Annotated in this window: 59 protein-coding genes and 1 pseudogene (1 of these 60 only partly in view); 15 read left to right on the forward strand and 45 right to left on the reverse strand. The window is 69.9% G+C overall.

Going from position 1 to position 55,857, the window contains the following annotated elements:
* Positions 1–919 precede the first annotated feature (919 nt).
* Complete coding sequence (locus tag AB0I88_RS29125) at positions 920–1,453, reverse strand: hypothetical protein (protein WP_361031476.1); 534 nt, start codon at positions 1,451–1,453, stop codon at positions 920–922.
* A 1,483-nt stretch (positions 1,454–2,936) separates the two neighbouring features.
* On the opposite strand from AB0I88_RS29125, the gene AB0I88_RS29130 reads away from it, so the two are divergent.
* Both AB0I88_RS29130 and AB0I88_RS29135 read left to right on the forward strand, forming a co-directional pair.
* Positions 2,937–3,542: a hypothetical protein gene (locus AB0I88_RS29130; RefSeq protein ID WP_361031479.1), complete on the forward strand. Its 606-nt coding sequence runs from the start codon at positions 2,937–2,939 to the stop codon at positions 3,540–3,542.
* Between the two features lie 162 nt (positions 3,543–3,704).
* On the forward strand, positions 3,705–4,487 hold the full coding sequence (locus AB0I88_RS29135) for a class I SAM-dependent methyltransferase (RefSeq protein ID WP_361031482.1): 783 nt from the start codon (positions 3,705–3,707) through the stop codon (positions 4,485–4,487).
* A 296-nt stretch (positions 4,488–4,783) separates the two neighbouring features.
* Here AB0I88_RS29135 and AB0I88_RS29140 read toward each other — a convergent pair whose 3' ends face one another.
* From AB0I88_RS29140 to AB0I88_RS29170, 7 genes are all read right to left on the reverse strand, one after another.
* Complete coding sequence (locus tag AB0I88_RS29140) at positions 4,784–6,133, reverse strand: LLM class flavin-dependent oxidoreductase (protein ID WP_361031485.1); 1,350 nt, start codon at positions 6,131–6,133, stop codon at positions 4,784–4,786.
* Position 6,134: 1 nt separating this feature from the next.
* Positions 6,135–7,031, reverse strand: coding sequence for a TauD/TfdA family dioxygenase (locus tag AB0I88_RS29145; protein ID WP_361031488.1), 897 nt, complete (start codon positions 7,029–7,031; stop codon positions 6,135–6,137).
* A gap of 24 nt (positions 7,032–7,055) precedes the next feature.
* On the reverse strand, positions 7,056–7,910 hold the full coding sequence (locus AB0I88_RS29150; protein WP_361031491.1) for an ABC transporter permease: 855 nt from the start codon (positions 7,908–7,910) through the stop codon (positions 7,056–7,058).
* Positions 7,903–8,706: an ABC transporter ATP-binding protein gene (locus tag AB0I88_RS29155; RefSeq protein ID WP_361031494.1), complete on the reverse strand. Its 804-nt coding sequence runs from the start codon at positions 8,704–8,706 to the stop codon at positions 7,903–7,905. The genes AB0I88_RS29150 and AB0I88_RS29155 overlap by 8 nt, the downstream gene beginning before the upstream one ends.
* Positions 8,703–9,725, reverse strand: coding sequence for an ABC transporter substrate-binding protein (locus AB0I88_RS29160; protein WP_361031497.1), 1,023 nt, complete (start codon positions 9,723–9,725; stop codon positions 8,703–8,705). The genes AB0I88_RS29155 and AB0I88_RS29160 overlap by 4 nt, the downstream gene beginning before the upstream one ends.
* A gap of 539 nt (positions 9,726–10,264) precedes the next feature.
* A complete protein-coding gene (locus AB0I88_RS29165) occupies positions 10,265–11,296 on the reverse strand; it encodes a sporulation protein (protein WP_361031500.1) in 1,032 nt (343 codons plus the stop codon).
* Positions 11,297–11,455: 159 nt separating this feature from the next.
* Positions 11,456–12,241: an SAM-dependent methyltransferase gene (locus AB0I88_RS29170; protein ID WP_361031503.1), complete on the reverse strand. Its 786-nt coding sequence runs from the start codon at positions 12,239–12,241 to the stop codon at positions 11,456–11,458.
* Between the two features lie 159 nt (positions 12,242–12,400).
* On the opposite strand from AB0I88_RS29170, the gene AB0I88_RS29175 reads away from it, so the two are divergent.
* On the forward strand, positions 12,401–12,859 hold the full coding sequence (locus tag AB0I88_RS29175) for a hypothetical protein (protein WP_361031650.1): 459 nt from the start codon (positions 12,401–12,403) through the stop codon (positions 12,857–12,859).
* A 33-nt stretch (positions 12,860–12,892) separates the two neighbouring features.
* Here the strand turns inward: AB0I88_RS29175 and AB0I88_RS29180 are convergent, their stop codons facing one another.
* Positions 12,893–15,184: a PAS domain S-box protein gene (locus AB0I88_RS29180; protein WP_361031506.1), complete on the reverse strand. Its 2,292-nt coding sequence runs from the start codon at positions 15,182–15,184 to the stop codon at positions 12,893–12,895.
* A gap of 77 nt (positions 15,185–15,261) precedes the next feature.
* On the opposite strand from AB0I88_RS29180, the gene AB0I88_RS29185 reads away from it, so the two are divergent.
* A complete protein-coding gene (locus AB0I88_RS29185; RefSeq protein ID WP_361031509.1) occupies positions 15,262–16,059 on the forward strand; it encodes an SAM-dependent methyltransferase in 798 nt (265 codons plus the stop codon).
* A 393-nt stretch (positions 16,060–16,452) separates the two neighbouring features.
* Here the strand turns inward: AB0I88_RS29185 and AB0I88_RS29190 are convergent, their stop codons facing one another.
* Complete coding sequence (locus AB0I88_RS29190) at positions 16,453–17,007, reverse strand: hemerythrin domain-containing protein (RefSeq protein ID WP_361031512.1); 555 nt, start codon at positions 17,005–17,007, stop codon at positions 16,453–16,455.
* A 135-nt stretch (positions 17,008–17,142) separates the two neighbouring features.
* Here AB0I88_RS29190 and AB0I88_RS29195 point away from each other — a divergent pair, with 135 nt between their 5' ends.
* Complete coding sequence (locus tag AB0I88_RS29195) at positions 17,143–17,460, forward strand: DUF3817 domain-containing protein (RefSeq protein ID WP_361031515.1); 318 nt, start codon at positions 17,143–17,145, stop codon at positions 17,458–17,460.
* A 12-nt stretch (positions 17,461–17,472) separates the two neighbouring features.
* Here the strand turns inward: AB0I88_RS29195 and AB0I88_RS29200 are convergent, their stop codons facing one another.
* The 5 genes from AB0I88_RS29200 to AB0I88_RS29220 are packed head-to-tail and all read right to left on the reverse strand — an operon-like array spanning position 17,473 to position 22,543.
* Entirely contained in the window at positions 17,473–18,411 is a 939-nt protein-coding gene (locus AB0I88_RS29200; protein WP_361031518.1) for a cyclase family protein, read from the reverse strand.
* Entirely contained in the window at positions 18,395–19,537 is a 1,143-nt protein-coding gene (locus AB0I88_RS29205) for an alpha/beta fold hydrolase (RefSeq protein WP_361031521.1), read from the reverse strand. The genes AB0I88_RS29200 and AB0I88_RS29205 overlap by 17 nt, the downstream gene beginning before the upstream one ends.
* Positions 19,538–20,458, reverse strand: a complete 921-nt coding sequence (locus AB0I88_RS29210) for a fumarylacetoacetate hydrolase family protein (RefSeq protein WP_361031524.1) — start codon at positions 20,456–20,458, stop codon at positions 19,538–19,540.
* A 9-nt stretch (positions 20,459–20,467) separates the two neighbouring features.
* Entirely contained in the window at positions 20,468–21,409 is a 942-nt protein-coding gene (locus tag AB0I88_RS29215) for a VOC family protein (RefSeq protein ID WP_361031527.1), read from the reverse strand.
* 12 nt (positions 21,410–21,421) lie between these two features.
* A complete protein-coding gene (locus AB0I88_RS29220) occupies positions 21,422–22,543 on the reverse strand; it encodes an FAD-dependent monooxygenase (RefSeq protein ID WP_361031530.1) in 1,122 nt (373 codons plus the stop codon).
* Between the two features lie 112 nt (positions 22,544–22,655).
* On the opposite strand from AB0I88_RS29220, the gene AB0I88_RS29225 reads away from it, so the two are divergent.
* Complete coding sequence (locus AB0I88_RS29225; RefSeq protein WP_361031533.1) at positions 22,656–23,585, forward strand: LysR family transcriptional regulator; 930 nt, start codon at positions 22,656–22,658, stop codon at positions 23,583–23,585.
* 649 nt (positions 23,586–24,234) lie between these two features.
* On the opposite strand, the gene AB0I88_RS29230 is transcribed toward AB0I88_RS29225, so the two are convergent.
* The 4 genes from AB0I88_RS29230 to AB0I88_RS29245 all read right to left on the reverse strand — a co-directional run bounded on the left by AB0I88_RS29230 (position 24,235) and on the right by AB0I88_RS29245 (position 26,567).
* On the reverse strand, positions 24,235–24,450 hold the full coding sequence (locus tag AB0I88_RS29230; protein WP_361031536.1) for a hypothetical protein: 216 nt from the start codon (positions 24,448–24,450) through the stop codon (positions 24,235–24,237).
* Positions 24,451–24,452: 2 nt separating this feature from the next.
* A complete protein-coding gene (locus tag AB0I88_RS29235; protein ID WP_361031539.1) occupies positions 24,453–24,857 on the reverse strand; it encodes a hypothetical protein in 405 nt (134 codons plus the stop codon).
* A 149-nt stretch (positions 24,858–25,006) separates the two neighbouring features.
* Positions 25,007–25,135 (reverse strand): hypothetical protein, encoded by a 129-nt coding sequence (locus AB0I88_RS29240; RefSeq protein ID WP_361031542.1) that lies wholly within the window; start codon positions 25,133–25,135, stop codon positions 25,007–25,009.
* A 544-nt stretch (positions 25,136–25,679) separates the two neighbouring features.
* Complete coding sequence (locus tag AB0I88_RS29245; RefSeq protein WP_361031545.1) at positions 25,680–26,567, reverse strand: helix-turn-helix transcriptional regulator; 888 nt, start codon at positions 26,565–26,567, stop codon at positions 25,680–25,682.
* A 101-nt stretch (positions 26,568–26,668) separates the two neighbouring features.
* Here AB0I88_RS29245 and AB0I88_RS29250 point away from each other — a divergent pair, with 101 nt between their 5' ends.
* Both AB0I88_RS29250 and AB0I88_RS29255 read left to right on the forward strand, forming a co-directional pair.
* Positions 26,669–27,709, forward strand: coding sequence for an NAD(P)-dependent alcohol dehydrogenase (locus tag AB0I88_RS29250; protein ID WP_361031548.1), 1,041 nt, complete (start codon positions 26,669–26,671; stop codon positions 27,707–27,709).
* Positions 27,710–28,017: 308 nt separating this feature from the next.
* Complete coding sequence (locus tag AB0I88_RS29255) at positions 28,018–28,410, forward strand: pyridoxamine 5'-phosphate oxidase family protein (RefSeq protein WP_361031551.1); 393 nt, start codon at positions 28,018–28,020, stop codon at positions 28,408–28,410.
* Between the two features lie 614 nt (positions 28,411–29,024).
* Here AB0I88_RS29255 and AB0I88_RS29260 read toward each other — a convergent pair.
* The 4 genes from AB0I88_RS29260 to AB0I88_RS29275 form a co-directional block, all read right to left on the reverse strand.
* On the reverse strand, positions 29,025–29,903 hold the full coding sequence (locus AB0I88_RS29260) for a hypothetical protein (RefSeq protein ID WP_361031554.1): 879 nt from the start codon (positions 29,901–29,903) through the stop codon (positions 29,025–29,027).
* Positions 29,904–29,949: 46 nt separating this feature from the next.
* Positions 29,950–30,519: a recombinase family protein gene (locus AB0I88_RS29265; RefSeq protein WP_361031557.1), complete on the reverse strand. Its 570-nt coding sequence runs from the start codon at positions 30,517–30,519 to the stop codon at positions 29,950–29,952.
* A gap of 229 nt (positions 30,520–30,748) precedes the next feature.
* Positions 30,749–31,312 (reverse strand): hypothetical protein, encoded by a 564-nt coding sequence (locus tag AB0I88_RS29270; RefSeq protein ID WP_361031560.1) that lies wholly within the window; start codon positions 31,310–31,312, stop codon positions 30,749–30,751.
* A 468-nt stretch (positions 31,313–31,780) separates the two neighbouring features.
* Positions 31,781–32,359, reverse strand: a complete 579-nt coding sequence (locus AB0I88_RS29275) for a DUF2087 domain-containing protein (RefSeq protein WP_361031563.1) — start codon at positions 32,357–32,359, stop codon at positions 31,781–31,783.
* Positions 32,360–32,557: 198 nt separating this feature from the next.
* Here AB0I88_RS29275 and AB0I88_RS29280 point away from each other — a divergent pair, with 198 nt between their 5' ends.
* Positions 32,558–33,649 (forward strand): lytic polysaccharide monooxygenase, encoded by a 1,092-nt coding sequence (locus AB0I88_RS29280; protein WP_361031566.1) that lies wholly within the window; start codon positions 32,558–32,560, stop codon positions 33,647–33,649.
* 178 nt (positions 33,650–33,827) lie between these two features.
* Here the strand turns inward: AB0I88_RS29280 and AB0I88_RS29285 are convergent, their stop codons facing one another.
* The 9 genes and pseudogenes from AB0I88_RS29285 to pcaH form a co-directional block, all read right to left on the reverse strand.
* On the reverse strand, positions 33,828–35,243 hold the full coding sequence (locus tag AB0I88_RS29285) for a DUF234 domain-containing protein (RefSeq protein ID WP_361031569.1): 1,416 nt from the start codon (positions 35,241–35,243) through the stop codon (positions 33,828–33,830).
* Positions 35,244–35,443: 200 nt separating this feature from the next.
* Entirely contained in the window at positions 35,444–36,064 is a 621-nt protein-coding gene (locus tag AB0I88_RS29290) for a 3-oxoacid CoA-transferase subunit B (RefSeq protein WP_361031572.1), read from the reverse strand.
* Positions 36,051–36,722 (reverse strand): 3-oxoacid CoA-transferase subunit A, encoded by a 672-nt coding sequence (locus tag AB0I88_RS29295; protein WP_361031575.1) that lies wholly within the window; start codon positions 36,720–36,722, stop codon positions 36,051–36,053. Before AB0I88_RS29295 ends, AB0I88_RS29290 begins: the two co-directional genes overlap by 14 nt.
* Positions 36,723–36,800: 78 nt before the next feature.
* On the reverse strand, positions 36,801–37,979 hold the full coding sequence (locus AB0I88_RS29300) for a thiolase family protein (protein ID WP_361031578.1): 1,179 nt from the start codon (positions 37,977–37,979) through the stop codon (positions 36,801–36,803).
* Entirely contained in the window at positions 37,976–38,353 is a 378-nt protein-coding gene (pcaC, locus tag AB0I88_RS29305; RefSeq protein WP_361031653.1) for a 4-carboxymuconolactone decarboxylase, read from the reverse strand. Before pcaC ends, AB0I88_RS29300 begins: the two co-directional genes overlap by 4 nt.
* Before the next feature lie 36 nt (positions 38,354–38,389).
* Positions 38,390–39,037: pseudogene (locus tag AB0I88_RS29310) on the reverse strand (alpha/beta hydrolase); the annotation flags it as partial.
* A gap of 56 nt (positions 39,038–39,093) precedes the next feature.
* Positions 39,094–40,329: a lyase family protein gene (locus AB0I88_RS29315; protein WP_361031581.1), complete on the reverse strand. Its 1,236-nt coding sequence runs from the start codon at positions 40,327–40,329 to the stop codon at positions 39,094–39,096.
* Positions 40,330–40,393: 64 nt separating this feature from the next.
* The gene (pcaG, locus tag AB0I88_RS29320) at positions 40,394–40,957 is read right to left on the reverse strand and encodes a protocatechuate 3,4-dioxygenase subunit alpha (protein WP_361031584.1); all 564 of its coding nucleotides are present in this window, start codon (positions 40,955–40,957) and stop codon (positions 40,394–40,396) included.
* Positions 40,954–41,703 (reverse strand): protocatechuate 3,4-dioxygenase subunit beta, encoded by a 750-nt coding sequence (pcaH, locus tag AB0I88_RS29325; RefSeq protein WP_361031656.1) that lies wholly within the window; start codon positions 41,701–41,703, stop codon positions 40,954–40,956. The genes pcaG and pcaH overlap by 4 nt, the downstream gene beginning before the upstream one ends.
* Positions 41,704–41,777: 74 nt before the next feature.
* On the opposite strand from pcaH, the gene AB0I88_RS29330 reads away from it, so the two are divergent.
* Positions 41,778–42,527, forward strand: a complete 750-nt coding sequence (locus tag AB0I88_RS29330) for an IclR family transcriptional regulator (RefSeq protein WP_361031587.1) — start codon at positions 41,778–41,780, stop codon at positions 42,525–42,527.
* 40 nt (positions 42,528–42,567) lie between these two features.
* Positions 42,568–43,737 (forward strand): 4-hydroxybenzoate 3-monooxygenase, encoded by a 1,170-nt coding sequence (locus AB0I88_RS29335; protein ID WP_361031590.1) that lies wholly within the window; start codon positions 42,568–42,570, stop codon positions 43,735–43,737.
* Here AB0I88_RS29335 and AB0I88_RS29340 read toward each other — a convergent pair.
* Both AB0I88_RS29340 and AB0I88_RS29345 read right to left on the reverse strand, forming a co-directional pair.
* Entirely contained in the window at positions 43,660–44,259 is a 600-nt protein-coding gene (locus AB0I88_RS29340; protein WP_361031593.1) for a holin, read from the reverse strand. The two genes, AB0I88_RS29335 and AB0I88_RS29340, sit on opposite strands and share 78 nt — an antisense overlap.
* Positions 44,260–44,285: 26 nt before the next feature.
* Entirely contained in the window at positions 44,286–45,050 is a 765-nt protein-coding gene (locus AB0I88_RS29345; protein WP_361031596.1) for a nucleotidyltransferase domain-containing protein, read from the reverse strand.
* A gap of 109 nt (positions 45,051–45,159) precedes the next feature.
* On the opposite strand from AB0I88_RS29345, the gene AB0I88_RS29350 reads away from it, so the two are divergent.
* Both AB0I88_RS29350 and AB0I88_RS29355 read left to right on the forward strand, forming a co-directional pair.
* Complete coding sequence (locus tag AB0I88_RS29350; RefSeq protein WP_361031599.1) at positions 45,160–46,509, forward strand: DedA family protein; 1,350 nt, start codon at positions 45,160–45,162, stop codon at positions 46,507–46,509.
* Positions 46,506–47,075, forward strand: a complete 570-nt coding sequence (locus AB0I88_RS29355) for an NAD(P)H-dependent oxidoreductase (protein ID WP_361031602.1) — start codon at positions 46,506–46,508, stop codon at positions 47,073–47,075. Before AB0I88_RS29350 ends, AB0I88_RS29355 begins: the two co-directional genes overlap by 4 nt.
* 11 nt (positions 47,076–47,086) lie before the next feature.
* Here AB0I88_RS29355 and AB0I88_RS29360 read toward each other — a convergent pair whose 3' ends face one another.
* From AB0I88_RS29360 to AB0I88_RS29400, 9 genes are all read right to left on the reverse strand, one after another.
* Entirely contained in the window at positions 47,087–48,448 is a 1,362-nt protein-coding gene (locus tag AB0I88_RS29360; RefSeq protein ID WP_361031605.1) for a TIGR04013 family B12-binding domain/radical SAM domain-containing protein, read from the reverse strand.
* Positions 48,449–48,524: 76 nt separating this feature from the next.
* Positions 48,525–49,745 (reverse strand): exonuclease domain-containing protein, encoded by a 1,221-nt coding sequence (locus AB0I88_RS29365; RefSeq protein WP_361031608.1) that lies wholly within the window; start codon positions 49,743–49,745, stop codon positions 48,525–48,527.
* 3 nt (positions 49,746–49,748) lie between these two features.
* A complete protein-coding gene (locus AB0I88_RS29370) occupies positions 49,749–50,438 on the reverse strand; it encodes a DUF6218 family protein (protein ID WP_361031611.1) in 690 nt (229 codons plus the stop codon).
* Between the two features lie 171 nt (positions 50,439–50,609).
* Complete coding sequence (locus tag AB0I88_RS29375; protein ID WP_361031614.1) at positions 50,610–50,873, reverse strand: Txe/YoeB family addiction module toxin; 264 nt, start codon at positions 50,871–50,873, stop codon at positions 50,610–50,612.
* Positions 50,870–51,139: a type II toxin-antitoxin system prevent-host-death family antitoxin gene (locus tag AB0I88_RS29380; protein WP_361031617.1), complete on the reverse strand. Its 270-nt coding sequence runs from the start codon at positions 51,137–51,139 to the stop codon at positions 50,870–50,872. The genes AB0I88_RS29375 and AB0I88_RS29380 overlap by 4 nt, the downstream gene beginning before the upstream one ends.
* Entirely contained in the window at positions 51,117–51,581 is a 465-nt protein-coding gene (locus AB0I88_RS29385; protein WP_361031620.1) for a hypothetical protein, read from the reverse strand. The genes AB0I88_RS29380 and AB0I88_RS29385 overlap by 23 nt, the downstream gene beginning before the upstream one ends.
* A 187-nt stretch (positions 51,582–51,768) precedes the next feature.
* On the reverse strand, positions 51,769–52,059 hold the full coding sequence (locus tag AB0I88_RS29390; RefSeq protein ID WP_361031623.1) for a hypothetical protein: 291 nt from the start codon (positions 52,057–52,059) through the stop codon (positions 51,769–51,771).
* Entirely contained in the window at positions 52,056–52,574 is a 519-nt protein-coding gene (locus AB0I88_RS29395; RefSeq protein ID WP_361031626.1) for a hypothetical protein, read from the reverse strand. The genes AB0I88_RS29390 and AB0I88_RS29395 overlap by 4 nt, the downstream gene beginning before the upstream one ends.
* Positions 52,575–52,644: 70 nt before the next feature.
* Positions 52,645–52,998 carry a hypothetical protein gene (locus AB0I88_RS29400; RefSeq protein WP_361031629.1) on the reverse strand — a complete coding sequence of 118 codons (354 nt, stop codon included), beginning with the start codon at positions 52,996–52,998 and terminating at the stop codon, positions 52,645–52,647.
* Between the two features lie 57 nt (positions 52,999–53,055).
* On the opposite strand from AB0I88_RS29400, the gene AB0I88_RS29405 reads away from it, so the two are divergent.
* Entirely contained in the window at positions 53,056–53,859 is an 804-nt protein-coding gene (locus AB0I88_RS29405) for a helix-turn-helix transcriptional regulator (protein WP_361031632.1), read from the forward strand.
* Here the strand turns inward: AB0I88_RS29405 and AB0I88_RS29410 are convergent, their stop codons facing one another.
* A complete protein-coding gene (locus tag AB0I88_RS29410; RefSeq protein ID WP_092542098.1) occupies positions 53,860–54,066 on the reverse strand; it encodes a DUF397 domain-containing protein in 207 nt (68 codons plus the stop codon). It lies immediately after the preceding gene.
* Positions 54,067–54,362: 296 nt separating this feature from the next.
* Between AB0I88_RS29410 and AB0I88_RS29415 the strand changes: the two genes are divergently transcribed.
* Positions 54,363–55,130, forward strand: coding sequence for a GGDEF domain-containing protein (locus tag AB0I88_RS29415; RefSeq protein ID WP_361031636.1), 768 nt, complete (start codon positions 54,363–54,365; stop codon positions 55,128–55,130).
* A gap of 121 nt (positions 55,131–55,251) precedes the next feature.
* Here AB0I88_RS29415 and AB0I88_RS29420 read toward each other — a convergent pair whose 3' ends face one another.
* A protein-coding gene (locus AB0I88_RS29420; RefSeq protein WP_361031639.1) for an NADP-dependent oxidoreductase crosses the window boundary here: on the reverse strand, positions 55,252–55,857 show its 3' portion. The gene runs 321 nt beyond the window's last position; 606 of the gene's 927 nt are visible here — the last part of the coding sequence; the start codon falls outside the window, past its right edge; the stop codon is at positions 55,252–55,254.

The following is a 55,857-nucleotide window of genomic DNA, read 5'->3' on the forward strand; positions in this document are numbered from 1 at the left end:
CAAGCACCCTGTTGAGTTCTCAAAGAACAACCGCACACCATCAAAACGATCCGCAATCCGCGGCCCGTTCCCCCGGGGCACTCGCTCTACTTTACCCGCCGTTTCCGCCGTGTCAAATCCGCGTTTCGCAACCGAATTCACCACCACAAAAACCACACGGACACCCCAATAGAAGCACGACACCAAGCCATGCGATCTTGATTGAGGATCCCCCAGGACGGCCGCTCCGGGCCCCTGAACCGGGTCCCGCTCGCTCGCCCGTCTCCCTGGCGGCTCGGACAACATTACTCGCCCCTCCACCCCGCATCAAATCGGGGTCCCGCGACGCCCGTCACACCAATTTGTCTCGGTAAATCCTCAACTCACCACGTCCCCGGCCGCCTCCCACGATCAAGACAGGCGAGGGCACTGCAGAGCCGTGCCCCTGACGGAGCGGTGATCCACTGCAGCCGGCCGTCAACGCCGCCTCACCCCCGCCGACACAGTCCCAGCGACCAGCCGAAACACACCAGCTGGAGATCAGGGCGGCCTCAGGACGCCTGAAAGAGTGATGACCCTGCTGGCCAAATCGCCCGCCCCTGCCCGCTTGGCGGGCGGACGGGGGCGCATAGCGCACCGATGGTGCGCCCCCGCACCAAGCAGAGTTGCCGAACCCCTGCCCGCGCCCGTGCTCGCCACCCTGATCGGCCTGGCACCCAGCACCGCCGACGACTGGAGCCAATGGGCCCGACCCGACTGGAGCGCCTACCTGGAGGCCGACCGGAGTACGCCGGAAAACCGGCAATAGCGGCTTCAAGTAACCCTCATTAGCTGAAGCAGCCACCTGGCCCAGCTTCAGATAACCCCGCTGTCCGCCTCATGCTGGTCTGCGTCTGGAACTTCAGATAGTACGGGAGCGGTCACGCCAGGATGGCCTGCCTCAACGATGGGCGGCAAGCCGTCGATTCAGCTCGGCGAGCAGTGCCGGCGGTCCGGGCGTCATCAGGCCGACGTCGACGATGAAGGCGGCGGCGCCCGAGCGTCGACGTACTCGTGGCGCCCGCGCCGCAACGGCGGCGACGGTAGCGGCGTTCAGGCTGGTGGGTGTTACCAGCAGTTCGGTCAACGGGCCGGTGAAGCGCAGCTGGACCGACTGGATCGCCGACCATGGCAAGAACGCCGGTGTGTGGCGGGTGGCCGCGAACTCCAGGCCGACGGCCGAGGCGCGTATCCAGCCGAGATTGCGGCCGGCGCCGAGGACGGCCCCGGTTGCTCCCGCGATCGCCGCCAGCAGCACCCAGGTCACCGTTTCAGTGAAGCCCCACTCCTCCAGCGAAAGGCCGATCGCGATCCCGCGGAAAAGCAGAAACACGGGCATGAGGATCAGTGCCATCCTCAGCCACAGCCGCGACCGGTGCAGGCGGAATGTCACCGCATCGCCGGCTGGGGCTGGGATGAGATCAACGGTGGCCATCAGGCAAGTATCCGCCGCCCGGCTGGTCATTGGATCAACCGAATGCTCACAGCCGGAGCTGCTGTCCCAGGCCATTGCCGGCTTCCGGCGTATTCCGGTCGGCCCCCTACCTCGCCTCTCGGCCCGAAGGGGCCGGGAACTCCGGCGGCTGAACCCACCAAGATCATCGAATACCGCAGCTCTCAAATACCGCACCTCTACCGGTGAGCACCGCTGTGACACTCGTAAACGACCACGCAAGGCCCCGTGTGCGTGCCGAATCGCTCGGCCCCGTCTACCCGCCGGGCGGGCGCACACAGCGCCCCGGCGCCCTGCCGCCTTGCCGCCCTGGCGTCCAGGCGTCCAGGCGTCCCGCCGTCCTGGCGTCCTGGCGTCCGGTGGGCGGAGGGCCGGCGTGCTGGGCGATGTGTGCTCGGAGAACACGACACCCGTAGTGGGTGTGACGACACCCGTTGCGGGTGTCACGTCTGCAGAACACAGATAGCCGAGATTTGTGTCCCGCCTCCCCGGACGGGGATCCGTTCCTGCGCGCGCTGCCAGCCGGTGAACGTGACGGTGATGGCGTGTGACGGCCGGCCGGTGCCGCACGCTGGAGTCCAAGGGGCAGCGTCAGCGGCGATCGCCGAGGAGCCATCACCGGCCGGCCGGGTCGCTTCGCCGGTCTTGCCCAGCGACGAGCACACCGTTCACGCAATGCCCTCTACATGCGCAACCGCCGCAGCGGACGGGTCTTCACCGGCCTTGGACCACCGACCACCGACCACCGTCACCGTCACCGTCACCGTCGCCGGTCATCGAATCCCTGGATCCAGGTCCGGTCTCCGCTACCCCGGCACCCCCGTCGTGAGGCCTGACAAAGCGGGGCCGGACCGAAAATGCGCTGGTAGCGAGCCTTCATTGTTAAGCCGGCAGGGGCAGCCCTGACCCTGCTGGTATTTGAGGAGAGCCGTCTACCTGTGGAAACGCCACGGCGGAAGGGTCTCCACCTCCCTAGAGTCGCCGTCGCAGGCCATGAATCCTTGATCCAGGTCCGATTTCCGCTACCCGACACCCCCGAGATGAGGCCTGGCAAAGCGGGGCCGGACTGGATATGCGCTGGTAGAGAGCCTTTCGTAAATAGCCAGCAGGGTCAGCGATGACGACCAGCCGAATCCGGACAGTCCCAGGCACACCCAGCGGCGTGCTCGAGGACTGTCCGGATTCGGCTGGTCGTGGGTGCTGTCCCAGCACCGTTGAGCCAGCGCCCAGCACCAGCCATGCAGTCCCGGGCTCGGTCCGGCTGGTCGTGGGCACGGTCTCGGAATCTCCGAGACAGCGCCCACGAACAGTCGAGCAGATCGACTACAGCGCTTCGCCAGCTGCGAACGGAGACACCCGCGCGATCGGCACGGCATCGCGGAAGGCATCCACGGCATCCCGGAAGGCGGGCAGGTACGGGCGAGGCGGGCGCCACGAGGATGCTCGGAGGGCATATAACCGACGCATGCGCACTTACGAGCTCGCGGACCTGATCGGGGAGGTGCCCGGCACCGAGGTGACCGCGGCGCCCGGGGTGGTCACCGTGCATGTGCCGGCGATCGGCGACACGGCTCGAATCCTCTTCCGCGATGTGCTGGACGCCTATGAGGTGTCGGTGCCCACCGGAGCGCCGGCCGTGCAGGTCGACATCAAACGGGGCCACGAGTCGCTGCCGCTCATCGTCACGGTGGACGATGTCGTCTTCACTCCGGCGTACGCGGACGATCTGGTGGATGCCGAGGATGAGTTGATGGTCCCGGCGATGCCGGGGTTGTTGGGTTACTCGGAGATGCACCGGGACGTACGTGCGCTCGGCAAGGCGATCGATGATCCGCAGGTGAAGCTGGATCCGGAGATCCTGGCGGCGACGCTGCTGGCACACCGGTGCTTCATCGCCGGCGCGGTCCGGGTCGGGTTGTGGCCGGTGCGGGTGGCGGCCTGGTGGGAGTACACGTCGGCGCGCGCGGCGGAGAGCGTCCGGCTGGCCAGGTTCCGTCCCGACACCCGATGGGACGAGCTGATGGAGGATGTCGCCGAGGCTCGCCGACAGACCGCTCTGGCCGAGCTCTGATCCGTGTCAAGGACGCCCGAAAACTGGTTTTTAGGCGTCGTCGACAATCCGGATCGGCAGCCCGGCGGCCAGGCTAGGAGGGCCGATCCCAGGATGAACCGTCCCAGGCAAAGGAGCCCGAAAGGAGCCAGACTGGGTTCGAGGGCGGCGGAGGGAGCGGATGTGGCCACTGAGCTGCGGCGGGTCTTCGACGAGGACGCGGAGCGGTTTGACCGGGCGAGACCGGGCTATCCGCCACAGATCTTCGACGATCTGGCGGCAGCGGGGGCGCCTCCACCCGCGCGGGTGCTGGAGATCGGGCCGGGGACAGGCAAGGCGACGGTGTCGCTGGCCGAGCGCGGCTATCGGATCACGGGGGTGGAGTTGGGCGCCTCGCTCGCGGCGGCCGCCCGGCGAAATCTGGCGACTTATCCAGCCGTCACGATCGTGACCGGTGACTTCGAGGAGTGGCCACTTCCGTCGGAGCCGTTCGACGTCGTGTTAGCGGCTACGGCCTTCCACTGGATCGATCCGGGCACGCGGGTGTCACGGTCAGCGGACGCGCTGCGCGTCGGAGGGCTCCTCGCCACGATCGCCACCCATCACATCGAGGGCGGTTCGGAGGCGTTCTTCTCGGCGGTGCAGGAGTTGTATGAGCGGTTCGACCCACGGACGCCGCCGAATCTGCGGCGGGAGCCCGCCCGGGACATCGCGGAGGACGACGCGGAGATCGCGGCGTCGGATCGGTTCGGGGCGGCGGTCTTTCATCGGTACGAGTGGGATGCCACCTACACGACCACCGAGTATCTGGATCTCCTGCTGACCTACTCGACCACCCGATCGATGCCACGACCAGAACAGTCCGCCCTGCTCGACGGCATCGGGCGGTTGATCGACGAGGGGCACGGCGGGCGGATCGTCAAGCGTTACCTGTCCGAGCTTCGGCTCGCCCGCCGCACACGTTGACCAGACCGGGCACACATGGCAGAGCGGAGGGCGCCGCGCACACCCCCACCGGCAAGCCGGCCGGGGTGGGTAATACGCCAAGCGCTCCTGTACCTGACGTCGGTGGGCCGCCCTGCGGTGGGCCGCCCTGCGGCGGGCCGGCAGAAAAGAAGCCGGTCCGCTGCAGGGCGTGGCAGCTGCGCCGCCGACATTCCGGTGAGTACGCCGAACGACTCAAGCTGACCGAACAACGCCGCCAGGCGAATCAGCTGAGCAGGGCCGCCAGGCGAATCAGCTGAGCAGGGCCACTAGACGGATCAGCTGAGCAGGGCGGCCTTGCGGTCGGCCGTGTGGCGGTTGGCCGGGCGTGGCAGGCCGTAGTGTTCGCGCAGCGTTCGGCCGGTGTATTCGGTGCGGAAGCGGCCTCGTTCCTGGAGGATCGGCACCACCTGGTCGACGAACGCGGCCAGGCCGGACGGCAGGACCGGCGCCATGATGTTGAAGCCGTCGGCGGCGCCGGATTCGTACCACTGCTCGATCTTGTCGGCGACCTGGACGGCGGTGCCGGCGAAGGTGAGGTGGCCGCGTCCGCCGCCGAGGCGGCCGATCAGCTCACGGATCGTGAGGCCTTCCCGCCGGCCGAGGTTGACGACCAGGGTGCGGCGGCTCTTGGCACCTTCGATCTGTTCCTCCTCCGGCAGGTTCGGGGGGAGGGTCGCGTCGAGGGAGAGTTCGCCGGGGTCGATGCCGAGCAGGTCGGCGAGTTGGGCGAGGGCGTATTCGGGGCGGATCAGCCGTTCCAGTTCGGCTTCGAGTTCGCGTGCCTCCGACGGGGTGGCACCGATGATCGGCACAATGCCAGGAAGGATCTTGATGTGGTCGGGGTCGCGGCCGTGTTCGGCGGTTCGGCGTTTGAGGTCGTCGTAGAACTGCTGGGCGTCGGGCAGGGTCTGGTGTGCGGTGAAGACGGCTTCGGCGTACCTCGCGGCGAAGTTGCGGCCGTTCTCCGACGATCCCGCCTGGACCAGGACGGGGTGTCCCTGCGCGGAGCGCGGGACGTTGAGCGCCCCGGCCACCGAGTAGTAGGTGCCCCTGTGCGCGGGCGGGTAGATCTTGTCCTGGTCGCCCCAGACGCCGGTCTCCTTGTCGGCGACGATGGCGTCGTCGTCCCAGGAGTCCCAGAGTTTGAGGGAGACGTCGACGAACTCGGCGGCCCGCTCGTAGCGCTCCCGGTGGGTGGGAAGCGCGTCCAGGTTGAAGTTGCGGGCGGCGTCCAGGCCGGCGGTGGTGACGATGTTCCAGCCGGCCCGGCCGCCGGAGACGATGTCCAGCGAGGCGAAGCGGCGGGCCAGGTTGTACGGCTCGTTGTAGGTGGTGGAGGCCGTGGCGATCAGGCCGATGTGCTCGGTGGCGCCGGCGAGGGCGGTGAGCAGCACGGTCGGTTCGAGGACACCGGAGGGGCGCCGGCCGACCTGGTCCCAGAGGACCGGTCCGTCGGCGAGGAACAGCGAGTCGAGTTTGCCGCGTTCGGCGATGCGGGCCAGGTTCTGGAAGTGCTGGACGGTCAGGTCGGCGTACGGGTCGCTCTCCGGGAGCCGCCAGGCCGCCTCGTGGTGACCGACGCTCATGAGGAACGCGTTGAGGTGCAACTGTCCGGGTCGGGTCATGTCACTGCACCTGCGGGGTGTAGTGGGTGGCCTCGTCGCCTTCGAGGATGTGGCTCCTGGTCCCGTCGACGCTGACCGGGACGTCACCGGCGACGGTGACGCGGTGCAGTTTGCGGGCCAGGTCGCCGTAGTCGTCGGCGGCGTAGTGCTGGGTGGTGCGGTTGTCCCAGACGACGATGTCGCCGACCTGCCATCTGTGGCGGAGCGTGTTCTCCGGGCGGGTCACGTAGTGCTGGAGCAGGCGCAGGATGTCGCGGGACTCGGTGCGGGACAGGCCGATGATCCCGGTGACGAAGTTGCCGATGAACAGGTTCGGCAGGCCGGAGTCGGGGTTGACGCGGACGACCGGGTGGGCGGTGCGGTAGCGGGTGGAGACGAAGACCTGGTGCCGTTCGTCGACTTCGGCGGAGCGGAACTGCGGGTGTTCGGCGTAGTCGTAGGCGTTGGAGTGTTCGGCCCAGAGCCGGTCGGCCAGGAGGCGCAGATGTTCGGGCAGGTCGGTGTAGGCGGCAGCGGTGTTGGCGAAGAGGGTGTCGCCGCCGTACTCGGGGATGACGAGGCTGCGCAGGGTGGTGGCCTTGGGTGGGGCGACCACGAAGGTGACGTCGGTGTGCCAGGCGTTGGCGCGGGCGCCCTCGCCGCCGGCCACTTCGAGGACGTTGGCCTGTCCGTCGACGGACGGGACGGTGGGGTGGGCCAGGGTCAGCGTGCCGAAGACGGAGGCGAACCGCTGGTGCTGCTCGTCGTCGAGGTGCTGGCCGCGGAAGACGAGCACCTTGTGTTCGACCAGGGCGTCGTGGATCTCCTTGGCGGTGACGTCGTCGATCTCCCGTTTCAGGTCGACGCCGGAGATCTCGGCTCCGATCCGGCCTCCGATGCGATTGACGGTGAGGCTCATTTCTCGGTCCTTTCCGGTGGGGAACTAGTTGGTGCGCCAGGTGGAGAAGCGGCGCTCGGTGATGATGAGAAGGTGGTTCACGATCAGGCCGATGGCGGAGATCGTGATGATTCCGGCGTACATGTCGGGTACGGCGAAGTTGTACTGGGCGTAGTTGATGAGGTAGCCGAGCCCGGCTTTGGCGCCGACCATCTCGGCGGCGATCAGGATGAGGATCGAGGCGGCGCCGGCCAGCCGGATCCCGGTGAAGATCGTCGGCACGGCGGCGGGAAGCACGACCCTCTGGAAGAGCCGCACCGGGCCGAGTCCCAGCGATCGGGCCGATTTGATCAGAAGCGGATCAACGGTACGGACGGCGCTGACCGTGTTCAGCAGGATCGGCCACGTGCAGCCGTACAGGATGATCGAGATCTTGGAGGTTTCGCCGAGTCCGAGGATCAGCACGAACACCGGCAGGATGGCCAGTGCCGCGGTGTTGCGGAAGATCTCGAGCAGCGGGTTCAGCAGGTTTGCGACCGGGCTGTACCAGCCGATCAGCAGGCCGAGCGGCACCGCGAGGAGGATGGCCAGGCCGAAGCCGGCCGCGGAGCGGGCCAGGCTGGCCTCGGTGTGGGTCCACAGCTCGCCGGAGATCAGCAGGTCCCACCACGCGACGAGCACCTCGGACAGCGGCGGCAGGAAGGTCGGGTCGACCAGGTGTTCGCCCGGGGCGGTCTCCCACCGCGGGGCGAGCTGCCAGACCAGGGCGAGCGCGCCGATCGCCGCGATCCGGGTGAGGACGGCGGTGAACAGGCGGGTTCCCGTGCGGTACCAGGCGTAGGCCCTGACCGGCGCGGCACGTTCACGGAGCACTACCGGGGCGCTGGTGATGCTAGACATCGCTGGTCTCCAACTCTTGGCTTCGGGCGCGGTCGACCTCGTCGCGCAGCAGGCTCCAGATCTCGTGCCGGTAGCGGGCGAACTCGGGGTCGGAGCGCAGGTCCTCGGTGGCCGAGCGGGCATCGATGGGCACGTCCACCACCGCCTTGATCCGGCCCGGCCGGGAGGTCAGGACGGCGACCCGTTGGCCGAGGTAGACGGCCTCCTCGATGCCGTGGGTGATGAAGACGACGGTCTTGCCGGTCTTCTCCCAGATCCGCAGCAGCTCGTCCTGGAGCCCGTCGCGGGTCTGCGCGTCGAGCGCGGCGAACGGTTCGTCCATGAGCAGCACGTCCGGGTCGAAGGCGAGGCTGCGGGCGATCGCCACCCGCTGTTTCATGCCACCGGAGAGCTCGTGCGGGTAGCGGTCGTGAAAGCCGGCCAGTCCGACCAGGTCCAGGTATTCGCGGGCTTTCGCGGCGCGTTCCCGGCGGCGCGTGCCTTTGGCCTCCAGCCCGAACTCGACGTTGCCCTGTGCGGTGCGCCATGGCAGGAGGGCGTACTGCTGGAAGACGATGCCGCGGTCCAGGCCGGGGCCGGTGACCGGTTCGCCGTCGACCAGGATCCGGCCGCTGGAGATCTCGCTGAGGCCGCCGAGCAGGTCGAGGAGGGTGGATTTGCCGCAGCCGCTGGGGCCGACGATGACCAGGAACTCGCCGTCGCGTACCTCGAGGTTGATGTCCTGGAGGGCGGTGACGGTGCGGCCGCGGGCTTCGAAGGTCTTGCCGACGTTCTCGAACACGATCTTGGCGGTCATGCGGCGCCGCCGGTGGCGTACGCGTTGAAGTCGTTGCTGTAGATGTCGGTGGCCTTGATGTCCTTCTTCAGCTCACCGGCCCGGTCCAGCCACTCGATCCAGGTGGTGAACTCGCGTTCCTCGATGACGCCGCCCTTGCCGGCGACGCCGTAGCTCTTCCAGAACGTGGTCTGGCTGTCGTCCTCCTCGCGACCGCGCTTTTTGATGATCTCCTGGAGTTTGGCGACGACCTCCTCACGGGGCGTGGTTCGCGACCATTCGATGGCCTTGCCGACGCCGGAGACGAAGGTCTTCACGGTGTCCGGGTTCTTCCTGATGAAGTCGTCGCGGAAGATGTAGCTGCCCGCGGTGAACTTCCCGAGCAGGTCGTAGTCGGTGTAGAGCGGGTGGATGCCGCCGCGGTCGACGGCCTTGTCGCGCAGCGTGCCGCCGAGTGCGGCCACGTCGATCTGGCCGGCGCGCAGCGACTGCTCGGTGTTGACCGGCGGCACCACGATCAGTTCGACCTGCGCGATCTCGGCGTCGGTGAGGCCCTCCTTGGCCAGGTAGGTCTTGGTGATGGCCTCGGCGTGGGCGCCCAGCGTGTTGACGCCGATCTTCTTGCCGATCAGGTCACGGGCGGACTTGATCGGGCTGCCGTCGAGGACGTAGAAGCCGTTGAAGGTGACGTCGTCGACGCCGTAGTAGCCGATCACCGCGGTGATCGGGGCGCCGGAGGAGGCGAGTTTGACGATCGCGCCGTTGAACGCGCCGCCGAAGTCGGTGTCGCCGGTGGTGGCGGCCTGGATGTCCTGCGGCCCGCTGATCGTGTTGCCGATCCAGGTGAGCTTGAGGTCGCCGAGGTAGCCCAGGTCGGCGGCGAGTTCGGGGAGGATCACGTTGCCGACGCCGCCCTGGTAGCGCAGTTGCTTGACCTGCTCACCGGCGGCGGCCTGGCCGGATCCGCCGCAGGCGGTGAGTGTGGTGACGGCGAGGACGCCGGCCAGCGCGGCGGCCGTGGCGGATCTACGGGTGGTCATCGGTACTCCTCGGGTGGCGGGCCGGTGTCGTCGACCGTGTGGGGGCGAGTGTCGTCGGCCGGGCGGCCGGTGGCCGTCGGCGATCTCAGGCAGGGTTCTGCGCGCCGGCCCGGGGGCCGGCGGGCTCAGGTGGGCCGCCGGCGACGATGCTCGGCGGTGCGGTACGGCGGTTGCTTCGCCGTCCGTCTCAACAGGCGCAGGTGCACACCCGGAGGTAGTCGACGAAGCGGCGCCGGGTCAGGCGTTTGCTTCGGTTCATGCCAGCAACGTATGCCGTCGAGGGCCGCCACGTCAGCGGGTTTGTGACCCAGAGCACATACATTTCCCATAGAGTGAGTGGGAAATAACGCCGCTTGCCGTGCCGGGGTCCGCGCAGCGCGAACGAAAGCCCGGCGGGCGCGTCGCGGCCGGGAGTGGGCAGAAGCTCGCGAGATGCCACGGCGGGTACGCGAACGGCGTACCGGAAAAGGAAGGGCGAGGGCGCACGTAGCGCACCTCGCCCCTGTCAGACGGAACTCACCCGCGGATCGCGGGGTGGATCACTCGCCGAAGTCCTCGAAGGACTCGCCTGCCTCCTCGATCGCCTCGCCCGCCAGGTAACCGGCGGCCAGACCGCCCGCGACGCCCATCGCGGCGCCGCCCATGCCGTGACCGCGGTGACGGTAGTGCCCGTGGTGACCGGGCCCGCCGCGCCGGTAGTGCCCGTGATGGCCGTAACCCGGCTGTGGAGCGCCATAACCCGGCTGCGGGGCGCCGTAACCGGGCTGCTGGTGGCCGAAGCCTGGCATCGACTTGCGGCGGTCGACGGCCTGGCGGACCCAGCCGTCGACGACCTGACGCCAGTCGGTGGTGTCGGCGTCGGCATGCGACACCGTGTAACGGCCGTAGGTGTCGTGGCCCTGCGTGAACAGGCCGCCGCGCTTGTCGAACTCCAGCACCACCTCGACCTGGTGCGGGCTCGTCACGAAGGTCAACTCGACCTCGTTGATGCCGGCCTGCGCGTAGTGCTGGGGCGGGAAGTACTCGATCTCCTGGTAGAACGGCAGGGTCTGGTGGACGCCGTAGATCTGCCCGTACTCCAGGTCGGCCGACTTGAAGCGGAAGCCGAGCTGGGCGAACGCGTCCAGGATCCGCTGGTGGATCGGCAGCGGGTGCACGTGCACCGGGTCCAGGTCGCCCTTGTCGATCGCCCGGGCGATGGCCACCTCGGTGCGCACGCCCATCACCATGCCGCGCAGCGTCTGCCCGTAGACCGTGGTGATCGGCGTCTCCCACGGCATGTCGATCCGGAACGGGAGCGACAGCTGCTGACCGGGCGCCAGGCGCATCGGCCCGGTCACCGGGACCCGCAGGAAGTCGGTGACGGCCGAGTAGTCGCCGCCGCCGCCCTCCACCTCCATCCGGGTGATCAGGCCGAGGGTGATGTGCTCGATCGCCGCGTCCTGTGTGCCGCCGACCAGGTTGACGTTGCCGGTCAGAGGGGCGCCCGGGTAGGTGCTCGGATTGGACAGGACGGTGTCCACGCTCGGACCGCCGACTCCGATGGCACCGAGCAACTTCTTGAAGACCACGATGTTCTCCCGCTTGAAAAAGGTGCCTCGGAAAACTAGCAACGCAGGCTGAACGGACGCTGAGAAATCGCAGGTGTCACACGTTCTCGTCAAGAACGTTACGACGATCGTGCAAGGTCGGGGAGCCGGTCACCGGCAAACCCCGCAACGGGTGGTCGCCTAGATCTTGCGGCCGACGGCGCCGTACATCGAGACCTCGGCCGGGGCCGGGCGGTCGGCGTGGTCGGGGCGCCAGTCGCTGATCGCCACGATGCCCGGCTCGACCAGCTCCAGGCCGTCGAAGAACCGGCCGAACACGGCCCGGTCGCGGGGCCAGGCGTCGACGTGGCCGGCCGCGAGCATCGCGTCGTACCGTGCCGCGGCCTCGGCGTCGACGAAGTCCTTCGTCGAGTTGGTGGCCACCAGGTAACTGCCTCTCGGCACGGCGGCCAGCAGGTCGGACACCACGGTGCGGGCCTCGTCGTCGGAGGCGATGAAATGCAGGACGGCGAGCAGCAGGATGCCGACCGGGCGCTCCAGGTCGAGGGTCTCCTTGAGCTCGGCGGCCCCCAGGATGGCGGCCGGATCGCGCAGATCGGCGTCGACGTAGGTGGTGGTGCCGCCGGACATCAGGGCGCGGGCGTGGGTGAGCACCATCGGATCGTTGTCGACGTAGACGACCTTGCTGTCCGGGGCGGTCCGCTGGGCGACCTCGTGCGTGTTCTCCGGGGCGGGCAGGCCGGTGCCGATGTCGAGGAACTGGCGGATGCCGGCCTCGGCCAGGTGACGGACCGCCCGGTTGTGGAAGGCCCGGCCCTGCTGGGCCGCGGTGCGGACCGCCGGGTAGACGGCCGCGATCCGGTCGCCGGACTCGCGGTCCACCTCGAAGTGGTCCTTGCCGCCCAGCCAGTAGTTCCACCGGCGGGCCGAGGACACCGTCGTCTGATCTACCTTGTCGCTGGTCACAGGGCTTCCTCCGGGGTCGGGAGCGCGATCGGGCCGCGATCATCCTAACCGGGATCGAGACCGATCGTGCTCCACTGTGGATCGTTTCCGGGTTCCCCCGCCGGCTGATCGGGGCATATCCTGCCCGGGCGACGTTCGGAAAGGGTTGAAGCGTTGGCCGTGCAAGCCCCGCCGTACCGGCCCTTCTCCCCCGGCTTCCCGCCGGACGATCCGGCGCGCCGCAACGGCGGCGCGTCGATCGCGGTCACGCTGCGGTATGCGCCGCTCGCCTTCCTGCTGCGGCTCTACCCTCCGGTGCTGGAGATCGACGGGCAGGGAGTGCCGGCCGACTGGGGACGGGTCGTGCAGTCGGTGGCTTTCGGCGAGCACCACGTCCACGTGCACGTGCCGTACCTGATCCCGTCCCGGATCGGCGCGGCCGACGCCACCGTGCTGGCGCTGCCCGGCAAGACCGTCGAGCTGGAGTACCGGGCGCCCCTGCTGTCGTTCATGCGCGGGGCGCTCGGCGCTCCCCCGCAGCGCTATCCGGGCGCGGTGGCCGCGTGGGCGCTGCTGGGGGTAGCGGTCACGCTGGGTGTGTGCGCGTGCCTCGGCTGGATCGTCGACTCCATCGGTTGAGGTGACGCCCGGCCCCGATGCCCGGAGGCGGCGTCACGGTTTGGCGTGCAGCTCGTCGTGCAGGGCGCGCATCAGCTCGGCGCCGGTGAACGGCTTCTCCAGCAGGTGCACGTCGGCCGAGAGGGTGCCGTGCGTGGTGAGGACCGGCTGGGCGTACCCGGACATGAACAGCACCTTGGTGTCCGGCCAGCGGGAGCGGACCGCGCCGGCCAGGTCCTTGCCCAGCATGTTCGGCATGATCACGTCGGTGAGCAGGACGTCGACGGTGTGCTCCGCGGCCAGCCGCAGCGCCTCGTCGCCGCCGTCGGCGGCCAGCACCGTGTAGCCGCCGCGCCGCAGGATCCGGCAGGTCACCTCGCGCAGCGCGTCCTCGTCCTCGACCACCAGGACGGTAGCGCCGTGCCCGGCCAGGTCGGCCATCGGTTCCTCCTCGGTCTGCTCGTTCGGCGAGGAGTCGGTGGCCGGCAGCAGGATGGTGAAGGTGGTGCCGATGCCCGGTTCGGAGTAGATGTGCACGGTGCCGCCGGCCTGGGTGATGATCCCGTAGACGGTGGCCAGGCCCAGGCCGGTGCCCTGGCCGCTCGGTTTGGTGGTGAAGAACGGCTCGAACACCTTGTCGATCACCTCCCGGGGCATTCCGGTGCCGGTGTCGGAGACGCGCAGGCGCACGTACCGGCCCGGGGGCAGGCCGGCCCGGGCCGCGACGTGGTCGGTGTCGACCTGGACCGGGGCGGTGTCGATGGTGAGCCGGCCGCCGGTCGGCATCGCGTCCCGGCCGTTCACCGCCAGGTTGACCAGCACCTGCTGCATCTGGCCCGGGTCGGCCATCACCGGCGGCAGGCCGGCCGTGGTCCGTACGGTCAGCGCGATGTGCTCGCCCAGCGACCGGTCCAGCATCTGGTGCACCTCGGTGACCACGCTGTTGAGGTTCAGCGGCCGGGGCCGGATCACCTCCCGTCGGGCGAAGGCGAGCAGCTGGTGGGTGAGGTCGCTGCCGCGCCGGGCGGCACGGGCGATCTGTTCGGCGTCCGCGGCGGGTGGGCTGCCGGCGGCGTCCTCGACGATGAACGACGCGTAGTTGAGGATCACCGCGAGCAGGTTGTTGAAGTCGTGGGCGATGCCGCCGGCCAGTTGCCCGAGGCTCTCCAGCCGCTGGGTCTGCTGGATCCGGGTCTCCAGGCGCTGCTTCTCGGCCTCCTCGCGCAGCCGGCGCCGCTCCTGTTCGGCGGTGAGGCGGTCGGTGACGTCGCGGACCACCGCCACGGTCACCACACCGCTGTCGGTGTGCAGGGCGCTGCAGGCGATGTCGACCGGGATCTCCGCGCCGCCGCGGCGTACCGCCCGGCGGGTGGCCCACCGCTGGTCGGGCTCCCCGCCGGTGGTGGGGCGCTCGGAGTCCAGGGGGGTGGTGTCCTCGCCGGTGCGCAGCACGGCCGACACCACCGGCAGGCCGTCCGGCAGGAGCAGGCTCAGCGGCATGTGCAGCAGGTCGTGCCGGGGGTAGCCGAACAGGTGCTCGGCCTCGGCGTTGACCAGCACCATCTCGCCGGACTCGGCGACGCCGAGCACCGCGTCCGGCGCCGCGTCGAGGATCGCCTGCACCCGCGCCTCGGCCCGTTCCCGGTCGCTGATGTCGCGGGTGATGCTGGTCGTGCCGATGACCGTGCCGTGTTCGTCGACCAGCGGGGACACCAGCGCCGACACCGCGATGGTCTCGTTCCTGGCGGTGTGCCGGACGCTGCGGTAGCGGTCCACCCGGCCGCCGAGCCGGATCAGCAGCCGCACCTGTTCCTCGTCGGCCTGCCGGTCGGCCGGGATGATCTCGTCGATCGGTTTGCCGATCATGTCGGCCGCGCGGTGGCCGTAGAGCGCCTCGGCGCCCGGGTTCCAGGACAGCACCCGGCCGTCCAGGTCGGTGGTGACGATCGCGTCGTGCGACGACTGCACGATCGACGCGAGCAGCGACCGTGTCCGGGCGGCCTCCTGTTGCACGGTGTCGTCGCGGAGGACGGCGGTCACGTACCGCTCTCCGTCGGGCGCGTCCACCGCGGAGAGCGAGACCTCGACCGGGAAGACGGAGCCGTCGAGGCGCCGGCCGCGAAGCGGCAGCCGCCGCAGCGGCAGAAGATCACCGCAGAGGTACGACCGGCGCGGGTCCTCCGGGATCAACTCGTCGAAGGTACGGCCCACCAGCGGCTCCGTCGCGGAGCGGAACATGTCGCGGGCCCGGCGGTTGGCCATGGTGATGGTGCCGTCCGAGCGGCTGACGATGATCGCGTCCGGGGCGGTGTCGATGAGAAGCCCCGGGATCCCGGTTGACTCCACCGATGCCTCCCGCCTCTATGGTACTTATATCCAGATATTCCGGGTATGAGGTTGGCTGATCCGGGGAAAGTGTCGGGGTGAGCACCGCAGCCGAGCCACCCATCGACCCGAACCGGCCCAGTGCCGCCCGCATCTACGACGCCTTCCTCGGCGGCACCCACAACTTCGCCTCCGACCGTGCCGTCGCCGCCCGCGCCACCGAACTGCTGCCGGAGACCCCGATGATCGCCCGCGCCAACCGGGCCTTCCTGCGGCGCGCCGTCCGGTACGCGGCCGGCCGCGGCATCCGGCAGTTCCTCGACCTGGGCTCCGGCATCCCCACCGAACGCAACGTGCACGAGGTGGCCCGCGGTGTGGCCCCGGACGCCCGCGTCGTCTACGTCGACCTGGACCCGGCCGCGGTCCTCTACGGCCGGCATCTGCTCGACGGCGACCCACAGGCCGCCGTCGTCCACGGCGATCTCCAGCGGCCCGCCGTCGTGCTGGGCGAACCCGAGGCCCACCGACTGCTCGACCTGGACCGGCCGGTCGCCGTGCTGATGATCGCCGTCCTGCACTTCCTGCCGGACGGGCCGGTTCTGGACGCCGCGCTCCACGCGTACCGGGAGGCGGTGGCGCCCGGCAGCCTGCTCGCCGTCTCGCACGTCACCCCGAGCGGCGACCCCGGGCAGATGGCACGGGTCACCGACCTCTACAACCGCGCCGGCACACCGCTGGTGCCACGCGACCACACGCGGGTGGAACGGTTCTTCGACGGCTGGCGGCTGGTCGAGCCGGGCCTGGTCTACGGCCCGCGGTGGCGGCCCGCCCCGGAGGACGAGACGGTCACCGACCCCGCCCGATACCTGACCCTGGCCGGCGTCGGCGAGAGATAGCGATCCCGGCGTCGGCCGGGCGGTCCCAGCCGTCGCAACTGTCCTCCGGCTCGATCTCCATGAGATCCAGCAGATCCGGCCCGGTATGCCCGGTGTCCACCGAGCCCCCGATCAGCCCCATGACGGCGGCACAGTTGCGCCCGTACCCCTGGATCATCCGATCCACCCTGGTGGGATGCCCGCAACGACGGCACGGCCGCATCCGCTCCGGTGATCGAGGCTCCCCCACCACTCGATTATCCGGCGATCCGGCACGGTCGCACACCCGGCCCGCGGGAGCCCGCCGAGAGAGTGTGGGGGCGCGAATCACCCACCGATCGCTGTATGCCGGATCGTCACGGCGGTCGACGATCGTTTCGGGGCGGGCGGCGGGCCCGCCCGCCCCTCTCCGGATCAAGAATCGCCCACGGCTTCGGCGAGTTCCTGCTTGCTCATCCGGGAACGGCCCGCGACGCGCTGCTCCTTGGCCTTCTCGTACAACTCCTTACGGGTGGCGGCATGCTGGTCGTCGCTGTCGGGAAGCCCGCCCATCGTGGCCTCGGCGAAACGGCGGCCCATCTCCTCGCGCTCGTCGGCGTCCAGCCGCTCCGCCAGGACGGGAAGCAGGTCCTCCTCCTCTTCCTGGACGTGGTGGCGCACCTCGCCGGCGATGGCGGCGATGGTGCCGTCGTAGCCGGGGTCGCCGGCGTCGCCGCGGAGCAGGTTCTGGAGCATCTCCTCGATCTGGTGGTGCTCGGTGACGCCGTCCTTGACCTCGTCGCCCTCCTCGGCGGCCAGATCGCGGATCGCCGGGTAGACGAACTCCTCCTCGGCCGCCGAGTGCGGCAGCAGCATCCGGGCCACCTCCTGCATCAGCGCGGCCCGGTCGGCGCTGTCCTCCTCGGCCCGGGTGAGCAGTTCGTCGACCTGGCGGTGCTGCTGCTTGATGATCTCCACGATGTCCGGCACGGCTGATCCCCCTGGAGTGAACGGTTGATGGAACGCCTGGCCGGATACCCGGAAAGGGACGAATCATCCCCACAGCAAACGCTCATCTTCGCGGCCGTAGTCTCCGGGAGGCCGCCTGGGAAGAGGAGTTCAAGCGTGCAACCGTTCCGGATCTTCAGGATCACCGCGATCGCCGAGGCGTTCTCGTGGACGGGCCTGCTCGTCGGGATGTACCTGAAACACATCATCGAGACCACCGAGGCGGGTGTGTGGCTGTTCGGCCGGCTGCACGGGGCGCTGTTCGTCGCCTACCTGGTGGCCACGCTGTGGGTGGCACGCGCCGAGCGGTGGTCGCCGTGGCGCACGCTGTTCGGCCTGGCGGCGTCCATCCCGCCGCTCACCACACTGATCTTCGAGCGCTGGGTGGCGAAACGCCGGGCGACTCCCGCGGACTCGGTGGCCGCCACCGCCTGAGTCCGCGGGCCCTTATTTGACGGCGATCGGGTTCACCGGTGACCCGACCGCCCCGGTGATCGGCAGCGGCGCGGCGGTCAGCCAGAACTCGTGGACCCCGTCGGCCGCGCAGTCGGCGGCGAGCGCGTCCAGGTCCCACATCTCGCCGAGGAACAGGCCGATGTGCGGGATGGCCACCTGGTGCAGCGGCTGGAAGGCGTCGTCGAACTCGTTGGGCCGCACCTCGAAACCCCACGTGTCGGTGGCGATCGCGGCGATCTCGGTGGAGTGCAGCCAGTCCGCTGTCTCGAACGACAGGCCGGGGGCCGGGCCGCCGGCGTAGTCGCCCCAGCCGTCACGCCGGGCACGGGCGAGCTGCCCGGTGCGTACCAGGACGATGTCGCCCCGCCCGATCTCCACACCCTGATCCGCGGCCCGCGAGTCGAGATGCGCCGAGGTGATGGCGAAGCCGTCCGGAAGGTCGCCGAAGTCGAGCAGCACCCCGCGCCCGGCGATCACGTCGGCGACGGTCTCGATGCCGGTGACCGCGTCACCCAGGCTGGTCACCACCTCGCCGGCGGGCCGCCCGTTCCAGGCGACGCCGTGGTCGAAGATGTGACCGAGCCCGTCCCACTGGGTGGAACACTGCAGCGGCATGGCGATGACGTCGTCGGCGCCGCCGATGCCGTGCGGGAAGCCCTGGACGCCGGCCGCCGCGTCGGTGCCGGTGTCGAGCATCGTGTGCACCGGGTTGGTGCGCCGCCGCCAGCCCTTCTGCGGCCCGTTCGCGTCGAACGACTGCGACAGCGAGAAGGAGACGCCGCGGCGGATCAGCGCAGCGGCCTCCTTGCGCTTGCCGGGGGTCAGGAAATTCATGGTGCCGCGTACGTCGTCCGCGCCCCACCGGCCCCAGTTCGAGCACCGTGCCGCCGCCGCGGCGACGGCGCCCTCCGGGTCACTGCGCGAGAACACCGTGCACCCAGTCCGCGATGTACGTCTGCACGTGCGAGAAGTGGTCGAGCCCGATGTGCTCGGCCCCGCCCTCCGCCGCCGTGAAGATCCGCAGCTCCCGCCGGGGCGAGTTGACCGCCTGCTGGTAGGAGCGGTGCGCGTAGGCGAGCGGGATCTGCCGGTCGTTCTCGCCGTGGCAGATCAGGAACGGCACGGTGATCCGCTCGGCCACCCCGTCCAGGTTGACCGCCTCGGCCTTCTTGATGAACGTGCCGAGGTCGTCCTCGCCCCACACCCAGAGCACGTGGTCCCAGTAGTGCGGGACCGGGTTCTCGCCCTCCCGCTCCAGCCTGCGCTTCTGGACGGCGCCCCAGTCGTGGTTGGCGCCCCACGCGACGCAGAGCGCGAGCCGCTTCTCGAAGGCGGCGGCCCGGGGCGCGTAGTAGCCACCGAGCGACCAGCCCACCAGTCCGATCTTCTCGGAGATGACGTCGTTTCGAGTGAGGAGGTAGTCGACGCAGGCCGCCGCCCAGTCCTCCGTTTCGACGCGCGAAGTGAGACCCAGGAAGCGCAGCGCCTCCCCGCTACCGGGGCAGTCGACCATCAGCGTGTTGATTCCCCGCGCCGCCAGCTCGTGCGCGAACCCGGACGCATACATGTGCTCTTTGGTGGAATCGAGCCCGTTCCAGAGGATGATCGTGGGCGCGGGGCCGTCGGTGGCCTTCTTGAAGTACCCCGGCAGCAGCGACCCCTCGAACGGGATCGAGACGCGGGTGGTGTCCGGGTCGATCAGGTCGAACGCCTTCTGCTGCAGGTCGAGCAGCCGCTGGTAGAACGCGCGGCGGTCGGGCGACTTGGCGCTCTGCATCCGCTCGGCCTGGGCCAGGTAGTTGGTGGCCCGCTGGTACTTCTGCCCCGCGGTGCGCCGGTTGCCGGCCGCCTCGTCGCCCGCCGCCTGCGACGCCAGGTCCTCGGCGACCGCGGCCCACGACGCCATGAACTCCGTGGTGCCGACGTCCGACCCCTGCGCGGCGAGCTCCTTGATCGGCCGGCACGCGCGGTCCACCTCGTCGATCAGCCCGCCGCTGTTGAGAGTGGCGACGACGCCCAGGTTCCAGACGTAGTTGCCGGGGAAGTACTCGAACATTCAGTGCTGCCTTTCGTTTCGCGCGGCGGCCGGGTCGCGGCGGCGCACGGGCGGGAGTTCAGCGGTCGCGGGACCGGAGACGATGCGGTTGGTCAGGCTGCCGATGCCGTCGACGGTCAGCGTCACCGTGTCGCCGTCGCGCAGGGGCGGCGGCTCCGGACGGCCGTTGCGGCCCCACAGCTCGGCCAGGCAGCCGCCGTTGCCGACCGTCCCGGACCCGAGCACGTCGCCGGGAACGATCCGGCTGTCCCGGGCCGCGTAGGCGATCATGGTGTCGAAGGTCCAGCCCATGTTGCTGAGCAGGTCCCGCCCCACCTCGGTGCCGTTGACCGCCGCCGAGCACCACAGGTTCAGGAAGCCGTCGGCGTCCTTGACGGGCTCCAGTTCGTCGGCGGTGACGATCCACGGGCCGAGGGTGCCGGCGAAGTCCTTGCCCTTGGCCGGGCCGAGGCTCACCTTCATCTCCCGGCTCTGCAGGTCCCGCGCCGACCAGTCGTTGAAGATCGTGTAGCCGAAGATCCGCTGGTCCGGGCCGATCACGGCGGCGACCTCGAGCTCGAAGTCGCGCGCCACCGAGGTGGCCGGGAACGGCACGTCGTCGTCCGGCCCCAGGATCGTGTGCGGATTCGTGAAGTAGAAGGTCGGCGCGGCGTACCACTGCTCGGGAACGCCGCTCGCGCCGTCGACGCTGCGCCGGACCCCCTCGACGTGTTCCTCGAACGCGACGAAGTCGCGGAGCGAGGCCGGTCGCAGCGGCGCGAGCAGACGGATCTTCTCCAGGGGTACGGGCTCCGCGGTCTCCCCCGGCCCGTCCACGATGACGTCCAGCATCGTGGGGTCACCGCGGAACGGCAGCACCCGGTCGCCGTCGACGATCCCGGTGCGGGCCCGGCCGTCGTGGCGGAAGGTCGCGATCCTCATCGATCTCCCCTACACCGGCGGGGCGACGAAGGTGCCGCGGTCGACGTCGTTGAACGACTGTCTCGCCACGAACTCGTTCATCGGGTTCGCCGTGCCCCACTGGTCGCTGACCATCGGGTCGGAGAAGTCGTAGATGTGCGGATGCCAGCTGTCCTCGTCGAGCAGTTCCAGTTCGGTGGTGTACTCGACGGTGTTGCCGTGCGGGTCGAGGAAGTAGCTGAAGGTGTTGTTCCCGGCCATGTGCCGTCCGGGACCCCACACCTTCTCGACGCCGCCGCGCAGCAGCCGGCCGGTGCCGCGCATGTACTCGTCGACGCCGCGCATCTCGAACGACGCGTGGTGCAGGGCGACGTGCGGGCCGCGGGCCACCGCCAGGCTGTGGTGCCAGCGGTTGGTCCGCAGGAACCACATCATCTCGCCCATCCGCGGGTGCATCAGGGTGTCGGAGAGCGCGAAGTTCAGATGCTTCGTGTAGAAGGCGACCGTCGCCTCCGGGTTCGGCGAGTTGATCACCACGTGCGAGAGCTTCACCGGGACCGGCTCACCCTCCTCCACCTTGCGGTGCCGCCGGGTCTCGACACCGGAGGACACCTCGACGGTACGGCCGTCGACGTCGAAGAAGCGGAAGCCGTACCCGCCGCCGGGGGTGAGCAGCTTGCCCGGCTCGCAGACCGGCTTCACGCCGGCCCGTCCCAGGCGCTCGGCCAGCGCGTCGACGTCGGCCTCGTGCGCCGCGCCGAAGGCGATCAGGTCGAGCCGCTTCTCGGCCGCCCTGCGCAGCCGCACCGAGTACTGTTCGGGCGATCCGGCCGCGGCCAGGAAGGCCAGGCCGTCGTCGGTGGTCCCGGCCTCCAGCCCCCACAGGGTCGTGTAGAACTCGAACTGCTTGCCGTAGTCGGGCACCGCCAGGTCGACGTGCCGCAGATGGGTGATGAGTCGCTCGTCGTTCATCGGGGGTTCCTTTCAGGCGGGTTCGGCCACGAGGTGCGCGACCCGGGCCATCAGGCCGGGCACGTCGCCGCGCTCGTGGGCGAGCTGCCAGCGGGCGAGTTGCAGGGAGGCTTCGACGACCGTCCTCGCCCGGTCGAGGCGGCGGCCGGTGAACTCCCGCCACAGGTCCTCGGTGCGGGCGTCCTCGCGCAGCAGCAGCTCGGCCAGCACGGACGCGTCCTCCAGGGCCTGGGCGGCGCCCTGGGCGAGGGTGGGCGGGCAGCTGTGTGCCGCGTCGCCGATCAGCACCACGTTCCCGCGGTGCCAGGGACCGTCGATCAGGTGGCTCTCGAAGACGGTGTAGTTGACGCGCGCCGGGTCGGTGAGGCTCTCCCGGATCTCGTCCCACGGCCCGTGGTACGCCCCGGCCAGCTCCCGCATCGTGGCCATTGCCTCCGCGGGCGACAGGCGGCTCCGGTCCTGCGCGTCCTCGACCAGGTAGGCGTAGATGCTGTCCGGCCCGGTCGGGCAGTACCCGGCGATGTAGGCGGGCCCGCCGTAGTACAGGTCGGTGCGGGTGACGCTCGGCGGCCGGCGGGTGAACGTGCGCCAGATGCCCATGCCGACCGGCTCCGGTTCGACGTCGACGCCGACCTGCCGCCGGGTCCACGAGTGCAGCCCGTCGGCGCCGATGACCAGGTCGTACCGCTGCTTCCCGCCGTCGCTGAAGGTGACCTCGCCGTCCAGCGTGAGCCCGGCAGGGCGGGTGCCGAAGCGGATCCTCGCACCGGCCTCGGCGGCCCGCCCGATCAGGATCCTGGCGAGGGCGGGCCGGTACATGCCGAGCGTGGCGGGCAGGTCCGCGCCGCCGGTGCGGATGTCGGTGAGCTCGGCGATCAGGGTGCCGGCCGGGTCGGGGGCGCGCAGGCCGAGCGTGTCGAACGCGTACCCCTCGGCCTCGACCTTCTTCCAGACGCCCAGCTCGCGCAGCACCCGCAGGGCGTTGCCCTGGAGGGTGATCCCGGAGCCGAGCGCGGCCACGTCGGGCTTGAGGTCGACCAGGTCGACCGTCACACCGCCCTCGGCGAGCAGGATCGCAGCAGCGGCCCCGGCGGCGCCGCCACCGACGACCAGAACGTTACGGACTGCCGGCACGGCGGTTTCCCTTCTGTTACCCCTGTGACTGGGACCACTGTCCCGCTCGGCCCGGCCATAAGGGAACCTCCAACTGCTGATCGGCCCCATCAGCCGCACTTATAGTGCGGGGATGGCCTTCGACCGGGTGCTGGCGAACCTCGACCTCAACCTGCTGCTCACGCTCGACGCCCTGCTGAGGGAGCGGAACGTGACCCGCACCGCGCAACAGCTCGGGGTCAGCCAGCCGGCCGTCAGCGGGGCGCTCGGCCGCCTGCGCCGGCACTTCGGTGACCAGCTGCTCGTCCGGGCCGGCAACCGGTACGACCTGACCCCGCTGGCCACCCGCGTCGCCGCCCTCACCGGGCCGGCGCTCGCCGGGGTGCGGCGGGTCTTCGACGCCACCGCCGAGTTCGACCCGTCCGGGCTCGACCGCGAGTTCACCATTGTCACCTCGGACTACGCGGCCGCCGTCCTCGGGCCGCCGCTGGTCCGGCGGCTCACGGCACAGGCCCCGGGCGCCCGGCTGCGCCTGCGGCAGACCACGGAGTACGCCGTGGACCACGCCACCGACACGCTGCGCACCGCCGACGGCCTGTTCATCCCGCACGGCTTCGTCACCGGACTGCCCTATCTGGACCTCTACACCGACCGGTGGGTCTGCATCGTCTCCGCCGACCACCCCGACGTGGGCGGGACGCTCACCATGGACCTGCTGGCCCAGCTGCCGTGGGTGGTGTTCTACGACCGCCCGACCGCGTTCGCGCCGGCCGTACGCCAGTTGCGGATGCTCGGCATCGAGGCCCGGGTGGACCTGGTCGTCGACGGGTTCCTGCAGATGCCGTTCCTGGTGTCCGGCACCCGGCGGGTGGCGCTCATCCAGGAGCGGCTGGCCCGGCTGCTCGCCCCGGTCTCCGGGATCCGGATCCTGGACTGCCCGTTCGACGTGGTGCCGGTGGCCGAGGCGTTCTGGTGGAACCCGATGCACCGCAACGATCCGGCCCACGTGTGGCTGCGTGAGCTGCTGCTGGAGGCGTCCGCCGAGTTGCGCCCATCAGCCTGAGTCATGGCTCCCATCAGCGGAACCGTCTTCCGCTCATGCGCTCCGGCCGCACATAGTCAGGACCACCGCATGTGACCTGCGCCACGCGTGCCGTTCGACTCTTCCCAGAAGGGGCTCTTCATGCCCGAAACCGTTCCCGCCGATCCGTGACAGCGGACACCGGATCATCCCTTTTGGCGGACCTCATGCTCCACGCTGATGGACAGTCTGGATCCCTTCTGGCCGCCAGCTCGTCGCTCACCGTAGCGGCCGAGCGGAGGGCGACGGAAGCCGGTTCAACTCTCATGGGGACGTCGCCGGCTTGAGCCGTTGGGCGCGGTGGATCCTGCCGCCCCGCTTCCACTCCTCACCGCGTATGACGCGGCTGCGGTGCGGGTCGGCTTGCCACCGGATTGCGTGGTCCAGAGGGTTTCGTGCCGCCGGATCAGGATCGGCTCAGCAAGTCAAGCGCGCGCTGTCGGCAGGGCAATGAGCCACCTTTCGTTACTTGCTGTTATCGCGACATGGGGGACTCAGTCATGTCCGTGCACGAGGAAGTTGAGGTGTCCGCCAACACGATCCGGCCGGGGCCCGATGCCGGTCACCGGGGCGGTCATGCCGTCAGGCTGCTGATTGCATTCCCGGAAGGGACCTTCCCTGAAGGCAACCGTCACTCCTCATCCAGGCTGTTAGTCGCCTCGGCAAGCTGTCGGCGCAGGCTCGCCGCCTCGCCGGTCCGGCCGAGACCATCCAGGACATCCGCCAAGGTCCGGCACGCCGAGATCATTTGTCCGGCGAACATCTGCGGCAGTTGGCGCGCGAGCGGCTTGTAGAAGCTGATCGCCTCGGTGACCGATTCCAGAGCCTTGGGGTAGTTCGCCTTCACGTTCACGCATACCCACGGGCTTGGTCTCGGTAGCGGAGGCTGTAGAGCACTTCGGGGCTGGCCTGGATGTGGTCGGGACGGTGGCCAGCGTGCAGGATTCCAGGGCGGCGGAGTTCGCCGTCGGCGTGCTCAAGCACGGCCTGGACGCGGTTGAGGCGCCACTTCAGGGCGGCGGCCCGGCCGCCGGCGTTGCCCGCCACCCGCCGGGTCAGTCCGCAGCGGGACCCCCGAGCGGCCACGAATCCGGCCCCCGGCGTCGAGCGGCACAACGCGGTCGGCTCGCTGTCTCCGGGCTGGCCAAGGTCCTCGTCGACGGCATCGGCGTCGACGTTGTGCCTGCTCGATCGCGATGCGACGTGGGGCTCTTGTCGGGCATCCATACCCGACAGCGGGTAGGGTCGGCGCACGAGCGACACCTCGTACGAAGATCCTGCTGACTTTGCCGGAGAGCCGTGCGAGAGTCGATGAGAACGTCAGTAGTGGGCTCCGCCCTCCGCGCCGACCAAAGTTTGGTGGGCGAAGCCGACTGCCTTCTGCAGCCCTGCTCAGCCTTCGGCTAAGCGGGGCCGCTCCCGTTCAGCGCCCCGATCAGGGTGGCGATGGCGGTGACCAGCGTGGCGATCGCGATGATCGTCGTGTTGCTGGGCCCCCACCGCTTCTTCTTCTCAGGCTGGTCCTCTGACACGGTGCGCTCCTCTCCGGATGGACGCTCATTCGGCGGCCCCAGCTGATCTGGTCACCGAGATCAAGCACCTTCGAGTTGCGCTCTCACACCATACCGACCACGCCGAGATGGGCACATGAGGTGACCTCTCGAACGTATGTACGTTGCGGAGCCAGATGGGATCCTTTCCGTGCTGGTCAGCGGGCTCGGGTCGGGTGGGATTGGGGTGCCGGACGTGCATCATGCGGACACGCGGTTTCACATCTTTCACGCCGGGGCGCCAAGGAGAGCCGACACGTGGGGCCAGGGCCACACCGGCGCAGCATGGGTGGGATCGATCGGCACCCGCGGCGCGCAGCGTGGTGTTTTGGCAGCTCAGGTCGCTACTCGTCGGCCCGGCTCGGCAGGTGCGACGCCAGTCGATGAGCGCGGTGCGGATGACGACGCGGGGCGGTCGGTCCCGGGTCGACATGCCGGAACACGTACGACGTGGTGACCATGGCTAGGGCGATCTCCCAGCCGGGAACGGGTCGAAGTCGAGCAGCCCTCGACCTGTCGGGGTTGGTCAGTCTTGGTGTTCTTTCTGCCGTTGCGGAGCGGGTGCCGGCATCGGTGTGGACCATGCCGCGAGCAGGCGCAGTGCGTCTGCTGAAGGGCTGTCGGGTTCGGCCGCGTTGACGTACAGGGTGAGGCCGGGCTCTCCGGGCAGGGCGAGGGTCTCGTAGACCAGTTCCATGTCGCCGACGAGTTCGTGGTGGATCCGTTTCACACCGGCCCGGTGTTCGTGCACGTTGCGGGAGGCCCACCGGACCCGGAAGTCTTCGGACTGAGTGGCGAGTTCGCCGATCAGCTTGGACAGCTCGGTGTCGAAGGGATCCTTAGCGGCGGCGACGTGGAGCATCGCTGCGCTGTGGCTGGCGACCTGGTCCCAGTCGCGGTAGAACGTCTGCGCGCCCGGGTCGAGGTGGATGTATCGGGCGTGGTTCCACGGTCCGGTGGAGCCGGACAGCAGCCCTGAGTACAGGGCCCGCGCGAGCGGGTTCATCGCCACGATGTCGGATCGGTCGTTCTGTACGATGGCGGGCAGATCGGTCATCTGGTCGAGGACCAGCTGCAGCGTCGCGCGGATCGCCGGTGCCGCCGGACGCCGGGTCGGGGTCTTGGCCGTGCCGCGCTGGCTGCCGCGGGTGAGCTGGAACAGATGGCGGCGTTCCAGTTCGTCAAGCTGCAGCGTGCGGGCGATCGCGTTCAGCACGGCGTCGGAGGCGCCGACGGCGTCGCCACGTTCGAGCCGGGTGTACCAGCTGACGCTCACGCCGGCCAGGGCGGCCAGTTCTTCGCGGCGCAGCCCGGGAACCCGGCGACCGGTGCCTGCGGGGAGCCCGGCGTCCTGCGGCCGGATCTTCGCTCGGCGCGATGCGAGGAACTCCCGCAGCTCGGTCTTGTTGTCCATGATTTCGACTCTAGGCGCGTCCGCAGGGCTGAGGGTGTCACTGCCAATGACCCCATCAAGCGGCTCTGCCAGCCCGCGCGATGTTGCTGTTCTCTGGGGCCATGACCACTGCACGGGCTTACACCGCCACTTCCTCCACCGAGCCGCTCGTTGCCACTACCATCGAGCGCCGTCCCGTCGGACCGCACGATGTCCTGATCGATATCGCCTACTCGGGCATCTGCCACTCCGACATCAGCACCGTCCGCGGCGACTGGGGCCCGATCTCCTACCCGCTGGTCCCCGGCCACGAGATCGTGGGCACCGTCGCCGAGGTCGGCGCGCAGGTCTCCCGGCACAAGGTCGGCGACCGGGTCGGCGTCGGCTGCATGGTCAACTCCTGCCGTGAGTGCGTCAACTGCCGCGCCGGCCTGGAGAACTACTGCCTGAACGGCGCCACGTACACCTACAACAGCATCGACCGCGACGGCACGCCCACCCAGGGCGGCTACGCCACCCAGGTCGTGGTCGTCGAGGACTTCGTGCTCAGCGTTCCCGAGAACATTCCCTTCGCGGCCGCGGCCCCGCTGCTCTGCGCCGGCGTCACCACGTACTCGCCGCTCGCGCACTGGAAGGCCAGCCCAGGCTCGAAGGTCGCCGTCGTCGGCCTCGGTGGTCTCGGCCATCTGGCGGTCAAGTTCGCTCACGCGATGGGCGCCGAGGTGACCGTGCTGTCCCAGACCCTCCGCAAGAAGGATGACGGCCTGCGCCTCGGAGCCGACCACTACTACGCCACCAGCGACGCGAGCACCTTCACGACGCTGGCCAACACCTTCGACCTGATCGTGAACACCATCAGTGCACCGATCGACGTGCAGGCGTACCTGTCGCTGCTCGCCCTCGACGGCACGCTGGTCAACCTCGGAGCGCCCGCCCAGCCATTCCCGGTATCGGTGTTCGCTCTCATGGGCAATCGCCGTTCCTTCGCGGCGTCCGCGATCGGCAGTATCGCCGAGACCCAGGAGATGCTGAACTTCTGCGCGGAGCACGCCATCGCACCCGAGACCGAACTCATCACGGCGGCCGAGATCAACACCGCCTACGAGCGCGTCCTGAAGTCCGACGTCCGCTACCGGTTCGTCATCGACGCGGCCACCATCTGACCGGACACCCTCCGGCACCACCGCGTAGCGGCCCAGGTACGCCGACGGCGATGCCACCCAGGCCGAGAAGGTTCCGGATGGGTAGGGCAAGAGGCGCGGCCGTACTTATCCGGCGATTGTTAACAATCTTCCTCCATGGGGCACCTCCCGGTGCTCGGACGTCCGTGGGGGTGCGGAAACTCGCGCGGCAACGATCACGTGCCTGACAACCCGCGCAGAGGCTTCATAACACGCGATCGCCTGGGCTGGGGACGACCACCTCGTCGTCCTGAGAGCCCAGGCGATCGCCTTGAAAGAAGGGCGCTGTCATGATCGATGGAGAAATCAGGGAGCGGCTCGCGCTCGCGCAGACGGCATGGTTCACGTCCGTACGGCCCGACCGGTCGCCGCACACGGTGCCCGTCTGGTTCGTACACGACGAGGCCGACCTCTGGGTGGCAAGCTCCCCATCGAGCCGCAAAGTGGCGAACGTGCGATCGAACGACCAGGTATCGCTCGCCATCGACGGATCCGGTGGGGAGCCCCTGGTCGCACAGGCCCGCGTCGACATCCTCGACGAGCTGCCGCAATACCCGGGCGTTGTGGCGAGCTTCGCTCGCAAGTACGGGGGCTTCGACATCACGACGGAGTCCTACTCCGGTCCTCTGGTGCTGCTGCGCCTGTCCATCACCCGGTGGCTGCTCGACGGTTCCGCCCAATGACGGCGGCACGGACGACCACGGCGACGCGATCGCAGCGCTGCTCGACGTCGAGCCCAAGACCATCTCGCAATACCTGACCGAGTCTCGCCCGGGCGAACGCTACGAGCGCCATCCGTTCCCGGCCCCGGACGGCCAGCTCGGCCGCGCGCCCTGGTGGCATCCCACCCGCGCCGACGAGATCCGCGACTGGGATGCCCGGCGCCCCGGACAAGGTGCAGGCGGCGGCCGCCCGCGCGCTGCTACCGCCGACCAGTAGCGGGGTGCGACCGCGAGCAAGCCTCCCAACGAACCAGCCGCCCACTCGACTCCCGTGCGTCCGGTGGGCGGCTGACATTTATCTGGCGCCTACCCGGACATCTTGGCGACGTCTCCCAGGACATTTAGCTGGCGCTTAACACAGCCCTCCCACCAGATCAAGCCACCCGAAGTTTCGTCGAGCGTGATCAATGCAGAAGGTCGCTGGAGCTACCACCGTGCTGACACGCTCGCGACGATCCCGGCTGTCACTCAAGCGGCAGGCTGCTGACAATGTTGCGCGCCAGATAAATGTCAGTGGATGCGCCGGGTAAATGTCGGCTCGGAAAGTCGCGGAGATGGAGCCGAGCGCTTGGCTCTCACCGTCTTTTACGGGCTCCGTTTCGAGGAGTGGTCGCAACCGGTTTTCTCGGTTTGGGGGGCACCCGGCGTGCGGCGGTAGGTGCCGTGGACGAGGTGGGTTGCTGCTGGACCATGGGTAGAGCCTGCGCCGCAGGGGCCGGCGAGTTCCGCTTGCTGTGGCGATACACCAGGAAGCCGACAACTGCAGCGAACTGGGCGGCCAGCGCCCCGCCGACGCTGCTGAAGAAGGCGCTGATACGCCCTGCTGCTCGTGCTGACCACGTGGCTGCGGTGTCCTCAGCGGTGATGATGATGTCTTGCACCAACACCGTGCCCAACGACCTGGTGCTTATGGCCTGCTGCGGAGTCACCTCGATGGTGATGTCATATGTGCCTGGGCGAGCCGCGGTGAATGACCATTCCCACCGCTGGACTTTCGCGTTCGTGTCCTTGAAAACGAGGCGTTCGCCGTTGCCGTCGGATTCGACGGCTAGATTTCTGCTGGGTGATTGGAGTTTGGCAGCGACGTTGGCTTCTACGCCGACCTCGTGCGGCTTGGTCATCTGGATGTTTGGTTCCTTGTTGATCAAGCAGTTGGCCACTGGCGACGCGCATACCGCCAGCTCAATCTTGAACGACTGATCGACCTGGACCGTTTTCGGATAGTACGCGATGACGGTGCCTAGGCCGAGATTGGCGAGGTCCTTGCGGGCCCCTGCCTGGATCTCCTTGTGTTCGCTACTTGTGTCTCCACCGCCAGGATCATCGACGAGGCCGCTGAAGCCGCCGGGTCTTGCGGCGTACAGGTAGCCCAGGTAGCCGACGAGGAGCCACAGGCACAGGATCAGGAAGATTTGGAGCTGGTGGTCGGCTTTGCTGCGTGGGCGTTCTGCCATGGGTTGCCGCCTTGTGGTCGAGGGCGGTGCGGCGCGCCTGGGGGCTTTAGGCCGTAGCGCGGTCGAGGTGGGTGTAGACGGTGCCGCGGGTGACTCCGAGCGTTTGAGCGATTTGCTCGACGGTGAAGGCCTGGGAGGCGTACATCTGCCGGGCGACGGCGATCTTCTCCGGGGTCATCTTGCGGGGCCGGCCGCCGTTGCGGCCGCGGGCACGGCGGCCGGCGATCGCGGTAAGTCCTGCGGCGGTGCGTTCGCGCAGCAGGTCGCGTTCGAACTCGGCGAGGGCGGCGAAGAGGTGAAACGTGAGTCGGCCGGATGCGGTGGTGGTGTCGATGTTCTCGCGCAGGCTGCGGAACTGCACGTCGCGTTCGTGCAGGGCGTTGACGGTGTCGATGAGGTGGCGCATGTTGCGGCCGAGCCGGTCCAGTTGCCGGACCACGAGGACGTCGCCGGGGCGTAGGTAGGCCAGCGCGGCGGCGAGCTGGGGCCGGTCGGCTTTGGCGCCGGAGGCGACGTCGGTGAACGTCTTGATGCAGCCGGCGTTGGTGAGGGCGTCGTGTTGCAGGTCCGGGTTCTGCTCGCGGGTGGAGACGCGGGCGTATCCGATGTCCGTCACGGTCCTGACTGTACGGTTCGTCCGTCGACGGCCCGGGGTTCCGAGACGTTGATTTTTCGACGTGTTTCTGACAGGGTCCGGGATCATCGGTCGGCCTGTTTGACCTCGGTGGTCCTGGCCGTCGCCATGCTCGCGATCGGCCCCCGCTCCGCCGCCCCGCTGAACGTCACCCACGACTGACCGGGTCCCCGGGACGGCGGCGCGACGCCCGCGCCCGGGACCTGGGGAGTCAGGCCGGGTCCACGAGTCGCGCCGCCTTGTTCGCGATCGCTTCGATCTTCGGGTTCAGCTCCCGGAGACGGTCCTCGTGCCCGGCGACGATCCCGGGTTCGGCCTGGTGCGAGCCGTCGACCAGCTTCTTCAGCCGTCCCGTCTTCTCGTCACAGCGGTACCAGGCGGCGGCCAGGTCCGACTCCCGCGGCGAGGGGACGTACTCGCGGGCGGGCTTGACCGGGCCGACCTCCACCGTGCCCGGCTTCCGCTTCGGCGTCCAGTCGAGAGCCTTGCCCCGCGACTTGCCCAACGGCACACCGAACGGCGTGAAGTCGTACGGGCGCTTCAGATAGGCCTGCCGGTCCGGAACCTCGTACCCCTCGCCGGCGAGACAGTCCAGAAGCGGCTCGGACTCCCGCGGAACGGCCTCGCGAACCCACGCCCCGTACGCCGTCGACAGCTCGTTGCCCAGCTCGGCGTAGGCGAGCACGGTGGCCCGGCTCTCCTCACCCAGCGCGTCGTCCGACTTCCGGGTGCAGCGCTCCAGTGCCGCGTCGAAGCGGGGGTCGTTACTGAGCACGATGGGCGCCTCGGCTTCCTGGGGCTCACGGAGGCCCGCGACCGGGCGTCCGCTTCCGAGGTGTAGCCCTGGAAACGCGCGTTGCCGATCGCCAGGAGGTTGCCGAACATCTCGTACCGGCGATTTCCCGTCCGCTTGAGCTGGGGAAGCCCTGGCCCGCCATGCATTCGGAGACGAGGACGTTCGTCGCGTACGAGATGAAGTCCATCCTGTCGCCCAGGAAGAGACCGAAACTCAGATCCCCGCCGGAACCGGATCTCGACGCCGCCGGCTGCTTCGGGACGCCGGGAACGGGTTCGTCCGCGCTGCATCCTCCGGCACCCAGAAGCACCAGGCTCACGGCGAGAGCGAACGATCCGATGCGGCTTGACGGCCGGACCTGGGCCCGACGTCACCTGACCCGGCTGACGCGCAAGAGGGCCGACACGTCTCCGCGAGGTGACAAGGACCGCCTCAGCCGCTCGGCGGTCAGGCGTTGCTCAGCGACGGGGAGCGCGGCAGGACACGAGCCGAACCGTACGAACTGCCGGACCGGTCGCGCTCCAGCCAGCCGGTCTCGACCAGCATGCGGCGGACCGCGGCCACGTCGTCGGCGGCGCGCGCGATCCGGTCGTTGACCTCCGGCTCGGTCAGGACGCCGTCGACCGCCAGGAAGCGGGCGAACAGCTCGGCGGCCTGCTGGTAACGGTCGCTCAGCGTGGGCGGCAGGCTGTTCAGCCGGCCGTGCGAGAAGAACGGCTTGAGCTGTGGGTACTCCGAGAGCAGGGCAGCGATCGGCTGGGCCCGGTCGAGTGCCTGGGCGGCCTCCCGCAGCACGTCCGGAACCACCCGGTACACACCGTCGCCGGTGCCGGTGGCCACTCCCGCGCCGACCAGCCGGCCCAGCAGCTCCACCACCTCGGCGCGGGGCAGATCCAGGTGGATGGTCATCTCGAAGATGGTGCAGCCGTCCCGCCCGTGCCGGGCCAGCTCGGCGAAGGCCCGCAACCGGGCCGGGTGGGACAGGAGCATGAGCAGCCCGGAGGCGTGCGCGGCGGGTACGGACATGCCCACACCGTAGGCGCGGCCGGAACGCGCGGCACCCGAATTTTCCATTGACTTACCTCGATCGCTAAGCGAGGCTGTGGCCACACAGCACGCCGCCGGAGCCACGCGGCGCGAAAGCATGGGCAGCTTTCGCGAGTCCACCCGCAGGCGGACCTGTCGCGTCGAGTGACGGTCCCCCAGCTCAGGAGTGCTGAGTTCATGCTTTCTTCCGTACGCGTCAAGTTTCTGATCAGTGCCGTGGTCGCGGCCCTGGCCGCGTCGCTCGCCGTCCTCGCCGTGCAGACCGGCCCGGCCGCGGCGCACGGCAACGTCACCGGCCCGGCCTCCCGTAACTACGGCTGTTTCGAGCGGTGGGGTTCGGACTTCCAGAACCCGGCCATGGCCACCGAGGACCCGATGTGCTGGCAGGCGTGGCAGGCCAACCCGAACGCCATGTGGAACTGGAACGGCCTCTACCGTGAGGGCGTCGCCGGCCGGCACGAGACCGCGATCCCGGACGGGCAGCTCTGCAGCGCCGGGCACACCGAGAGCGGACGCTACAACGCCATGGACGTGGCCGGCGACTGGAAGGCCACGTCGATCGGCAACTCCTTCACGGTGAAGCTGTTCGACGGGGCGCGGCACGGCGCCGACTACATCCGGGTCTACGTGACGAAACCCGGATTCAACCCGATGACCACCGCACTCAAGTGGGCCGACCTGCAACTGCTGACCACGGTGCCGAACACGCCGGCGGCCCAGTGGACCCACCAGCTGAGCAACGGCGTGCAGATCGACATCCCGGCCAGCGTGTCCGGGCGGTCCGGGCGGGCCATGCTCTACACCATCTGGCAGGCCAGCCACTCGGACCAGTCGTACTACTTCTGCAGTGACGTGAACTTCGGCGGCGTCACCAGTTCGCCGTCGACGTCGCCGTCCTCGTCGCCGTCGACGTCCCCGTCGGTCTCGCCGTCGGTGTCGCCCTCGGTCTCGCCCAGCACCTCGACGGCGCCGGGCTCCTGCTCGGCCACCCACGCGGTGACGTCGCAGTGGTCGGGCGGATACCAGGGCGAGGTGAAGGTGACCGCGGGCAGCTCGGCGGTCAAGGGCTGGACCGTGACGCTGACCTACCCGGGCACGTCGCCGGTCCAGCAGGCCTGGAACGCGACGCTGACCACCAACGGCAGCACGGCCGTGGCGGCGAACGCGTCGTACAACGGAAGTCTGGCCGCGGGCGGGAGCACGACCTTCGGCTTCCTGGGCTCGGGTTCCGCGGTGACGCCGGCGCTCACCTGCACGGCCACCGCCTGACCCTTTCGCATCGGCGTTCATCTTTGTTACAGTGCGGTTAATGGGAGCGCTCCCAGAGATCTAGCCGTCCCCCGTCCCCCAGAAACGGAGGCGATACAACACCCGCGTGGCCCGGCTCCGTCCACGCACGTGCTGTGACTCTTCCCGACGGGAAGCGCGGGCGCCCCACCCGTTCCCGTCACCGCCGCCAGGCCGTCATCAGTTCCTCCGGCCCGAAGGCGGCGTGCAACCCCGTCGCGGTCACCCCACCGCGGCTGATCGCCAGCAGCGGCACCGGTACGTCGGTGACGGCGGCCCGGTGCCGCTGCAACGCGAGCAGATCGTGATCGTCGAAAGCCGCTCGTTCCAGCCATTTGATCGACCCGAGGAAGTACAGCTCGCGGGCGACCGGCTCCCGGTCCGCGCCGACGATGTCGATCTCCACGCTGTTCGATCTCGTCCAGTAGGCCCCGACCACGGGCGCGGCCGGCAGCGAACCGGCCGGAAGCAGCCGCGCCAGCGACTCCCGCAGCAGCGGCTCGACCGCCCGCCCGCGCCAGCTCGTCCAGCCGGCCCGGACCCGCTCCAGCGTGATGTCCCCGCGGAGCCGCTCGATCTCCGGGAGGTACGGCCGGACGAACGTCAGCCAGAACCGCAGGTACGGGTCGGTGACCCGGTAACGCCGCTCCTTCGTGGGCCGGGTGGAGACCGGCAGCTCCGCCGCGACGATGCGCTTGCCGACCAGCGTCTCGGCGGCCCGGGTCAGCGTCGTGTGCGAAATGCCGCCGGCGGCCCGTGCGATGTTGGTGAAGGTCCGCTCCCCGCTGCCGATCGCGGCGAGTACCGTGGCCGCCATCGCCGACTCGGGAAACTCGGCGGCCAGCGACCGCTCCGCGGACACCAGCAGTGGAGACACCGGGTTGGCCAGCTCGGTGGCGAGGAAGTCCCAGAGACCGGCACCAGTGGGCCAGGCTGCACAGATCAGTGGCAGCCCACCGGTGACCAGGGCGGCGTCGAACGCCTCGGCGGGCGCCAGGCCGAGCATGTCACCCACCTCGGCAGGGCTCAGCGGCCCGAGCACCATCTCCCGTCCGCGCTGGTGGAACGGCCGGCCGTAGGAGCCCAGCGCCTCCATCATCGACAGGTCGGACCCGATCAGGATCAACAGCACCGGCTTGCGGCTGAGCTCGCGGTCCCATGCGCGCTGCAGGATCCCCTCGAAGGCGTCCACCCGCTCCATCAGGTAGGGCGTCTCGTCGATCACGACGATGCTAGGCCGGTCGTCGGGCAGCAGGCTCGCCAGCTGACGCAAGGCCGCGCTCCAGTTGCCCGGGCTGGCGTCGTCGAAGACCTCCCGATCCGGAAGGGTGGACCCGAGGATCGCCTCGGTGAACTCCGCCAACTCGGCCTCGGCGGTCGCTCCGGCGGCGGTGTAGAAGACCGACGGGGCGCCGGAGCGATCCGCGAACACCTCCACGAGGCTGGACTTGCCGATCCGGCGGCGCCCGCGGATCAGCACGCACTGACCGGGCCGGGAACCGCCGACCCCGGACCCGACCTCGGCCAGCAGGCCGTCGAGGCGGCGGAGCTCACCGTCACGTCCGACGAACGCCACCACACGCGCCTCCCAGAGTTAGTCACTTCAGCGATAGTATCACTTCCGATACTATCCGGGAGGTGCTCCACCGCGCTCAGCCCGGAGGTCGCGGCAGAGGCGGGGGCGGGCCGGGGATCGCGGCTCTGTCGTACCGAGAAGGGGTTTCGACCGCCGGTGAGCGGAGGCTCGACGCTGAGCCGCCGCCCACCGGTGGGGTCTCAGAGCAGCGGCACGTCGAGACGGTCGGCCAGCTCGTCGCGGCTGACGTCGTGGGTCTCGCGGACGCGGATGCCGTCCGGGGTGATGAGGAAGGTCGCCATGTCGGTGTAGACGCGGGTGACGCACGCCTTGCCGGTCAGCGGGTAGGTGCAGGACGGCACCAGTTTCGGCTCGCCGGTCTTGGTGAAGAGGGTCATCATCACCCAGACCTCCTTGGCGCCGACCGCGAGGTCCATGGCGCCGCCGACCGCCGGGATGGCGTCGGGGGCGCCGGTGTGCCAGTTGGCCAGGTCGCCGTCGGCGGACACCTGGAAGGCGCCCATCACGCAGACGTCCAGGTGGCCGCCGCGCATCATGGCGAAGCTGTCGGCGTGGTGGAAGTAGGCGGCGCCGGGCAGTTCGGTGACCGGCTGCTTGCCCGCGTTGGTGAGATCCCGGTCGGCCTCCTCGGCTCCCACCACCTCGCCCATGCCGAGCATGCCGTTCTCGGTGTGCAGGATGACGCCGCTGTCCGGTTTCAGGTAGCGGGCGATCGCGGTGGGCCGGCCGATGCCGAGGTTGACGTAGGCGCCCTCGGGGATGTCCCCGGCGATGAGCCGCGCGAGTTCATCGGTCTGCAAGGGGCACCTCCACGAGCCGGTTCACGTAGATGGAGGGGGTCACGATGATCTCCGGGTCCAGTTCGCCGACCTCGACGATCTTCGACACCTGGGCGATGGTGAGCTTCGCGGCGGTCGCCATGACCGGGCCGAAGTTGCGGGCCGTCTTGCGGTAGACCAGGTTGCCGAGCCGGTCGGCGACGTGCGCGCGGATCAGGGCGGCGTCGCCGTGGATCGGGTACTCCAGCACGTACTCCCGGCCGTTGATCACCCTGGTCTCGCGGCCCTCGGCGATCGGGGTGCCGACGCCGGTCGGGCAGTAGAAGGCGCCGATCCCGGCTCCGGCGGCGCGGATCCGCTCGGCCAGGTTGCCCTGCGGGACCAGTTCCAGCTCGATCTTCCCGGCCCGGTACAGGCCGTCGAAGTGCCAGGAGTCCGCTTGGCGCGGGAAGGAGCAGACCATTTTCCGTACGCGTCCCGCGGCGATCAGCGCGGCCAGGCCGGTGTCACCGTTGCCGGCGTTGTTGCTGACGATGGTGAGATCGCCGGCGCCGTGCTCGATCAGCGCGTCGATCAGCTCGACCGGCATGCCGGCCATGCCGAACCCGCCGACCAGCACGGTGTCGCCGTCGTTGATCTCCTTGACCGCGGTGAGCGCGTCGGTCACCTGTGTCTTCACTGAGGCCTGTTCACGACCTTCCTTGAGTCGATGCTGCCCGGAGCCGGGGTGCGGCGTCTCCACCGTCGTGGACAAGCCTCATCGAGTGCAGTTCTCCAGGACGACGGCGAGGGCCTGGCCCACGCCGATGCAGATGGCCGCGACACCCCAGCGCTCGTTGCGTTCGCGCAGCACGTGGGCGAGGGTGCCGAGGATGCGGGCGCCGGACGCGCCGAGCGGGTGGCCGATCGCGATGGCGCCGCCGCGGGTGTTGACGATCCCCGGATCGATGCCCCAGGCGTCGACGCAGGCCAGCGACTGTACGGCGAACGCCTCGTTGAGCTCGACCGCCCCGACGTCGGACCAGCCGATGCCGGCCCGTGCCAGGGCCTTCTCGGCGGCCTGGACCGGGGCGAACCCGAACTCCTGCGGGTCGAGGGCGTGCGCGCCGCGGCCGGCGATCCGGGCGATCGGGTCGAAGCCGATGTGGAAGGCGGCGGCCGAGTTGCCGAGCAGCACGGCTGCGGCACCGTCGTTGAGCGGCGACGCGTTCCCGGCGGTGATCGTCCCGTCGGGGCGGAACGACGGCTTGAGCCGGGCCAGCTTCTCGGTGCTGCTGTCGGCCCGGATGCCCTCGTCCCTGGTCAGGTCACCGGCTCCGACGGTCAGCGCGTCGTAGAAGCCGTCGTTCCACGCCTGGTCGGCGAGCCGGTGGGAGCGGACCGCGAACTCGTCCTGCCGCTCGCGGGAGATGCCGTACTTCTCCCCCAGCTGCTCGTTGCACTCCCCCAGCGAGACGGTCCACTCGGCCGGCATCCTCGGGTTGACCAGCCGCCAGCCGAGCGTGGTGGAGACGGCCTCCAGGTTGCCGGCCGGGAAGGCCCGTGACGGCTTCGGCAGCACCCACGGGGCCCGGGTCATCGACTCGACGCCGCCGATCACCACGATGTCGGCGTCGCCGGCGGTGATCGCCCGGGAGCCGATGATGGCGGCGTCGAGGCTGGAGCCGCAGAGCCGGTTCACGGTGCTCGCCGGGACACTGGTGGGCAGGCCGGCGAGCAGCACCGCCATCCGGCCGACGTTGCGGTTGTCCTCGCCGGCGCCGTTGGCGTTGCCCCAACAGACGTCGTCGATGCGGCCGGGGTCCAGGTCCGGGGCCTTGGCGAGCAGGCCGGTCAGGGCGGTGGCGGCCAGGTCGTCGGGGCGCACCTCGGCGAGGGCGCCGGAGTAGCGGCCGAACGGGGTACGGATGGCGGCGTAGACGAACGAATCGGTCACTGGTGCTGCTCCTCGTCGAGCTCGGTCAGGACGCGCTGGGCGATCCGGAAGGCGGTGTTGGCGGCGGGCACGCCACAGTAGATCGCGGTCTGCAGGATCAGTTCCTTGATCTCGTCGTCGGACAGCCCGTTGGTGCGGGCCGCCCGTACGTGCATGGCCAGTTCCTCGTGGTGTCCGAGAGCGATCAGGGCGGTCAGGGTGATCAGGGAGCGGTCGCGCCGTTCCAGGCCGGGGCGGGTCCAGATCTCGGCCCACGCGTACCGGGTGATCATGTCCTGGAAGTCGCGGGTGAACGCGGTGGTCCCGGCGGTGGCCCGGTCCACGTGCGCCGGCCCGAGCACCTCGCGGCGGACCTTGACGCCGGAGGCGCGCAGCTCGTCGAAGTGCTGGTCGAGCAGGGCGGCGACGACCTCGGGCGCCTCGGCCGGGGCCAGGTGGGCGACGCCGTCGAGGACGACCAGGCGGCCGTTCAGGACGCCAGCGGCGATCGCGGCCAGACTGTCCGGCGGGGTCGGCCGGTCGTGCGCGCCGGCGACGGCCAGGACCGGGGCGGCGATCTCGGCGAGCCGGTCGCGGACGTCGAACTCGGCCAGCGCCTCGCACGCGCGCGCGTAGCTGTCCGGGTGGGTGGCCCGCAGCGCGGCGACCAGCGGCTCCCCGCCGGTGAAGCCCGGCGCGAACCAGCGTTCCCGGGCCCCGGCGACCACGGCGTCCATGCCCTCGGCCCGGACCAGCTTCGCCCGGTCGTGCCACATCGCCGCCTCGCCGATCCTGGCGCCGGTGCACAGCAGGGCGGCCGCGGTCACCCGTTGCGGCGCGTCGAGCAGCAGTCGCAGGCCGACCGCCCCGCCGATCGAGTCGCCGGCGTAGCCGAACGCCTCCCCCGGCCGGATCCGGTCGGCCAGTGCGAGCACCGCGGCTGCCAGGTCGGCGATCGTGTAGGGCCCGGTCGCCGGGGCGCTGCGGCCATGGCCGGGCAGGTCCCAGCCGACCACGTGGTAGCGGCCGTGGAGCCGCCCGGCGCAGCGTGCCCACAGCGTCTCGGCGGTGGTGCCCACCGAGGGCCCGAGCAGCAGCAACGGCCGGCCGGGCGCGTCGGTGAAGGTGGTCGCGGTCAGCAATCTGCTCCCTCTCCGCGCTTCTTCGGGGGTACGCCGGACGCACGGGCGATCAGGGCGTCGATGATCCGGTCGGTGGCGCCCGGGTAGGGGTCGCCGGAGGCCGCGCCCGGGTCGATCGAGCGCTGTTCGGCGTCGATCCCGGGCCGGGCCGTGTCCAGGTTGGCGGTCATCCGGACGGTGTCCACCCGGAGCCCGGCCAGCAGTTCGGCGGTCTGCGAGCCGGCCGTCACGGTGCGGCGGGCCAGTGTGCGCAGGGTCGCCCACTCGACGTGCCAGCCGCCGTCCGGCCGTTCGTCGACGGCGGCGGCCGCGCCCGCGTGCACGGTCGCGGCCAGGAACGGCGCGGCCAGGGCGGCCCGCTTGACCAAGACGGACAGCACCGGGTTCCGCTTGTTCGGCATGGCCGACGAGCCGCCCCGCCCGGCGACCGCGCCCTCGGACAGTTCGTGGATCTCCGGCCGGCTGCCGGCCAGCACGTCGTTGGCGATCCGGCCCCACGCGTCGGTGCAGGTCACCAGGGCGTCGGCGAAACCGGTGAGCGGGGCCCGCGCGGTGTGCCAGGGGTCGCGCACCGGCAGGCCCAGAATCTCCGCGGTGGTCTCGATCAGGTCGCCGGCCGCCGCCGGGGAGCCGGCCAGGGCGACCGGGGCGGCCAGGCTGCCGGCCGCCCCGCCGACCTGCGACGGCAGATCCGCGGCCGACGCCAGGCGGTCCCGGGCGTCGAGCACGCCGGTCAGCCAGCCGGCGGCCTTGAGACCGAACGTGATCGGTACGGCGTACTGGGTCAGGGTCCGCCCGGCCATCGCCGTCGCCCGGTGCTCGCCGGCCAGCCGGGCCAGGACCGCGGCCTGCGCGGCGAGGTCGTCACCGATCCGGTCGGCGGCGTCGCGCAGGCACAGGACCAGCCCGGTGTCCACGACGTCCTGGCTGGTGAGGCCCCTGTGCAGCCAGGACGCGGCGACCGGGTTACGGGCTCCGAGCCGTGTGCGGAGCAGTTCGAGCAGCGGGATGAGCGGGTTGCCGCCGGATTCGGCGCCGGCCGCCACGCCCGCCACGTCGTCCGGGCCGACCAGCCCGTCCAGGTCGTCGCGGGCGTCCGGGGTGGCGACGCCGTGCAGCACGAGCGCGGACAGCCAGGCGGCCTCGACCCGGGTCATGGCCGCGCACACGGCCGCGTCGGTGAAGACGTCGCCGGCCCGTTCGTCACCGGGCCACAACAGATCGCTCACCGCGTACCCCTCATGGTGTGTGCCTGAGCGCCGGGTGCCCGGAACGCGCGGCACGAACCGTGCGTCAGGTCCATGCGTCGCGGAGGCGGGGGTAGGTGACGAAGACGGTCTCGCCGTCGCCCTGCAGGCGGATGTCGAAGACGAGGCCGCCCGGCTCACGGGTGGCGATCAGTGTGGCGCGGCGGTCCGGCGCGACCGACTCCAGCAGGGTGTCCTGGGCCAGCAGGTCCGGGTCGTCCGGCAGGTAGGCGCGGGTGAACAGGCGGTCGAGCAGGCCGCGGGCGAAGACCGTGACGGCGAGGAACGGGGCCTTGCCCGGTTCGGTGGCGCCCGGTTCGAGGGTGGCGAACTGGTAGTGCCCCTCCGGGTCGGTGGCGGCGCGGCCCCAGCCGGTGAAGGTCCAGCCGTCACGGCGCAGCGAGCCGGGCTGGCGCGGGATGTGGCCCTGCGGGTCGGCCTGCCAGATCTCGACGACCGCGTCCGGGACCGGGTCGCCGGCGCCGTCGTAGACGTGCCCGTGCAGCCGCAGCGCCCGCGGGTGCGACGGCGGGACCAGCTCGTTCATGCCGGAGTACTCGAGGCCCAGGTGGAAGAAGGGGCCGACGGTCTGCCCGGGAACCGCGCTCATTCGGCTTCGTCCTCGATGTCGGAGTCCAGTGGGGTGCGGTGGGTGCCGGTGAGCACGATGTCCCAGCGGTAACCGGTGTTCCACTCCGGAGTGGTCACGTCGTGGTCGTACTGGGCGATCAGCAGCTCCCGCGCCTTCGGGTCGGTGATCGACTGGTAGATCGGGTCCAGCGGGAACAGCGGATCGCCCGGGAAGTACATCTGGGTGACCAGGCGCTGGGTGAAGTCGGTGCCGAAGATCGAGAAGTGGATGTGCGCGGGCCGCCACGCGTTGACGTGGTTGCGCCACGGGTACGGCCCCGGCTTGATGGTCTGGAACCGGTACGTCCCGTCCGTCCCGGTCAGCATCCGGCCCACCCCGGTGAAGTTCGGGTCGTGCGGCGCCGGGTGCTGGTCGCGCTGATGCCGGTAACGGCCCGCGGCGTTCGCCTGCCACACCTCGACGAGCTGGCCGGCGACCGGGCGGCCGTCGCCGTCGAGGACCCGGCCGGTGACCACGATCCGCTCGCCCAGCGGGGTGCCGGCGTGCTGGATGGTCAGGTCGGCCTCGTCGTCGGCGACGTCACGGTGCCCGAACGCCGGCGCCCACAGCTCGACCGCCTCCGGGTCGACCAGGTGCGCCGGCAGTTTGGGATGCCGGAGGATGCTGCTCCGGTACGGGGCGTAGTCGATCCTCGGCTGAGGGCCGCCCGGCTGCTGGGCCGCCGCCTCGATCTCCCGGTTGATGTCAGCTTGTGACGACTCCATGTTCACGCTGCGGACGCTAGGCGCAAATGCGTCCCACGGCGATACTCTTCTTCCACTGAACGGAAGGGGGCCTCGTGGGCGCCAGTGTCACGTCCCGCGCGCTCGCCATCCTCGGCTCGTTCGACGGCGAGCACCGCAGCCTCTCCCTGAGCGATCTGGCCCGCCGCGCCGGCCTGCCGCTGGCGACCGCACATCGCCTGGTCGGCGAGTTGCAGCGGTGGGGGGCGCTGGCCCGTGAGCCCGGCGGCGACTACGTGATCGGCCGCCGGATCTGGCAACTCGGGCTGCTCGCGCCGGTGCAGAGCGGCCTGCGCCAGGCGGCTTCCCCATTTTTGCACGATTTGTACGGCACGACTCTCGCGACCGTGCACCTCGCCGTCCGCGACGGTCTCCAGGTGCTGTATGTCGAGCGCCTGGCCGGGCACGTCTCGGTGCCCGTGGTGAGCCGGGTCGGGTCACGCCTGCCGATGCACGCCACCGGGGTCGGGAAGGTGCTGCTCGCCTACGCCCCGGAGGAGGTGCGCATGGAGGTGCTGCAGAACCTCACGAGGATCACCGCGTACACCGTCACCCAGCCCGCCCGCCTGCTGGAACAGTTGCGCCGGGTCCGCGCGGAGGGTTACGCGACCACCGGCGAGGAGATGAGCCTGGGCGCCTGCTCGGTGGCGGTGCCGGTGCGCAGCGGCGACACCGTGGTGGCGGCCCTCGGCATGGTGGTGCCCGACCTGCGGCGGCAACTGCCCCGGCTGGTCTCCGCCCTCCAGGTGGCGGCGCACGGCATCGGCCGGACCCTCAGCGGCGACCCTTCCATTCAGTGGAAATAGGGTCTTGTGTCCCGGCGGTTCGGGACTGAACGCTGGGGGCATGCGAACCCAGGTCGCCATCATCGGCGCCGGCCCGGCCGGTCTGCTCCTCTCCCACCTCCTCGCCCGGGGCGGGGTCGACTCGGTGGTCCTCGAGACCCGGTCCGAGGAGTACGTCGCGGCCCGGATCCGCGCGGGCATCCTGGAGCACTCCAGCGTCGAACTGCTGGAGTCCGCCGGGCTCGGCGGGCGCCTCCGGCAGGAGGGTGACCAGCACCGGGGCATCTACCTGCAGTGGCCGGGCGAGCGGCACCATCTCGACTTCGTCGACCTGACCGGCCGCAGCGTGTGGGTCTACGGGCAGACCGAGGTGCAGAAGGATCTGATCGCGGCCCGTCACGCGGACGGCCAGGAGATCCACTACGAGGTCTCCGACGTGGAGTTGCATGACCTCGGGTCGGACCGACCCCATGTCACCTACACCGACAAGAACGGGCTTGACAGCCGGTTGGATGCTCTGTGTATCGCGGGCTGCGACGGCTCGTTCGGGCCCAGCCGGCAGGCGGTTCCCGCGGCCCGGATCTACGAGAAGGTCTACCCCTACTCGTGGTTCGGGATCCTCGCCGACGTGGCCCCGTCCACCGACGAGCTCATCTACGCCTGGCACCCCGACGGCTTCGCCCTGCACTCGATGCGCTCCGCCACGGTGAGCCGCCTCTACCTCCAGGTCCCCAACGGCACCGACCCGCGGTCCTGGCCCGACGACCGGATCTGGGAGGAGCTGTCCACCCGGCTCGGGCACGGCCAGAACGGCTGGAAGCTCAACCCCGGCCCGATCACCGACAAGAGCGTCCTGCCGATGCGCAGCCACGTGCGGACGCCGATGCGGCACGGCAACCTCTTCCTGGCCGGCGACGCCGCGCACATCGTCCCGCCGACCGGCGCGAAGGGCCTCAACCTGGCGATCGCCGACGTGGCACTGCTCAGCAAGGCCCTGATCGCGTCGGTGAAGGAGAAGAACCCGGCGCTCGCCGACCGCTACTCCGACGACGCGCAGCGCCGGGTCTGGCGGTGCACACACTTCTCCTGGTGGATGACGACGATGCTGCACACCTCGGGCGACCCGTTCGACGCCGAGTTGCAGCTGTCGCAACTACGCTGGGTCGCCGGGAGCCGGGCCGGGGCCACCGGCCTCGCCGAGAACTACGCCGGGCTTCCCATCGGCTACTGAGGTGCCGTCCGGCGGATCGGTGGCCTTGATGGTCGGCGGCGCCGGCGCGTGGTCGACCGCCTCCCGGTAGGTGCCGGTCGGCAGGGTGGACGGGCTGGCGCCGGGCGGGACCTGCCCGTTCGGCGCGGCCGGCTCCCGGGCCAGCAGGCCCTTGGCCAGCGACGCCACGGTGGCCAGGAACGCCACGTTCAGCGCGCTCTCCCAGTCGAAGGTGGTGACGTCGAAGGCGCCGGCCGTCATCGAACCGGCGAGCGACGACAGGAACGTCTTCCCGAGCCGGACCAGCAGATCCGGCCAGAAAGCCAGGTTCGTCATCTTCGACAGGTACTGCACCGCGGTGAGGACCACCGAGGAGAGGAACGCGCCGGCCGCGATGGTCAGCGAATACCTCCACGGCAGATCGATGACCGAGCCGACGCCACCGGCCAGCAGGGTCGCGATGAACACCTGGCCGGCCGACCAGCCGGCCCGCTCCAGGAAGTCCAGGAGGACTGCACGCCACTTGGGCACAACGTCCGTCATCACATCGACGCTCCTCGCTTGATAGATCAGGAGGAATCAGCTGAACGGATCAGTTCGCGGATCGGCCCACCGAAGCCGGACGGCACCGGATAGCGACGGCACAACCACTCGAACGTGAACCGGGCCGCCGCCACATTGCCCCGGTAACCGGGAACCATCTCGGCCAGCGGCAGCACATCCGCCGGATAGGCGCGCTCCACCCGGCGCGACGGGTCGAACGGATCCCGGTACGGCACATCACCCGAACCCAGGCGCAACAACGCGAGCACCGCGTCCACCACGTGACCCTGGATCATCCGGGCCGCCGCCAGGCGCTCACCGCGCAACTCACGGTGCAGGCCCACGTACAGGCCGGCCAGAGCGTCGTTGAGATGGAACTCCACGGTGTCGATCGGCGGCCGGGCCGGGCGCGAACCCGACTCGGCCAGCCCCGGCGGCGCACCAGGGCGGCGCCACACCACCCGCGCCCCGGAGAACGGCACCCCGGCCAGCTCGGCGACCGTCAGCACCAGGTACTCGGCGAAGACGCCGTCGGCGTACAGGGCCCGGCGGCCGCTGCGGTCGTGGGCGAACACGTGCGCCACCGGCCCCGGCTCGGCCAGCCAATCCGTCCCCTCCAGGTAACGCCCCTTCGCCCCGTCCTCGACGATCACGAAGAAGTCCAGGTCGGAGTGGGCGTCCAGGCGGCCCCGCTGGGCGCCGCACGAGCCCAGCCCGAGCAGCGCGATCGTGTCGTCCCGGGCCGCCAGCACAGCGGCGATCTCGTCGAGCCTGCGAATTACCGGCTGCATCTCACCTCGCAAGAGATATCGGTGAATCCCTAAGGAACCTCACCGATCCATCACCACGGGCCTTTCCCATAGTGTCCACAACGTCGGCGGCAACGGGGGAGGTCGACTCATGCGGTGGCTCAACGACCTGCTCGGCGGTCTGCCGCCGGCACTCGTCTGCCTCGTCGTCGGCGTGGTCGTCACCGCCGAGACGGCACTGCTCGCCGGGCTGGTGCTGCCCGCCGCGACCGCGCTCGTGGCGATGGGCCTGCTCGCCAACGCGGGCGTCGTACCGGTCGGGCCGGCGCTGCTCACCGGTGTCGCGGCCGCGGTGCTCGGCGGCAACATCGCCTACACCCGGGCCGGAACCGCCACCGCGGACGGCGGACGGCGCGCCTGGGACCGGGCCGAGAGACTCTTCGCCCGGCACGGCGGGCGGGCCGTCTTCCTCGGCCAGTGGGTCGTCGGGGCACGCACCCTGATGCCGCGACTGGCCGCACGCAACGGCGTACCCCGAAAGGTCTTCCTGGCCTGGCACACGCCGGCGGCGATCCTCTGGGCCCTGTGGATGGTCGGCGCGAGCTACGCGGCCGGCGCCTCCTACGACGTGCTGGCGGCGCGCGCCGGGCGTGCCGCCGGCGCGCTTGCCGCCCTGACGGTGCTCACTCTGGGCCTGATGCTTGCCGGCCGCTGGCTCGGAGGAAACCCCGGCCCGGTACGCGCGATCGCGCGCCGAATCCTGCCGGGACCACTGCCGGCCGGCACCGCCACGGTGGTCAGCCTCGCCCTGCTCGTCGCCGTGGCGCTCCTGCTGATCGCGGTGATCCCACCGGTGGTCCGGTTCAGCGGGCTGGGCGAGGTCGACGAGACGGTGGCAGCCTGGGCACGGTCGGAGTGGACGTCCGACGGCTACTTCGCCGCCCTGCAGATCGCCACCTCACTGGTCCCCGAGATCCTGGTGGCGCTGGCCCTGATCATCGCGCTGGCCCGATGGTGGCGGCACGGCCTCGACCCGCGCGCCTTCTTCCCCGAGGTGCTCGGCCCGATCCTGCCCGCCGTCGTCCTCGCCGTCGCGCTGGCCGTCACCGTCGACCCCGGCAGTTGGGCCACCGAGTTCCCGCCGGCGAGCGAACTCGACGGATCACTGCCCCTGGACGCCCGGATCCTCGCCGCGCACAGCATGCCGGCCGGGCAGACCGCACAGGTGGCGGCCGCGGCCGGGCTGCTCGCCTGGATGATGGCCCGCAACCTGCCGTGGAAGTGGCGGGTCACGGTCTGGACGCTGGCCGCCGGGTACACCCTCGTCTGCGCCGGCTCGTGGGTGTACCTGAACTGGAGCGACACCAGCACGACCGTGGCGGCAGTCGTCCTCGGCGTCGCCTGGGCCGCCGTCAACGCGGCCGTCTGGTCCAGCCGTGCCGACGGCGGCACGCCCGCCCCACGGCCCGAGCCGGTGATCATGTCAGGATCCACGGTGTGACCCAGGCCCACGTCGTCTACGCCCATCCGGATCCGGCGAGCTTCACCCGGGAGGTGCTGGACGCGTTCCTCGGCGGGCTGTCGTCGTACACCCTGTCGGATCTTTACGGGTCCGGCTTCCAGCCGGTGCTGAGCGCCGCCGAATACGCGCGAACCGCGTCCTCGCCGGTGCCCGCCGACGTGGCCGCGGAACACGCGATGCTCGACGCGGCCGACGTGTGGGCGTTCATCTATCCGGTCTGGTGGGCGGACTGCCCGGCCATCCTGAAAGGCTGGTTCGACCGGGTGTGGACGGCCGGCTGGGCGTACAAGCCCGGGTGGGGCCGGGTGGCGCGGCGGGCCGTCGTGCTCTGCACCGCCGGCCATCCGATCGCCGAACTGGAGAGATCCGGCGTCCACCAGGCGATGCGGACCACGATGCTCACCGACCGCATCGGCGCCCGGGCGTCGTCGTCCGGCTTCGTCGTCCTGGACGGGTCGATCCTGGCGGGCAGCGATCCGTCCGGGTGGGCCGTCCTGAAGGAGGCCCACCTCCGGCAGGCCGCCGGGCTGGCACGCTCCCTCTGATCGCCCGGCTCTCAGCAGGTCCCGCATCCGCCCGCGGGCTCCGGCCCGGACGGCGTCCTCGTGGCCGGTCGGGGCACCGTGGGGAGAATGGTCCGGCTGCGCCCCGGACGGGGGTACGCCCCCGCCGCGGCGGCCAGCCGGGCCGCGTGGTCGCGCTGCTTCTGCCAGTGGCCGTAGAGGGCACCCTGCCGTGACAGCCGGTCCACCTCACGGATCGTCGCCGGGTCGACATCGCCGGGAGGCGCGTCGCGCCACGGGGTACCGGGCAGCGGCATGAAGGTGTGCGCGTGAATCCGGGCGCCCAGGTCGGCCAGCTCGCGGGCCAGGGTCAGCGAGTCGTTCACGTCGTCCTCGTTCTCGCCCGGCATCCCGAAGATCATGTCAACGTTGATCTTGAAGCCCTCTTCGATACCGAGACGGGCGGCCCGCATCACCTCCTCCACGCCGTGGCCGCGCTTGGCCGCGTCCAGAACCCGGTCGGAGCCCGACTGGGCGCCCACGATGATGTTGTTGTTGTCGCAGTACTTCTTCACCAGCCGCAACGCCTCACGGCTGACGTGCTCGGGCCGGATCTCACTCGGGAACGAACCGAAGAACACCCGCCCGTTCGGGCCGATCCCCTCCCGGCAGGAGGCCAGCAGTTCCTCCACGGCAGCCAGGTTCGGCTCATCCGTCTGACTGCCGTAGCTCAACGCGGTCGGTGTGATGAACCGGACGTCGCGGAGGCGGCGCGCCCGCATCTGATCAACATGCCACCGGACGTTCTCCACGCTCCGATGCCGGAACTTCGCCGAGAACATAAAGGGCGTCTGACAGAATCTGCACGCATAGATGCATCCCCTCGTGATTTCGAGGGCGTTGAACCTGTCCCACTTGAGGGCGAAACCCGGGAAGTCGTTGAGGTCGCGCTGTTTGGCCTTGCCGGTCTTCTTCACCGCGCCGGTGGCGTCGCGGTAGGCTAGGCCGGTGATCCCCGTGGGGTCGCCCTTCGCGTCGACCAGGCTGAGCAGGGTCGACTCGCCCTCACCGATCGAGGCCATGTCCCAGCCCGCGTCCAGCGTCTGCACCGGCTCCGCCGTCGCGTGCACTCCCCCGGCCAGATGCGTCACGTTCGGGCCGTCCGCCAACACCCGGATCTGCTTCAGCTCCTCAGCCAGCACGGCCGCATCCGGCGAATAGAAAGACCAGAGCACGAGGGTACGAGCGCCGCCCGCCTCACGAATGTGCCGAGCCGTCTCCTCCACGTTCTCCCCGAAGCGCACCTCGTACCGGGTCGCGGTCTCATGCTGGCCCAGCGCACCCAGCAACGCATGAAAGCCGTACGTCACCGCCTTGCGGTAACGCAGCACCAGAATCAGCTCCAGACCAGGCATGCGGCGATTCTGCCAGTCACGCCGCGGGCCGCCGAGCCACCACGCTCCCACCCACAGCACGGTGGGCCAGCGATCGTCACACTCTGGTAGCCACCAGCATCTCGTCGAGCATCGTTCGGTAGGCGGTGGGGTGGACGATCGGAATGCCGTACTGATGCGCCTTCTTCGCCTTGCCGGACATCGTGTCGGGGTCGGCGGCCACCAGCAGGCGCGTCTTCTTGGTGACGTTGCCGCCGACGTCCAGGCCGTGCCGCCTCGCGGTGTCCTCCCACACCTCCCGGGCCGGAGTCATGCTGCCGGTGAAGACAACCAGGTCACCGGCGGCCAACCGCCACCGCTCGCGGGCCGACTCTGCCGCCCCACCGGCATCGGCCAGTGATCGGTCGACGTCACCGGTGGTCAGGCCGAGCAGTCCGGCAACGGCGTCGAGGTCACGTCTTTCCGCCGCCGTCAGAACCTGATCCTGCAGCGCGACGACGGCCAGGCTCTTCAGGTATCCCCGGTGCAATCCCTCCACGTCGGCACGGGCCAGGCCCAGCCGGTCGGCGGTCGCCACGAGGTGATCCGCCTCGGTCGCCGATATGTGCCGGTCGAGCAGCGCGCGGTCGAGCAGGTCCAGGTACGCGTCACCCTGTGGATCCCGCAGCCGGGGCAGCCGGTCGACCAGCCGGGTCAGGAAGTGCGGCTCCCGGTCCTCCGCGCGACGACGTGTCACCGGGGGAAGATCGTTGCCCACCACGGCCGGCCACCACACCCGCTGCGCCTCGTGCACCAACGGGGCCCAGGGCGCCGGGCGTCCCGCCTGCCGCAGATAGAACGCGAACAGCTCGGCGGCTGCCCGGGCGTCGTGGAGAGCAGAGTGCGCCCGATGACGGCCGAGCCCGGCAGCCGACCGGCATGCCTGCAGACTGCGCGCGGCAGCGGGCAGGAAATGCCCGGCCAGGCGCATGGTGCACAGGCCCCGGCCCGCCTCGACAGGTACCTGGTAGCCGAGCTTGGCGAACTCCGCGGTGAGGAAACCGGCGTCGAAGACCAGGTTGTGGGCCACGACGGTGTGCCCTGCAAGACGCTCGACGACCTGCCCGGCGAGGTCGGCGAACCGTGGTGCGCGACGGGCCTCGGCGGCGGTGATGCCGTGGATCTCCTGCGGCCCGAGGTCCCGGTCAGGGTTCACCAGCGTGCACCACTCGTCGATGGTGCGGCCCGACTCGGCGAGGCGCACGACGGCGATCTCCACGACACGGTCGTGCCAACTGGTCCGGGTTCCGGTCGTCTCCAGATCGACGACGGCATACATACCTCAGCCCTCCAGACCCGACTCGGCGCTCCGCAGCCGGGCCGTCCACCCGGGCGGAAGCGGCTGCTGCGGGCCGAGCCCACGCAGATACGGACGCCGGAATCGGGCTTCCTCGGTCATCTGCCACAGCTCGATTGCCTGGCCCAGGGACTTGGCGACGGTCAGCGCGGCCGTCGCCGCCGGGCTGGCCGCGTAGAACGGGCGCGGGCTCAGGGCGGCCTCCTCGTCGCCGAGAGCGGGAAGGTCCCGTGCCCAGGTGAGCGGCGCTACTTTGGCGCCCGTCGCCGCCTTGTACCTGGCCAGTTCCTCGTCGTAGTGGGCACGGTGCTCCCGGGCCTCAGCGATCAGACCGGGGATGGCGAGGCGGGTGGTCCGGAGCCGGGCGACGATCTCGGGCGGCAGTACGGCCTCGATCTTGCCGAGCGCTGCGACCGCCGACTCCTCGGTCCAGCCGACCAGGCATCGTCCGCGCACCATGGTCATGATCTCGAGTAGCCGGGATTCGTCGAGATCCGCGAGCGGAAGCACCCACGCGCCGATCGGTTCACCGAACGGACTCAGCGTCCAGACGGCCAACGCGTCCTCGCCGTCTTTCCCGGCGTCGATAACAATGACGGCGTGACCGCGTACGCCAGGCGGATAATGTGACGTGATGTCCTGATCGGCATCCCCATCATGCGCAGCGACTGTCATCCCAAACTCCAATGTTCGGCCGGGATGAGAACGCTAGCGGCGTGCGATTCCCCCCGTACCCTGCTGGCCGGTGGGAGTTCATGGACGACACGCCGATCGACGGCGCTTGCGTATCGCACCGGAGTCCGCTGTGGATGCCGCGTACCAGTGGTGGGAGTTGGACGTCCGTCGCTATTTTTCCGCGTAGTGGTACCGGCAGGACACAATCTCCAACCGGTCTGCGGCGATTCTGCACACCAGCCGATGTTCCTCGTTGATCCGCCGGGACGCCCATCCCGAGAGGTCGCCTCTCAGCGGTTCCGGCTTACCGATACCGCCATCCTCGCCGCGCTGAATATCCTTGATCAGCGTGTTGATCCGTTTGAGGACCTTTCGGTCAGCCGTCTGCCAGTGGACGTACTCGTCCCACGCGCTCGGGTGCCATAGGATTTTCACCTACGCGGCTCCGCGTCATCCTCGATCAACTCGTGCACGGCGCCTTCGCCCGCTTCCATCTCCGCCATGCGGCGCCGCAGCTCGCGGCCGTTTGCGCCACGGGATAGATATTCGGTTTCGCGCCAGGCGTCGTACTCACTCTTACGCATGATCACCAGTGGCTCGTGCCCGCTTCTGGTGACGACAAGATCCTCGGCGTCGTCTTCGATGGCGTCGAACACGTTGGCGAGGTTGGCGCGCAGGTCAGACGCGGTTATAACCTTCATGACCCCTCCCAGAGGTTGTACAAAATACCGTACAACCTAGCCTCCAGCTCGGCCACCCGAAGTCCGCGAAACATGATTGACTCGACAGGCCCTCCCCGATCGCCGCCATGTCCCACCCGACATCCAGCGTCTGCACCGGCTCGGCGGTCGCGTGCACTCCCCCGGCCAGATGCGTGACGTTCGGGCCGTCGGTCAGCTCCCGGATCCTTTTCAGCTCCTCCGCGAGTGCCGCGGCGTCAGGAGAATAGAAAGACCAGAGCACGAGAGTCCGGACATCGCCCGCCTCCCGGATGTGACGGGCCGTTTCCTCGGTAATCTCCCCGAACCGCACCTCGTACCGCGTCGTGGTCTCGTGCTCACCCAATGCGCCGAGCAGCGCATGGAAGCCGTACGTCACCGCCTTCCGGTAAGGCAGCACCAGGACCAGCTCAGAACCACTCATATCCCGGTTCTGCCGGCCTGCGAGGCCACGCCCCTACGACGACCGGCTCACCCATCACCGGTACGCCGGACGGCCGCACCGGTGACGACCAGTCCGCCGATGGTGTCGCCTACCGCAACCGCCATACCTACCAGGGGAAACACTGACGTGACGCCGACCGTGAGTGCGACAGCGGCCAACGCGATGATCACGGACCCAGACGGAGCCAGGTCAGGTTGACCGCGGCACGGGCAAGACCACGTCCGGCACGGCCACGTAGCAGCGCGATCATCGCAAGCACCGCGAGAACGACACCGACCGCAGCGGACAGCCCGGCCACGGCGGACGGCAGAGCCTCCTCGGTGGTGAATCCCCCGGCACCGTGATCCGACCATGCCATCGCACCCAGGCCGGCGACCAGGCAGTCGGCCAGCGCCGCAACACCGATCAGAACCGCGAGCAGCGCGTTCCCGCCATGCCGGGTATGCGCCGCGGTCATGCCGTACCCGCCGACGGAGAGTGCCCTCGAAAGAAGCCAATATCGTCGAACTTCTGCCGAAGCGTGTCGTTCGCTGACGTACCGGCATGTTTGAGCGTTTCGCATCCGACGATCAACGCCGCCGAGGCGGTCACCGCGGCCCCGGCGGCGATGAACGGCGCCGCCGGCAGGCCGAAGACCGTGGCGCTGGAACCGATGGCACCGATCAGGCCCACGCCCAGCGAGACCAGCGCCCCGATCAAGCCGGCCCAAACCAGGAAGATCCTGTTACGAACCTGGTCCAACGCGGTCGCCAGGCCATCGGTGATGGTCGTCTTCACCTTCTCCAGCGCGGCCTTCTGCAACGGCGACATCTGCCGGTACGCGACAGCGCCGTCACGGTCCCAGTTGTCGTCGACGGTGAGCAGTCCCGCGTCTGCGGCCTGAACCTGGCCACTCACCGGCACCCCGACCTGGTCGCTCCAGGCTTGCGCCGCATTCGTCTCGTACTGGTAGGCGACCTTGTCCAGTCTCAAGCTCAGTCCGCTGTAGATCTCACGTCCTCGTCCGCGTCACGCGCGTGCACGGCGGCGAGCATGGCGAGGTTCATCCCGTCGATGCCGCGCCCAGCAGTTCGCAGCCGAGGCTGACGAGGTCGGCTGCGATGGCCTCCTCGGGCACTTCGTTGCAGACGAGGAGCCGGACGAGTTGGTCGAGGAGATCGTCGAGGTTGCTTCGGCCGGTCAGGTCGAAGTGCTTGTTGACGATCCTGTCGTCGCGTAGGCGTACGGTTTCCAGCTCTGCTTCACCGGTGCTCCAGATCATGATCTGAACCAGCTCGGCGCGCCCGACCTCTTCATCAGCGTGTCCGCGGCCGGTCGGGCCGACGACCTGGTGACTGCTCAGCCGACGAGTTGGCTGTTGACAAGGCAACATCGCGGGTAGGGTGGTCTGGATCACCGTCCACACAGGTTGGCTAAGCGGAGGTAAGGCGTGCCAGTCACGGGCCAACGTGTCGTGCGACGAGCGTTGGGGCGGCGGTTGACCCGGCTGCGCACGGCGTCCGGCATGAGCCGGCGCGACGTGGTGGACGCGCGCCTGGGCATCTCGGAGCCGACACTGCACCGCATAGAGACGGGCAAGGTTCCGGTCACCGGGGCCAACGTCCGCGCGCTGTGCTGGCTCTACGGCGCCGACCAGAGCATCACCGACGCGCTGGCCGACCTCGCGCTGGGCACATCGCAGCAAGAGTGGTGGGACGCCAGCCCTGTAATCCCCGAGTGGTTCAAGCTGTACGTCGGGCTCGAGGCGTCGGCGTCGCGAATGTTCGGGTACGACGGCGAGATCGTCCCGGGCGAGCTGCAGACCGTGGAATACGCGCGGGCGGTCTTCGGCGCCGAACAGCCGGTCGACACGCAACTCGCCGAGCGCCATATCAATTTGCGCATGCAGCGGCAGACGACGCTCTTCACCCGCACCCCGCCGGTCCGCCTCGTGACAGTGCTCGGCGAGGGTGCGGTGACCCGGCCGGTCGGCGGCGACCAGGTGATGAAGGATCAGATCGAACATCTGCGGCGGCTGTCCGGAGAGGACGCCATCGACATCCGGGTGCTGCCTTTCTCGGTCGGGGCCCACGCGGCGATGGCCGGCGCCTTCCGGATACTCGAGTTCGACGACCCGGACGATCCGGACGTGGTCTACCTCGAGTCCCACGTCGGTGCGCTCTACCTGGAGGAACAGGTAGAGGTGGACGAGTACCGGCGGATCTTCACCCTGATCAGCAGGGATTCCGTACCCGTCGGCGACTTCCGGCCGACCTGATCAGTCGGACAGCAGCCGGTCGAATTCGCCGCGCTTGGCGCCGAACAGGAACGAGTCCCACTCCTCGGTCGTGAACACCACGGTGCCGGCCTCGCGGGCGTTGCTGTTCCGGACCTCGATCAGGCCACCTTGGCGGCGCGCCTCGACGCAGCTGCCGCCGTTGCCTGTCGACCTGCTGGAAATGATCCAGCTGGTTTCGCTACTCATCAGCGACCCTCCCCGGAGCTGCTTGCTGTGCGTAACTGACGTGCCACCGGAGTGGCGTCGGCCTGACGTGCAGAATCAGTATCGAGGGGTACGCACGACTCTTTCACCACGAAAGTGGCGACACTCAGAGTAGCCGAAATTCGCTGTGGATGCATCTAGTCGTCGTGAAGACTGTCCTCGTGAAATCTTGCACGAGCCTCGACCGGCTGACATGATTCCGGAGTGGCGCCGGGCGTTCACCCCACCGTCCACTCGACAACTCCAACAGGTCCGCCGCAGTTGGGAGAGGACGGCCGATGCGGATCCTCGCTTCTGCAGCCGCCGACATGAGCGGCGCGCCGCCGGATGATGCTCAACTGCGGGACGGGCCCGAGATCGCCCGCCTCCGGGCTCGCATCCGACAGCTGGAGCAGGAGCGCGCGTCACTCCAATGGATGGCCGGCCACGACGAACTCACCGGACTCGCCAACCGTCGCCTCTTCCACGCCGTCGCCCCGGAACGGCTGCGTCGCGACGATTGCTCGTCGGCCGTGGTGATCCTCGACCTCAACGGATTCAAGCCGATCAACGACACGTACGGGCACGACGCCGGTGACGAGGTCCTCCGCGTGGTCGCCCGGCGCATGGCCGACTGCCTCGGCAACCATCTGGTGGCCCGGCTCGGCGGGGACGAGTTCGCCGCCCTGCCCCGCGCCCCGCACCCCGACGTCCCACCGACGTGGTGGCACGAGGTGGCCACCTCGCTGAGCGCCGCGATCGCACCCCCGATGCTCGTGCGGGAACACACCCTGTCCGTCACCGCCTCGATCGGCGTTGTCCCGGCCGGGCGCTCGTCCGACCTTCCCGACCTGATGCGCCGTGCGGACCAGGCGATGTTCAGCGCGAAACGACACGCGAACTCGACCGACAAGGCCGGCATCACCTGGGTTGTGGCCACCGAGAAAGGCGACCACACCGAGACGTACGGGCCCGAACCCGTGGCGGGGTGCCTGCCAGGCGACCCGGTGTGGGTGCACCGCAGCGGCGCCCGCCGGGCCGGAGCGGTCGAGAGCGCCGGCGAATAGGGGGCTCTGCTCCGTTACCGATGCCCGAACTGCGCCGGCACGATGGTCGACACCATCCCCACGAGCGGCCTCACGATCCGCGCCGAGGCCGACCCGTACCTGGACTGAAATCCCTCCGCCGTCAGTCCACCGTGAGCACGAGCTTGCCGTGCATGCCGCCGGCCAGCACCCGGCGGTGGGCCTCCGCGGCCTGAGGCAACGGCATCGTGGCGGCCACGCGCGTGCGCAGCCGGCCCGCCGCCACCTGGCCCACCAGGTCGGCCAACAGCTCGCGGTCGTGCCGGATCAGTTGCAACTCTTGACGCACACCCCGAGCCGGCACCATGGGCGGCGTGGGCCGGGTGGCGACCACGATCCCCCTGTCCTGGACGGCAGCGGCCGCCGCCTCGCCGACGGGGACCGCGTCGAACACCGCGGACACCGGCCCGACCGCGGACAGATCAGCCGTACGGGAAACGACCTGGTGAACGCCGAGGCCGTGCACCCATTGCTCGTCGTTGTCGCTCGCCTGAGCCAGGACGCGGTAGCCGGCCTCGACAGCGAGCTGGGCGGCGAAGCCACCGACGCCGCCGCTCGCACCGGTGACGAGAATGCTGCTGCCGGACGGCAGCATGGCCAGCGACACCAGTAACAGCCCCTGGTGGGCGGTCTGGGCGTTGAGAGGCACCGTGGACGCGGGCACGAAGTCGAGCTCGGCCGGCAACGGCACGAGCCAGTCGGCGTCGGC

It is taken from the genome of Actinoplanes sp. NPDC049802, assembly GCF_040656595.1.
Lineage (GTDB): Bacteria > Actinomycetota > Actinomycetes > Mycobacteriales > Micromonosporaceae > Actinoplanes.

Coding starts and splice junctions, on each gene's coding strand:
- AB0I88_RS29250 (WP_361031548.1), top strand. CDS start 26,669: ATGACCACTGCACGGGCTTACACCGCCACTTCCTCCACCGAGCCGCTC.
- AB0I88_RS29365 (WP_361031608.1), bottom strand. CDS start 49,745: ATGTATGCCGTCGTCGATCTGGAGACGACCGGAACCCGGACCAGTTGG.
- AB0I88_RS29130 (WP_361031479.1), top strand. CDS start 2,937: ATGCGCACTTACGAGCTCGCGGACCTGATCGGGGAGGTGCCCGGCACC.
- AB0I88_RS29415 (WP_361031636.1), top strand. CDS start 54,363: ATGCGGATCCTCGCTTCTGCAGCCGCCGACATGAGCGGCGCGCCGCCG.
- AB0I88_RS29370 (WP_361031611.1), bottom strand. CDS start 50,438: ATGACAGTCGCTGCGCATGATGGGGATGCCGATCAGGACATCACGTCA.
- AB0I88_RS29150 (WP_361031491.1), bottom strand. CDS start 7,910: ATGTCTAGCATCACCAGCGCCCCGGTAGTGCTCCGTGAACGTGCCGCG.
- AB0I88_RS29345 (WP_361031596.1), bottom strand. CDS start 45,050: ATGCAGCCGGTAATTCGCAGGCTCGACGAGATCGCCGCTGTGCTGGCG.
- AB0I88_RS29210 (WP_361031524.1), bottom strand. CDS start 20,458: ATGAGGATCGCGACCTTCCGCCACGACGGCCGGGCCCGCACCGGGATC.
- AB0I88_RS29410 (WP_092542098.1), bottom strand. CDS start 54,066: ATGAGTAGCGAAACCAGCTGGATCATTTCCAGCAGGTCGACAGGCAAC.
- AB0I88_RS29260 (WP_361031554.1), bottom strand. CDS start 29,903: ATGGCAGAACGCCCACGCAGCAAAGCCGACCACCAGCTCCAAATCTTC.
- AB0I88_RS29215 (WP_361031527.1), bottom strand. CDS start 21,409: ATGAACGACGAGCGACTCATCACCCATCTGCGGCACGTCGACCTGGCG.
- AB0I88_RS29225 (WP_361031533.1), top strand. CDS start 22,656: ATGGCCTTCGACCGGGTGCTGGCGAACCTCGACCTCAACCTGCTGCTC.
- AB0I88_RS29350 (WP_361031599.1), top strand. CDS start 45,160: ATGCGGTGGCTCAACGACCTGCTCGGCGGTCTGCCGCCGGCACTCGTC.
- AB0I88_RS29280 (WP_361031566.1), top strand. CDS start 32,558: ATGCTTTCTTCCGTACGCGTCAAGTTTCTGATCAGTGCCGTGGTCGCG.
- AB0I88_RS29335 (WP_361031590.1), top strand. CDS start 42,568: ATGCGAACCCAGGTCGCCATCATCGGCGCCGGCCCGGCCGGTCTGCTC.
- AB0I88_RS29380 (WP_361031617.1), bottom strand. CDS start 51,139: ATGAAGGTTATAACCGCGTCTGACCTGCGCGCCAACCTCGCCAACGTG.
- AB0I88_RS29155 (WP_361031494.1), bottom strand. CDS start 8,706: ATGACCGCCAAGATCGTGTTCGAGAACGTCGGCAAGACCTTCGAAGCC.
- AB0I88_RS29275 (WP_361031563.1), bottom strand. CDS start 32,359: ATGTCCGTACCCGCCGCGCACGCCTCCGGGCTGCTCATGCTCCTGTCC.
- AB0I88_RS29140 (WP_361031485.1), bottom strand. CDS start 6,133: ATGACCCGACCCGGACAGTTGCACCTCAACGCGTTCCTCATGAGCGTC.
- pcaH (WP_361031656.1), bottom strand. CDS start 41,703: ATGGAGTCGTCACAAGCTGACATCAACCGGGAGATCGAGGCGGCGGCC.
- AB0I88_RS29340 (WP_361031593.1), bottom strand. CDS start 44,259: ATGACGGACGTTGTGCCCAAGTGGCGTGCAGTCCTCCTGGACTTCCTG.
- pcaG (WP_361031584.1), bottom strand. CDS start 40,957: ATGAGCGCGGTTCCCGGGCAGACCGTCGGCCCCTTCTTCCACCTGGGC.
- AB0I88_RS29160 (WP_361031497.1), bottom strand. CDS start 9,725: ATGACCACCCGTAGATCCGCCACGGCCGCCGCGCTGGCCGGCGTCCTC.
- AB0I88_RS29145 (WP_361031488.1), bottom strand. CDS start 7,031: ATGAGCCTCACCGTCAATCGCATCGGAGGCCGGATCGGAGCCGAGATC.
- AB0I88_RS29125 (WP_361031476.1), bottom strand. CDS start 1,453: ATGGCCACCGTTGATCTCATCCCAGCCCCAGCCGGCGATGCGGTGACA.
- AB0I88_RS29360 (WP_361031605.1), bottom strand. CDS start 48,448: ATGCCTGGTCTGGAGCTGATTCTGGTGCTGCGTTACCGCAAGGCGGTG.
- AB0I88_RS29205 (WP_361031521.1), bottom strand. CDS start 19,537: ATGTTCGAGTACTTCCCCGGCAACTACGTCTGGAACCTGGGCGTCGTC.
- AB0I88_RS29245 (WP_361031545.1), bottom strand. CDS start 26,567: ATGGACAACAAGACCGAGCTGCGGGAGTTCCTCGCATCGCGCCGAGCG.
- AB0I88_RS29255 (WP_361031551.1), top strand. CDS start 28,018: ATGATCGATGGAGAAATCAGGGAGCGGCTCGCGCTCGCGCAGACGGCA.
- AB0I88_RS29385 (WP_361031620.1), bottom strand. CDS start 51,581: ATGAGTGGTTCTGAGCTGGTCCTGGTGCTGCCTTACCGGAAGGCGGTG.
- AB0I88_RS29390 (WP_361031623.1), bottom strand. CDS start 52,059: ATGACCGCGGCGCATACCCGGCATGGCGGGAACGCGCTGCTCGCGGTT.